This window comes from Streptomyces sp. NPDC059002 (assembly GCF_042740435.1).
Taxonomy (GTDB): Bacteria; Actinomycetota; Actinomycetes; order Streptomycetales; family Streptomycetaceae; genus Streptomyces.
On sequence record NZ_JBHYJI010000022.1, the window covers coordinates 1 to 56,972 of the forward strand.

At 69.8% G+C, this 56,972-nt stretch carries 46 protein-coding genes and 1 tRNA gene (1 of these 47 running past the window's edge); 19 read left to right on the plus strand and 28 right to left on the minus strand.

Features of this window, described 5'->3' with window-relative positions:
• Window positions 1–70 precede the first annotated feature (70 nt).
• The 3 genes from ACFWZ2_RS20850 to ACFWZ2_RS20860 form a co-directional block, all read right to left on the minus strand.
• Window positions 71–532: a DoxX family protein gene (locus ACFWZ2_RS20850; RefSeq protein ID WP_384547715.1), complete on the minus strand. Its 462-nt coding sequence runs from the start codon at window positions 530–532 to the stop codon at window positions 71–73.
• A gap of 110 nt (window positions 533–642) precedes the next feature.
• A complete protein-coding gene (locus ACFWZ2_RS20855) occupies window positions 643–1,347 on the minus strand; it encodes a class I SAM-dependent methyltransferase (protein ID WP_384547717.1) in 705 nt (234 codons plus the stop codon).
• A gap of 59 nt (window positions 1,348–1,406) precedes the next feature.
• Window positions 1,407–2,393, minus strand: a complete 987-nt coding sequence (locus ACFWZ2_RS20860) for an acyltransferase domain-containing protein (RefSeq protein WP_384547719.1) — start codon at window positions 2,391–2,393, stop codon at window positions 1,407–1,409.
• Between the two features lie 40 nt (window positions 2,394–2,433).
• Here ACFWZ2_RS20860 and ACFWZ2_RS20865 point away from each other — a divergent pair, with 40 nt between their 5' ends.
• Window positions 2,434–2,697, plus strand: coding sequence for a DUF6343 family protein (locus ACFWZ2_RS20865; protein WP_384547721.1), 264 nt, complete (start codon window positions 2,434–2,436; stop codon window positions 2,695–2,697).
• On the opposite strand, the gene ACFWZ2_RS20870 is transcribed toward ACFWZ2_RS20865, so the two are convergent.
• The 4 genes from ACFWZ2_RS20870 to ACFWZ2_RS20885 form a co-directional block, all read right to left on the minus strand.
• Window positions 2,694–3,077 (minus strand): tetratricopeptide repeat protein, encoded by a 384-nt coding sequence (locus ACFWZ2_RS20870; protein ID WP_384547723.1) that lies wholly within the window; start codon window positions 3,075–3,077, stop codon window positions 2,694–2,696. The two genes, ACFWZ2_RS20865 and ACFWZ2_RS20870, sit on opposite strands and share 4 nt — an antisense overlap.
• Window positions 3,078–3,170: 93 nt before the next feature.
• The gene (locus ACFWZ2_RS20875; RefSeq protein ID WP_384547724.1) at window positions 3,171–3,554 is read right to left on the minus strand and encodes a DUF3592 domain-containing protein; all 384 of its coding nucleotides are present in this window, start codon (window positions 3,552–3,554) and stop codon (window positions 3,171–3,173) included.
• An 85-nt stretch (window positions 3,555–3,639) separates the two neighbouring features.
• The gene (gene coaE / locus ACFWZ2_RS20880) at window positions 3,640–4,260 is read right to left on the minus strand and encodes a dephospho-CoA kinase (protein WP_384547726.1); all 621 of its coding nucleotides are present in this window, start codon (window positions 4,258–4,260) and stop codon (window positions 3,640–3,642) included.
• 23 nt (window positions 4,261–4,283) lie between these two features.
• Window positions 4,284–5,222, minus strand: a complete 939-nt coding sequence (locus ACFWZ2_RS20885) for a PAC2 family protein (protein WP_384547728.1) — start codon at window positions 5,220–5,222, stop codon at window positions 4,284–4,286.
• Window positions 5,223–5,596: 374 nt separating this feature from the next.
• Between ACFWZ2_RS20885 and ACFWZ2_RS20890 the strand changes: the two genes are divergently transcribed.
• Window positions 5,597–6,562, plus strand: a complete 966-nt coding sequence (locus ACFWZ2_RS20890; RefSeq protein WP_384547730.1) for a sheath polysaccharide-degrading enzyme — start codon at window positions 5,597–5,599, stop codon at window positions 6,560–6,562.
• A gap of 111 nt (window positions 6,563–6,673) precedes the next feature.
• On the opposite strand, the gene rpsA is transcribed toward ACFWZ2_RS20890, so the two are convergent.
• A complete protein-coding gene (rpsA, locus tag ACFWZ2_RS20895) occupies window positions 6,674–8,185 on the minus strand; it encodes a 30S ribosomal protein S1 (RefSeq protein ID WP_361170772.1) in 1,512 nt (503 codons plus the stop codon).
• A gap of 354 nt (window positions 8,186–8,539) precedes the next feature.
• On the opposite strand from rpsA, the gene ACFWZ2_RS20900 reads away from it, so the two are divergent.
• On the plus strand, window positions 8,540–9,361 hold the full coding sequence (locus tag ACFWZ2_RS20900) for a class I SAM-dependent methyltransferase (RefSeq protein ID WP_384547732.1): 822 nt from the start codon (window positions 8,540–8,542) through the stop codon (window positions 9,359–9,361).
• 4 nt (window positions 9,362–9,365) lie between these two features.
• A complete protein-coding gene (hrpB, locus tag ACFWZ2_RS20905) occupies window positions 9,366–11,912 on the plus strand; it encodes an ATP-dependent helicase HrpB (RefSeq protein WP_384547734.1) in 2,547 nt (848 codons plus the stop codon).
• Window positions 11,913–12,038: 126 nt separating this feature from the next.
• Here hrpB and ACFWZ2_RS20910 read toward each other — a convergent pair whose 3' ends face one another.
• From ACFWZ2_RS20910 to polA, 5 genes are all read right to left on the minus strand, one after another.
• On the minus strand, window positions 12,039–13,043 hold the full coding sequence (locus ACFWZ2_RS20910) for a DUF3068 domain-containing protein (protein WP_384547736.1): 1,005 nt from the start codon (window positions 13,041–13,043) through the stop codon (window positions 12,039–12,041).
• A gap of 17 nt (window positions 13,044–13,060) precedes the next feature.
• Window positions 13,061–13,195: an SPW_0924 family protein gene (locus ACFWZ2_RS20915; protein ID WP_107102075.1), complete on the minus strand. Its 135-nt coding sequence runs from the start codon at window positions 13,193–13,195 to the stop codon at window positions 13,061–13,063.
• 174 nt (window positions 13,196–13,369) lie between these two features.
• Entirely contained in the window at window positions 13,370–15,133 is a 1,764-nt protein-coding gene (locus ACFWZ2_RS20920; RefSeq protein WP_384547737.1) for a lytic transglycosylase domain-containing protein, read from the minus strand.
• A 181-nt stretch (window positions 15,134–15,314) separates the two neighbouring features.
• Window positions 15,315–16,061, minus strand: coding sequence for a serine hydrolase (locus tag ACFWZ2_RS20925; protein WP_384547739.1), 747 nt, complete (start codon window positions 16,059–16,061; stop codon window positions 15,315–15,317).
• A gap of 939 nt (window positions 16,062–17,000) precedes the next feature.
• The gene (gene polA, locus ACFWZ2_RS20930) at window positions 17,001–19,742 is read right to left on the minus strand and encodes a DNA polymerase I (RefSeq protein WP_384547741.1); all 2,742 of its coding nucleotides are present in this window, start codon (window positions 19,740–19,742) and stop codon (window positions 17,001–17,003) included.
• A 124-nt stretch (window positions 19,743–19,866) separates the two neighbouring features.
• On the opposite strand from polA, the gene ACFWZ2_RS20935 reads away from it, so the two are divergent.
• From ACFWZ2_RS20935 to ACFWZ2_RS20945, 3 genes are all read left to right on the plus strand, one after another.
• Window positions 19,867–22,161 (plus strand): FdhF/YdeP family oxidoreductase, encoded by a 2,295-nt coding sequence (locus ACFWZ2_RS20935; RefSeq protein WP_384547743.1) that lies wholly within the window; start codon window positions 19,867–19,869, stop codon window positions 22,159–22,161.
• Between the two features lie 46 nt (window positions 22,162–22,207).
• A complete protein-coding gene (locus ACFWZ2_RS20940; protein ID WP_384547745.1) occupies window positions 22,208–22,690 on the plus strand; it encodes a PaaI family thioesterase in 483 nt (160 codons plus the stop codon).
• Window positions 22,691–22,793: 103 nt separating this feature from the next.
• Complete coding sequence (locus ACFWZ2_RS20945) at window positions 22,794–23,192, plus strand: hypothetical protein (protein ID WP_384547747.1); 399 nt, start codon at window positions 22,794–22,796, stop codon at window positions 23,190–23,192.
• 154 nt (window positions 23,193–23,346) lie between these two features.
• Here the strand turns inward: ACFWZ2_RS20945 and ACFWZ2_RS20950 are convergent, their stop codons facing one another.
• On the minus strand, window positions 23,347–23,550 hold the full coding sequence (locus ACFWZ2_RS20950; RefSeq protein ID WP_384547749.1) for a hypothetical protein: 204 nt from the start codon (window positions 23,548–23,550) through the stop codon (window positions 23,347–23,349).
• Window positions 23,551–24,073: 523 nt separating this feature from the next.
• Here ACFWZ2_RS20950 and ACFWZ2_RS20955 point away from each other — a divergent pair.
• From ACFWZ2_RS20955 to ACFWZ2_RS20975, 5 genes are all read left to right on the plus strand, one after another.
• The gene (locus ACFWZ2_RS20955) at window positions 24,074–25,324 is read left to right on the plus strand and encodes a branched-chain amino acid ABC transporter substrate-binding protein (protein WP_384547750.1); all 1,251 of its coding nucleotides are present in this window, start codon (window positions 24,074–24,076) and stop codon (window positions 25,322–25,324) included.
• Window positions 25,325–25,487: 163 nt separating this feature from the next.
• Entirely contained in the window at window positions 25,488–26,417 is a 930-nt protein-coding gene (locus tag ACFWZ2_RS20960; protein ID WP_384547752.1) for a branched-chain amino acid ABC transporter permease, read from the plus strand.
• 5 nt (window positions 26,418–26,422) lie between these two features.
• Window positions 26,423–28,267: a branched-chain amino acid ABC transporter permease gene (locus ACFWZ2_RS20965; protein ID WP_384547754.1), complete on the plus strand. Its 1,845-nt coding sequence runs from the start codon at window positions 26,423–26,425 to the stop codon at window positions 28,265–28,267.
• Between the two features lie 2 nt (window positions 28,268–28,269).
• Complete coding sequence (locus tag ACFWZ2_RS20970; protein WP_384547756.1) at window positions 28,270–29,091, plus strand: ABC transporter ATP-binding protein; 822 nt, start codon at window positions 28,270–28,272, stop codon at window positions 29,089–29,091.
• Window positions 29,091–29,807: an ABC transporter ATP-binding protein gene (locus ACFWZ2_RS20975; RefSeq protein ID WP_384547757.1), complete on the plus strand. Its 717-nt coding sequence runs from the start codon at window positions 29,091–29,093 to the stop codon at window positions 29,805–29,807. Before ACFWZ2_RS20970 ends, ACFWZ2_RS20975 begins: the two co-directional genes overlap by 1 nt.
• A 76-nt stretch (window positions 29,808–29,883) precedes the next feature.
• Here the strand turns inward: ACFWZ2_RS20975 and ACFWZ2_RS20980 are convergent, their stop codons facing one another.
• On the minus strand, window positions 29,884–30,540 hold the full coding sequence (locus tag ACFWZ2_RS20980; protein ID WP_384547759.1) for an ANTAR domain-containing response regulator: 657 nt from the start codon (window positions 30,538–30,540) through the stop codon (window positions 29,884–29,886).
• A 101-nt stretch (window positions 30,541–30,641) separates the two neighbouring features.
• Here ACFWZ2_RS20980 and ACFWZ2_RS20985 point away from each other — a divergent pair.
• The 3 genes from ACFWZ2_RS20985 to ACFWZ2_RS20995 all read left to right on the plus strand — a co-directional run bounded on the left by ACFWZ2_RS20985 (window position 30,642) and on the right by ACFWZ2_RS20995 (window position 33,623).
• Window positions 30,642–30,714 (plus strand) — tRNA-Leu (locus ACFWZ2_RS20985).
• 106 nt (window positions 30,715–30,820) lie between these two features.
• On the plus strand, window positions 30,821–31,600 hold the full coding sequence (locus tag ACFWZ2_RS20990) for a helix-turn-helix domain-containing protein (RefSeq protein ID WP_384547760.1): 780 nt from the start codon (window positions 30,821–30,823) through the stop codon (window positions 31,598–31,600).
• A gap of 118 nt (window positions 31,601–31,718) precedes the next feature.
• Complete coding sequence (locus ACFWZ2_RS20995) at window positions 31,719–33,623, plus strand: alkyl/aryl-sulfatase (protein ID WP_384547762.1); 1,905 nt, start codon at window positions 31,719–31,721, stop codon at window positions 33,621–33,623.
• A gap of 17 nt (window positions 33,624–33,640) precedes the next feature.
• On the opposite strand, the gene pyk is transcribed toward ACFWZ2_RS20995, so the two are convergent.
• Together pyk and ACFWZ2_RS21005 are read right to left on the minus strand one after the other, a co-directional pair.
• Window positions 33,641–35,077, minus strand: coding sequence for a pyruvate kinase (gene pyk, locus ACFWZ2_RS21000; protein ID WP_384547764.1), 1,437 nt, complete (start codon window positions 35,075–35,077; stop codon window positions 33,641–33,643).
• Between the two features lie 120 nt (window positions 35,078–35,197).
• Window positions 35,198–35,920, minus strand: coding sequence for an SIMPL domain-containing protein (locus tag ACFWZ2_RS21005; protein ID WP_384547766.1), 723 nt, complete (start codon window positions 35,918–35,920; stop codon window positions 35,198–35,200).
• Window positions 35,921–36,050: 130 nt separating this feature from the next.
• Here ACFWZ2_RS21005 and ACFWZ2_RS21010 point away from each other — a divergent pair, with 130 nt between their 5' ends.
• On the plus strand, window positions 36,051–37,862 hold the full coding sequence (locus tag ACFWZ2_RS21010; RefSeq protein ID WP_384547767.1) for a bifunctional metallophosphatase/5'-nucleotidase: 1,812 nt from the start codon (window positions 36,051–36,053) through the stop codon (window positions 37,860–37,862).
• Here the strand turns inward: ACFWZ2_RS21010 and ACFWZ2_RS21015 are convergent.
• On the minus strand, window positions 37,859–39,040 hold the full coding sequence (locus tag ACFWZ2_RS21015; protein ID WP_384547769.1) for a GDSL-type esterase/lipase family protein: 1,182 nt from the start codon (window positions 39,038–39,040) through the stop codon (window positions 37,859–37,861). The two genes, ACFWZ2_RS21010 and ACFWZ2_RS21015, sit on opposite strands and share 4 nt — an antisense overlap.
• A gap of 105 nt (window positions 39,041–39,145) precedes the next feature.
• Between ACFWZ2_RS21015 and ACFWZ2_RS21020 the strand changes: the two genes are divergently transcribed.
• A complete protein-coding gene (locus ACFWZ2_RS21020) occupies window positions 39,146–39,526 on the plus strand; it encodes a hypothetical protein (protein ID WP_384547771.1) in 381 nt (126 codons plus the stop codon).
• Window positions 39,527–39,561: 35 nt separating this feature from the next.
• Here ACFWZ2_RS21020 and ACFWZ2_RS21025 read toward each other — a convergent pair whose 3' ends face one another.
• The 6 genes from ACFWZ2_RS21025 to ACFWZ2_RS21050 form a co-directional block, all read right to left on the minus strand.
• A complete protein-coding gene (locus ACFWZ2_RS21025; protein ID WP_384547773.1) occupies window positions 39,562–41,010 on the minus strand; it encodes a lysine N(6)-hydroxylase/L-ornithine N(5)-oxygenase family protein in 1,449 nt (482 codons plus the stop codon).
• The gene (locus ACFWZ2_RS21030; protein ID WP_384547775.1) at window positions 41,007–42,476 is read right to left on the minus strand and encodes a pyridoxal phosphate-dependent decarboxylase family protein; all 1,470 of its coding nucleotides are present in this window, start codon (window positions 42,474–42,476) and stop codon (window positions 41,007–41,009) included. Before ACFWZ2_RS21030 ends, ACFWZ2_RS21025 begins: the two co-directional genes overlap by 4 nt.
• Window positions 42,477–42,804: 328 nt before the next feature.
• Complete coding sequence (locus ACFWZ2_RS21035; protein WP_384547777.1) at window positions 42,805–43,656, minus strand: NmrA family NAD(P)-binding protein; 852 nt, start codon at window positions 43,654–43,656, stop codon at window positions 42,805–42,807.
• Window positions 43,657–43,826: 170 nt separating this feature from the next.
• Entirely contained in the window at window positions 43,827–46,373 is a 2,547-nt protein-coding gene (gene pepN / locus ACFWZ2_RS21040) for an aminopeptidase N (RefSeq protein ID WP_384547779.1), read from the minus strand.
• A gap of 89 nt (window positions 46,374–46,462) precedes the next feature.
• A complete protein-coding gene (locus ACFWZ2_RS21045) occupies window positions 46,463–46,807 on the minus strand; it encodes a chorismate mutase (protein WP_384547780.1) in 345 nt (114 codons plus the stop codon).
• A gap of 11 nt (window positions 46,808–46,818) precedes the next feature.
• Window positions 46,819–47,727, minus strand: a complete 909-nt coding sequence (locus ACFWZ2_RS21050) for a helix-turn-helix domain-containing protein (RefSeq protein ID WP_384547782.1) — start codon at window positions 47,725–47,727, stop codon at window positions 46,819–46,821.
• 128 nt (window positions 47,728–47,855) lie between these two features.
• Here ACFWZ2_RS21050 and ACFWZ2_RS21055 point away from each other — a divergent pair, with 128 nt between their 5' ends.
• Window positions 47,856–49,601: a beta-galactosidase family protein gene (locus ACFWZ2_RS21055; RefSeq protein ID WP_384547784.1), complete on the plus strand. Its 1,746-nt coding sequence runs from the start codon at window positions 47,856–47,858 to the stop codon at window positions 49,599–49,601.
• Window positions 49,602–49,716: 115 nt separating this feature from the next.
• Here ACFWZ2_RS21055 and ACFWZ2_RS21060 read toward each other — a convergent pair whose 3' ends face one another.
• Together ACFWZ2_RS21060 and ACFWZ2_RS21065 are read right to left on the minus strand one after the other, a co-directional pair.
• A complete protein-coding gene (locus ACFWZ2_RS21060; RefSeq protein ID WP_384547786.1) occupies window positions 49,717–52,812 on the minus strand; it encodes an endo-alpha-N-acetylgalactosaminidase family protein in 3,096 nt (1,031 codons plus the stop codon).
• Window positions 52,813–53,053: 241 nt separating this feature from the next.
• Window positions 53,054–53,830: a S1 family peptidase gene (locus ACFWZ2_RS21065; RefSeq protein WP_384547788.1), complete on the minus strand. Its 777-nt coding sequence runs from the start codon at window positions 53,828–53,830 to the stop codon at window positions 53,054–53,056.
• Between the two features lie 283 nt (window positions 53,831–54,113).
• Between ACFWZ2_RS21065 and ACFWZ2_RS21070 the strand changes: the two genes are divergently transcribed.
• Window positions 54,114–55,004: a hypothetical protein gene (locus ACFWZ2_RS21070; protein ID WP_384547790.1), complete on the plus strand. Its 891-nt coding sequence runs from the start codon at window positions 54,114–54,116 to the stop codon at window positions 55,002–55,004.
• A 70-nt stretch (window positions 55,005–55,074) separates the two neighbouring features.
• Here the strand turns inward: ACFWZ2_RS21070 and ACFWZ2_RS21075 are convergent, their stop codons facing one another.
• Both ACFWZ2_RS21075 and ACFWZ2_RS21080 read right to left on the minus strand, forming a co-directional pair.
• A complete protein-coding gene (locus ACFWZ2_RS21075; protein ID WP_384547792.1) occupies window positions 55,075–55,950 on the minus strand; it encodes a pentapeptide repeat-containing protein in 876 nt (291 codons plus the stop codon).
• A 317-nt stretch (window positions 55,951–56,267) separates the two neighbouring features.
• Window positions 56,268–56,972 carry the 3' end of a DEAD/DEAH box helicase gene (locus tag ACFWZ2_RS21080; protein ID WP_384547794.1) on the minus strand. Its footprint extends 906 nt past the window's final position, so only the last 705 of its 1,611 coding nucleotides appear in the window; the start codon falls outside the window, past its right edge; its stop codon occupies window positions 56,268–56,270.

The window sequence follows — 56,972 nt, forward strand, 5'->3', positions numbered from 1 at the left end:
GCAACAGGCCGTGTCGCACGGCCTGTTGCAGGCACCCCTCCGCCGTGTGCGGCGGCCGCTGCCCGGCGGCTCACGAACGGGCGCGCAGGCGGGCGACCAGTTCGACGGTCCTGTCGCGGCGCGCCCAGGCGATCCAGGCGAGGAACGGGATCAGGACCAGCGGCGTCGCCGCGTTCTCCCCGCCGAGCGCGGTGACGGTCACGATGAACGCGCCGACCATCAGGCCGACGAACGCCGTGGCGGCCACCGAGGACAGCAGCGGGATCAGCAGCGCGATGCCGCCGAGCAGTTCGAGCGCGCCGATGGTGTACATGCCGGGCGCGCCCCAGCCGAGCCTGTCGAAGGCCTCGACGGCCGTCGGGTGCGCGATCAGCTTGGGCACGCCGCTCGCGACGCCGAAGAAGACGGCGAACAGCACCTGGAGGGTGCGCAGCGCGACGCGGGCGGCCCGGCCGCGGGCGGGGGTCTTGGTGCGGGTGGTGGCGCGGGGGGCGGTGGTGGCGCGGGGGGCGGTGGTGGCGGTGGCGGACATCGGGGTCTCCTCGGTGCGCGGGTGCGTCGTGCTGTCACAGAGGTAGACCGGCCCGCCCCGCGGAACTCATCGCCCCGGCACGGAAATTCACCGCACGCCGCCGCCCCGGCTCACCCCACCGGCACCGCCCGCACCCATACCCCGTCGTCCGTCAGGTACGTGTCGACCTTCAGGCCCGCCTCCGCGAGCGCCTCCTCGAACTCCTCCTTGGTGAAGGGGTGGGCCAGGAACGTCTGGGTCCAGATGGCGTCCGGGAAGATGTACTCCGCGCGGACCTGGTTCACGCCGTCGCCGACCGGGTCCGCCGAGAGGATCCGGACCGTGTAGCCGGCCGGGTCGACCCGCTCCCTCGGCAGGTTCGTGTGGTAGTCCGCGCCCTCCCGCTGGAACAGCACGCAGCCGTCATCGGTGACATGGCTCCGGCAGGCCCGCAGGATGCCGCGCCGCACCGCCGGGTCGCCGTTGTGCACGAGGAACGACCCGAGCATCACCACGGAGAACTTCTCGTCCAGGTCGAGCCCCTCGATCGTGCTGCGGACCGTCCGCACCCCGCCGTCGAGTTCGGCGACCTTCTCCAGCATCTCGGGCGACTCGTCCACCGCCGTCACCCGGAAGCCCCGCTCAAGGAGCGGCCGGGTCACCCGCCCCGCGCCGCAGCCCAGTTCCAGAATGTGCGCCCCGGCCGGCACGGCCGCGGCGATGACGTCGGGCTCGTCCCCGACGGACAGGCGCGTGTACAGCTCGACCGCGCAGCCGTCCGGAGTGATGGCCCCTGGTCCCGATCCCTCGTATCCCGCACGCATCTCCAGGCTCATGCCCCGGCCAACGAAGGGCGTCGATGGCCCGTTCCCGCCATCCGCCGCGCCCTCGCCGCCTACAGCGGAAACCAGCCATGCCCTCCGTACCAGTGCCCGCCCGCCCGCAGATGGTCGCCGACGGCCCTCTCCACCCTGGTCCGCCTGGGCAGTTGGGCCACGGCGAGATCACGGTCCCCGAAGACGAAGGAGACGGGCGTCCCGTCGTCCGGGTCCTGCCCGTACCCCTGCGCCAGATGGAATCGGTCCTGGAAGCGGACGATGTTCGAGTCGGCGGGAAGGTAGCGCCTCAACTGCGGATCGAGCAGCCACGAGTGGCACACAGCTGTCTCGAATCGTTCTTCGGGGAAGTGGCGCGCGAAGAACTCCCGCGCAAGATCGATGGATTCGTCGCACGCCTCGGGGCTCAACTGCCCCCGGAAATCGGCGATGTGGAGGTTCAGACACGGGTCCCCCGGTCCTGCCGCGTGCCCGGCCGCGGCCGTCGCGCCGCCCATCCGCCCGCCCAGCACGGCCCGCTGGAACTGCAGTCGCCCCAACTGGTAGAGCTCACCCCGGAAGTGCAGGGCGAGCCAGCCCGGCACGACAAGACCCCGGCTGCCGCGCGCCCTGCGGTGCACCGCCAGATGCCGCCCGAGGTCGGCGAGGGTGCGGCGGGACACGTCGTCGGGGATGCCACGACCGCGGTGATAGGCCCGCGCGTACGGCAGCGCCGCGACATACACGTACAGGAAGAAACAGCGCCCCAGCTCCCCGAGCCCCGCCGGGAGCACCGGGAAATCGGGGCCGCCGCCGGGCCTGCCCATGTCGCGTACGAGCGCGTCGAGGCAGCGATCGAGCAGCTTGCGGGCCTCCGGGTCCCGCCACAACCGGTCACGCAGCGCCACGAGATCGTTGATGTCCTCGTGCGGTACGGCGAGGTCGAGCAGTACGTCCGGCAGCTCACCGGCGTCCGGAAGAACCGCCTCCACCTGAGGCTCGCCCGCGCCCTCAAGTCCGCCGAGCCATCCGGCGAGGTCTTTGTCCGCCCGCAGCGCTTCCAGCACGTGCTCACCCTCTTATCCTGGAAGGAGGAGATGACCTGTCATGACGCGCACAGGCAGTGAACCGGTGACCGCGCGCAGTCCGCTGCGCATGCGCTTGTGGTTCGGCGTCTGGGGCCTGATCTGGGCGGTCTTCGGCACGGTCGCCTTCGCCCTCACCGGCCGCACCGGGTGGGCGGTGGCATGCGGCGTACTGTGCCTGATCGTCCTCACCGACCTGACGCTGGTCCTGCGCCACATCCGCCAGGGCCCGCACTACCAGCCGGGACGCGACGTCCCGCCGTACGAGCCGCAGGACAAGCCTTAGCCCTCGCGGCGATCCCCGCCATCGTCGAACCGCGCCGCAGCCACATACTCCGGCTGCGGATCGAGCGCGGCCGCGAGGCGGAAGTGGCGCCGCGCCTGCTCGTCGCGCGCGCCGCGCTCATAGGTGCGGGCGAGCGCGAAGTGCGCGAACGCGTTGTCCGGCTCGCGCTCCAGGACGATGCTGAACTCCAGCTCGGCGGCGCGTAGTTGCGCGGCGGCGAAGAAAGCGCGCGCCCGCAGCAGCCGCGCCGCGGTGTTCTCCGGGTGCGCGGCGATGACGGTGTCGAGCAGCTTCACGGCGCCGCGTGGATCCCGGGCGGCGAGGAGCTGCTCCGCCGCACGGAAGTCGATGACATGCGTCTCCGGGGTGATGTCGGGCACGCTGGATTCCTTCCCTCGCTCCTCAGTGCCAACGCCCGCCGCGGCCCCGCCTATTCCCCCCGTTCCCCCGCGCACCCCGCGCGCGAGGGTGCGTCAGGGCGCGACGACCGCCAGTACGACCCCCAGCACGACGAGCGCCACCCCCGCGCCCACGAAGGCCCGGTCAAGGCCCGTCCGCTCGCCGCCGAGCAGCACGGTCTCGCGCGGATCCTCGATGTCGTACGCGATGCGCACCCGGTCGCCCGACGCGAGCGGCCTGCGCCGGGTGGGCGGCACGGGCGACACCACCTCGACGACCCGCCCGTCGCCCGTCTCGAACTGCAGCGTGGGCCGCTCCGCACCCGGCGGCGCCGCTTTGACCAGCGCCTGTGCCACCGCTCCCGCGGCGGTGATCCGCCGGGTCTGCCGCAGGCCGTACGCACCGGCGAGGGCCGCGACCAGGCCCCCAATAGCCGTGAACGCCGCCAGTACGACCACTGACCGCCTCCCCTAGGACGACTGATGGGACCCTGACACGACACCGACCGAACCTACCGGGACGCCCTCCTACCGGGACGCTTCCCTACTGGGACTGGGACCGGGACGCCTCCCGCGCCCGTCGCGCCAGATCGGCCCAGACCGCGTCGACCCGCTCGGCGAGCCCCTCCAGGGGCCCGTCGTTGTCGATGACGACGTCGGCGATCTCCAGACGCTTCTCGCGCGTGGCCTGCGCCGCCATCCGCGCGCGGGCGTCCTCCTCGCTCATGCCGCGCAGCCGCACCAGGCGGTCCAGCTGGGTCTCGGGGCCCGCGTCGACGACGACCACGAGGTCGTACAGCGGCGCGAGGCCGTTCTCGGCGAGCAGCGGCACGTCATGGACGACCACCGCGTCGCCGGACGCGGACTGTTCGAGTTCGGCGGAGCGGGCGCCGACGAGCGGATGGACGATCGAGTTGAGGACGGCGAGCTTCGCCGCGTCCGCGAAGACGATGCCGCCCAGCTTCGGCCGGTCCAGCGAACCGTCCGGAGCGAGGACCTCCCGCCCGAATGCCTCAACGACGGCCGCCAGACCCGGAGTTCCCGGTTCCACCACCTCGCGGGCGATCTTGTCCGCGTCGATCAGCACGGCACCGCGCTCCACGAACAGCCGCGACACTTCACTCTTGCCGGCGCCGATCCCGCCGGTCAGGCCCACCTTCAGCATGACCGGCAGCTTAGGGCCTGGCGTTACGCGTCGCCCTCCCGCTCCGCCAGGAAGCGTTCGAATTCGAGGCCGATCTCGTCGGCGGACGGGATGTCCATCGGCTCGGCGAGCATATTGCCCCGCTCCTGGGCGCCGGCCGCCGCGTCGTACTGGTGCTCAAGACCCTGGACCAGCGCGACCAGCTCCTCGTCGCCCTCCTGGATCTGCCGGTCGATCTCGGTCTGGGTGCGGTGCGCCTCGGTGCGCAGCCCGTGCGCGACGCCGGGCAGCACCAGACCGGTGGCCGCGGTGATCGCCTCCAGGACGGTGAGCGCCGCGTCCGGGTACGCGGAGCGCGCGATGTAGTGCGGAACGTGCGCGGCCACGCCGAGCACGTCGTGGCCCGCCTCCAGGAGGCGGTACTCGACCAGGGAGGCCGCGCTGCCGGGCACCTGCGCCTCGTCGAAGGGGCTGCGGTGGCCCGGCACCAGGTCGGTGCGGTTGCCGTGCGGCGTGAGGCCTACGGGACGGGTGTGCGGCACGCCCATGGGGATGCCGTGGAAGTTCACCGACAGGCGCACACCGAGCCGCTCGACGATCTCCTTGACGGCCGCGGCGAACCGCTCCCACTCGATGTCGGGCTCGGGCCCGGAGAGCAGCAGGAAGGGCGCGCCGGTGGCGTCCTGGACGAGGCGGACCTCCAGCGTCGGCACCTCGTAGTCGGTCCAGCGGTCGCGCCGGAAGGTGAGCAGCGGGCGGCGGGCGCGGTAGTCGACGAGCCGGTCGTGGTCGAAGCGCGCCACCACCTGCCCGGGAAGGCTGTCCGTGAGCCGCTCGACGATCTGGTCGCCGGTTTCGCCCGCGTCGATGTATCCGTCGAAGTGGTAGAGCATGACAAGACCGGCCGACTCCTGGGCGAGCGCCATGTCGACGACGGCGAGGCCCTTCGGCTCCCATGCGTACAAACCCTGCGGATCAAGCACTGTGACCGCTCCTCCTCGTGTTCGTAAGGAAGAACGCACGCAGAGACACGGGCATTCCCGCCCGCGCCTCTTCACAGTGACTCCTCACCCGCTCCTTACCCCTCCCCGGCCCGGACCACCGGCTGCCACCGTTCGTATGCGTGAACACGGCCAGGAGAACACCGACTTCACCCCCTCCACCTGACTGACATCCACTCAACTGCCCGCCACCGCATGGAAGTTGTCCAGAACTCAACGACACCCCTCCCCGTAGCCGTCATCCAGGTCCATACCTTGACGCGAACATGCCCCACCCCTACGTTCATGTGCGCACCCAAGGTTCACGTACGAGAACCAAAAATCCATCGCGTACCGCTACGGGAAGGCCACCCCACATGCGCACCCGCCGAACCCTGCTGACCGCCCTGCTCGCCGCGACCGCCGCCTCCGGAGGGCCGGCCGCCATCGCGACCGCCGCGCCCGCGCCCGCGCGCACCATCGAGGTCTCCACGGCCGCCGAGCTGAAGGCGGCCCTCACCGACGCCTCCCCCGGCGACACGATCCACCTCGCCGACGGCACGTACTCCGGGAACTTCAAGACGTCCGTCGCGGCGGGCGCGAACTCCCGCATCACGCTGACCGGTTCGCCGAAGGCGGTACTCACCGCGGGCGGCGGCTACGGCCTGCACCTGAACGGCTCCTCCTACTGGACGGTGCAGGGCATCACCGTCACCGGCGGCCAGAAGGGCATCATGATCGACTCCGCGCGGGGCGTCGTCGTGGACACCGTCACGGTCCACGGCCTCGACATGGAGGGCGTCCACTTCCGCACGTCGAGCAGCGACGGCGTGATCAAGAACTCGCGGATCTACGACACCGGGAACGACGACCGCGGCATGGGCGAGGGCGTCTACGTGGGCAGCGCCAACACGCTCTCCGACAAGAGCGACAACGTACAGGTCCTGGGGAACACGATCGGCCCGGACGTCGGCGGCGAGGCGATCGACCTCAAGGAGGGCACCACCGGCGGCAAGGTCTCCGGCAACACCTTCGACGGCAAGGGCCTGACCGGCAACAACTACGACGACTCGTGGATCGACGTGAAGGGCAACAACTACGTCATCGAGAACAACACCGGCAAGAACACCACGAACAACGGCTACGAGACCCACACCCAGCAGTCCGGCTGGGGCTGCGGCACGGTCTTCCGCGGCAACAAGTCCACCCTGACCGGCGCGACGGGCGACAAGCAGCTGGCGATCAACGTGACGAACTACAGCGCGAACTGCAGGACGACGGTGTACGCGAGCAACACGGTGACGGGCGGGAAGGGCTTGACGAACATCGAGGTGACTCCCTGAGAGGAAGGTCCCGAAGGGACGAGCTCACCCAAGAACAAAGAAGCGGGCCCGCACCTCCGAAGAGGTACGGGCCCGCAACGTTCAACCGCTGCTACCGCCTAGAGGCGAGAGTCAGCTCTGGCCACCCGCGAGCTTCTCACGCAGCGCGGCAAGCGCCTCGTCCGAAGCAAGCGCGCCGGAGTTGTCGTCCGACTCCGAGGAGTACGAACCGCCGCCGCCACCGGTGCCGGCGGCCGGAGCCGCGCCACCGGGAGCAGCCGCACCCTCGGCCTCGGCCTGGGCGTCCGCCTCGCGGGACTTGATGACCTGGGCCTGGTGCTGCTCGAAGCGCTGCTGCGCCTCGGCGTACTGGCCCTCCCAAGCCTCGCGCTGGGTCTCGAAGCCCTCGAGCCAGTCGTTCGTCTCGGGGTCGAAGCCCTCGGGGTAGATGTAGTTGCCCTGGTCGTCGTAGGACGCGGCCATGCCGTACAGGGTCGGGTCGAACTCGACGGCCGACGGGTCGGCGCCGAAGGACTCGTTGGCCTGCTTCAGGGACAGCGAGATCCGGCGACGCTCGAGGTCGATGTCGATGACCTTGACGAAGATCTCGTCGTTGACCTGGACGACCTGCTCCGGGATCTCCACGTGGCGCTCGGCCAGCTCGGAGATGTGGACCAGGCCCTCGATGCCCTCGTCGACGCGCACGAACGCACCGAACGGAACGAGCTTGGTGACCTTACCGGGAACAACCTGCCCGATCTGGTGCGTGCGGGCGAACTGCTGCCACGGGTCTTCCTGCGTCGCCTTGAGCGACAGGGAGACGCGCTCGCGGTCCATGTCCACGTCGAGAACCTCGACGGTGACTTCCTGGCCGACCTCGACAACCTCGGAGGGGTGGTCGATGTGCTTCCAGGAAAGCTCGGACACGTGGACGAGACCGTCGACGCCGCCGAGGTCCACGAACGCACCGAAGTTGACGATCGAGGAAACGACGCCGGAGCGGACCTGGCCCTTCTGCAGGGTCGTGAGGAAGGTCTGGCGGACCTCGCTCTGGGTCTGCTCGAGCCAGGCACGGCGGGACAGGACCACGTTGTTGCGGTTCTTGTCCAGCTCGATGATCTTGGCCTCGAGCTCCTTGCCCACGTAGGGCTGGAGGTCGCGGACGCGGCGCATCTCGACGAGGGAGGCCGGCAGGAAGCCACGGAGGCCGATGTCGAGGATGAGACCACCCTTGACGACCTCGATGACGGTACCGGTGACGATGCCGTCTTCTTCCTTGATCTTCTCGATCGTGCCCCAGGCACGCTCGTACTGAGCACGCTTCTTGGACAGGATCAGACGGCCTTCCTTGTCCTCCTTCTGGAGAACCAGGGCCTCGATCTCGTCACCAACCGCGACGACCTCGTTCGGGTCGACGTCGTGCTTGATGGAGAGCTCTCGGCTCGGGATGACGCCTTCGGTCTTGTAACCGATGTCGAGCAGGACCTCGTCCCGGTCGACCTTCACGATGACGCCGTCGACGATGTCGCCGTCGTTGAAGTACTTGATCGTCTCGTCGATCGCGGCGAGGAAGGCTTCCTCGTTACCGATGTCGTTGACCGCTACCTGCGGAGTGGTGGCGGTGGTCTCGGTGCTGCTCGTCATGTGGGAAAGGGCTCCGGTACGGACATTGAAGTCGTAGGTACTGCAACGCCGGAGCCGATTTCGCTCTGCAGAAGCCGGACAGCCTAGGAAGCGCGACTTCCGCGAAACGGAAGGCGCCTCGACAACCGAGGGGACATACAACAGACGCGAGCGCAGCCTGCTATGTCTGAGGAGCGCAGGCTCGCAGCGCAACTTGTAGCATACGGGGGCAGCCGGACAGGGTCAATGCGCGAAGGCGCACACCCGGGGCGGAACACCGCATACCCGGCACAATTCCTGTCGCATGAGGCCACACGGGCCGCACAGCGCCCCCTTCGCGACGAGATCCGATGAAGGATACGGAAGATTACGACGATGGAGCCGATCATCCAAGAGTCCGAGCTGCCCGAACCCGAAGCCACCCGGCGTGACGCGAACGTCACGGAGAGCAGCCGCGCGAACCGCGGCTGGTGGGACCGGAACGCCGATGAGTACCAGATCGAGCACGGCACGTTCCTCGGGGACGACCGCTTCGTGTGGGGCCCCGAGGGCCTCGACGAGGTGGAGGCGGAACTTCTCGGTCCGCCCGAGGAGCTGAAGGGCAAGGACGTCCTGGAGATCGGCGCGGGCGCCGCCCAGTGCTCACGCTGGCTCGTCTCGCAGGGTGCGAGGCCCGTGGCCCTCGACCTCTCGCACCGCCAGCTCCAGCACGCGCTGCGGATCGGCGGAAACGTTCCCCTGGTGCAAGCCGACGCCGGAGTGCTGCCCTTCAAGGACGCCTCCTTCGACATGGCCTGCTCCGCCTACGGGGCGCTGCCCTTCGTCGCCGAGCCCGTCCTCGTCCTCAAGGAGGTGCATCGCGTGCTGCGCCCCGGCGGGCGCTTCGTCTTCTCCGCGACGCACCCCATCCGCTGGGCGTTCCCGGACGAGCCGGGCCCGGAGGGCCTCTCCGTAGCGGCCTCCTATTTCGACCGCACTCCTTATGTGGAGCAGGACGAGCAGGGCAACGCCGTATATGTGGAGCACCACAGGACGATCGGCGACCGGGTGCGGGACATCGTGGCCGGCGGCTTCCGGCTCGTCGACATCGTCGAGCCCGAGTGGCCCGCCTGGAACACGCAGGAATGGGGCGGCTGGTCCCCGCTGCGCGGAAACCTGATCCCGGGGACGGCCATCTACGTGTGCGTACGAGACTGAGTACGTGATCGGTCTCCGTAACGACGCCCTGGATCTCCCCGTACGCGACGCGCTGCCCGCCCTCCGGTCCGCCCTGGAGGGGCCGGGCAGCGCGGTGCTGTGCGCCCCGCCCGGGACGGGCAAGACGACGCTGGTGCCGCTGGCGCTCGCCGGGCTGCTCGAAGGGGCCGACGGCGGGGAGCGCCGCGTCGTCGTCGCCGAGCCGCGGCGCATCGCCGCACGGGCCGCCGCGCGGCGCATGGCGTGGCTGCTCGGCGAGAAGCCGGGCGAGCGCGTCGGCTACACCGTGCGCGGTGAGCGTGTGGTGGGGCCACGCACGCGCGTGGAGGTCGTCACGACAGGGGTCCTGCTGCAACGCCTCCAGCGCGACCAGGAGCTGACCGGCGTGGACGTCGTCATCATCGACGAGTGCCACGAGCGGCACCTGGACGCGGACACCGTGGCGGCCTTCCTGGTGGACGTGCGCGCCGCGCTGCGGCCCGAGCTGCGTCTGGTGGCGGCGTCCGCGACGACCGACGCCGAGGGCTGGGCGCGGATCCTCGGGGACGCCCCCGTGGTGGAGGCCCGGGGCATCGCGCACCCCGTGGAGGTGGTGTGGGCGCCGCCCCCGCGCCCCGTACGGCCGCCGCACGGCATGCGGGTCGACCCCGCGCTCCTGACCCATGTGGCGTCGGTGGTGCGGCGGGCCCTCACCGAGCGCACCGGCGACGTCCTGTGCTTTCTGCCCGGAGTCGGTGAAATCGCCCGGGTGGCGGGGCAGTTGGGCGACATCGGGGACGTCGAGGTGCTCCAGGTGCACGGGCGGGCGCCCGCGGCCGTGCAGGACGCGGTGCTTGCCGGGGGCGAGCGGCGGCGGGTGGTGCTCGCGACGTCCGTGGCCGAGTCGTCCCTGACGGTGCCCGGGGTGCGGGTGGTGGTGGACTCGGGCCTGGCACGTGAGCCGCGGGTCGACCACGCGCGCGGCCTGAGCGCCCTTGCGACGGTGCGGGCATCACAGGCGGCGGGGCGGCAGCGGGCGGGCCGGGCAGGGCGTGAGGCGCCGGGGGCCGTGTACCGGTGCTGGGCGGAGGCGGAGGACGGGCGTCTGCCGCGTTTTCCCGCGCCGGAGATCAAGGTGGCCGACCTCGCCGCGTTCGCCCTGCAGACGGCGTGCTGGGGCGATCCCGACGCCTCCGGGCTCGCCCTGCTCGATCCGCCGCCGGGCGGCGCGATGGCGGCGGCGCGCGACGTCCTCGCGGCGGTCGGGGCCGTGGCGGCGGACACCGGCCGGGTGACGGAGCGCGGCACGCGCATGGCCCGCGTGGGCCTGCACCCGCGCCTTGCCCGCGCCCTGCTCGACGCGGCGCCCGTCGTCGGTGCCCGGCGCGCGGCGGAGGTGGTGGCCCTCCTGAGCGAGGAGCCGCCCCGCGAATACGGCGACGACCTCGCGGGCGCGTGGCGGTCGGCGCGACAGGGCGGCGACGGCTACGCGGCCCGCTGGCGCACGGAGACCCGCCGCCTCGCCTCCGCGGGCGGGGCGGCGGCGGGCTCGGCGGACTCGGCGAACCCAGGGAGCGACGACCGGGTCGCCGGGATGATCGCGGCGCTCGCGTTTCCCGAGCGGGTGGCCCGGGCCGTGGGCGGCGGGGTGTATCTGATGGCCGGTGGCACCCGTGCCGAGACGCGGCAGGGGTCCGCGCTCGCCGGTGCGGAGTGGATCAGCGTCGCCGTGGCCGACCGGCCCGTGGGCGCGGGGCACGCGCGCGTGCTGCTCGGCGGGCACATCGACGAGGACGTCGCACGGCGCGCGGCCGCGCCGCTGCACTCCGAGGGCGACGAGGTGGCCTGGTCCGGCGGCGAGCTCGTCGCACGGCACGTCGAGCGCCTGGGGGCGGTGGAGCTCGCCGTGCGGCCCCTGAAGAACCCCGAGCCCGCTCTCGTGCGCGAGGGGCTCCTTGCCGGGCTGCGACAGGAAGGGACCGGGCTCCTGAAGTGGTCGCGGGGCGCGCGGGAGCTGCGGGAGCGGCTCGCCTTCCTGCATCTGCGGCTTGGGGCGCCCTGGCCCGACGTATCGGAAGACGCCCTCCACGCGTGCGTGGACGCATGGCTGGAGCCCGAGCTGTCCAGGGCGCGGCGGCGGGCCGACCTGGGGCGCATCGACGCCGGGCAGGCGCTGGCACGGCTGCTCCCGTGGGCGACCGGCGAGGCCACCCGTCTCGACGAGCTCGCGCCCGAGCGGCTCGAGGTGCCGAGCGGGTCCACCGTCCGGCTCGACTACTCCGATCCCGAACAGCCCGTGCTCGCCGTGAAGTTGCAGGAGATGTTCGGGCTCGCCGAGACCCCGAGGATCGCGGGCGGCACCGTCCCCGTCGTCGTGCACCTCCTGTCGCCCGCGGGACGTCCGGCCGCCGTCACCGCCGATCTCGCGTCCTTCTGGAGCGGCGGGTACCGGGCGGTGCGGGCCGAGCTGCGCGGCCGCTACCCGAAGCACCCGTGGCCGGAGGATCCCGCGACGGCCGAGCCGACCCGGTACACGAAGGCACGCCAGGCCCAAAGGGACGGCGGCGCCTAGGCGCTGACCGCTGAGCGGCCTTGTGGAAGTTCGCTGCGGTTCGGGTGCGCCCCCGAAGGGGCGCGGGGAGCTGCGTGACCAGCCACGACGCACCCGCAGATGTGGACCGCATTTCCCGCGGAGCGCTTAGGCGTTGACGGGTTCGGGCTCCGGTTCGGGGTCGCTCGACGCCGTCGGTTCCGGGTCGCCCGGCCTGCGGCTGCGGGCCTCGAGCCAGAGGGCGAGGGCGAGCAGGAGGACGCCGAGGATCAGGAAGCCCCAGGGGAGGTACGAGGTGAGCAGCAGCACCAGGACGCGCTGGGACTTGACCAGGTCGACGGTGTCCTTGATGTAGTCCTCGCGCATCTTCACGTGCCCGTCGAAGACCGTGACCTTGTCGCGCCCGCCGAGCAGGCTGCCGCCGCGCAGCTCGTTCTTCTGGATCTCCTCGCCGTAGACGGGCGCCCCTGTGGTCGGTTCGACCCAGAACTTGCGGACCGTGGAGTACCAGCGGGTGGTGCCGGTCTTGGCGAGGGACTCCGGAGTGATGCCCTTGACCGGCATCGTCTTGGGGAAGGGGACCTTGGTCCAGGGGATGGTCTGCTCGAAGTAGTAGACCTTCACGCCGCGGAAGGTCTGGGTGCCCTTGTAGTGGATGGGCCGGGTGATGCGGGCCTGCGCGTCGAAGTACTCGTAGTCCCTCTTCTCGGTCAGGAACGGCCACTTGAACTCGATGCCCTGGCGCTTGACCGGGTCCCCGTCGACGGACTCCCCGGTGGCGTGCACCGGTTCCTGGCTGTGCGCGTCGAAGATGTAGCGCTCGGGGATCTTGGAGACCATCTTGCCCTTGTCGTCCTGGACGTAACTGAGGGCGTCCCAGACCACGACGTCGCGGTCCGCGCTCTTCTCGATCTTCTCGGAGGCCTCCACGTTGCCCTTGAGGGTCTGCACGATGGTGACCTTGTCGACCTTCTTGGCCGTCATGGAGCCGTAGTCGATGAGGGTCGGGTTCCGCGCCTCCAGGACCGCCTCCTGGTACTGGCTCGGCGGGATCTTCGCCAGGCGCGGGAAGGCGTACCAGCGCATGAGCGGGGACATGGCCGTGAAGAACACGGCGAAGGCGAGCAGGACGAGGCTGGCCTTGCGGCGCATCGCGACCCTCCCTACGTCTACGGGTGCTTGGGGACAGTGGTGAGCAGCGGCTTCGGGGACGTCTCACCCGGTGGGGCGCCGATCGCGGTGATCGTCAGGACCAGGGCGAACGCGACGGCGAGGCCGGTGGCGGCGGCGATGAGGGCGCGCATGCGGGCCTCCCGATTCGGCTTGCGGCCGGAACTGATAGGGCGTCAGGGCGGGCACCGTAGCAACGCGGGAGCCAGATGAGAACACGTTGCACAACACAGGACCGCCCCTTCGCCGCGGTCGGCGAAGGGGCGGTCCTGAGGACGCGCGCGGGGCGGCCGGACGGCCGCGCAAGGCTAGGCGCTGGGAGACGCGCTCGGTGATGCGCTCGGGGACGCGCTCTCGGAGGTGGTCGGTGAGGGCGTCGCGTCGGGCTCCGCAGCGGTCACCTTCAGTTCGACGGTGAGGGTGGCGCCGCCGGCCGTGGTGAGGCGCAGCAGATACGTGCCCGCCGCGTCGTCCGCGTACATCTTCGGGAGCTTCAGGACGCCGTTCCCGTCGGTCTTCAGACCCTTGAGGGTACGGACGGGCTTGCCGTCCGCGTCCTTGAAGTAGGGGCCCTTGTCATTGACCGTCGCATCCGTCGCCGACTTGACCATCGTGGCGGTGGCCGCGACGCCGTCCGCCGCCTTGCCCTTGTACGTCGCCTTGACCTCGACCTGGTCCGCGAACTCCTTGCCCGCCTCGCAGGTCAGCGCCTTGTCGCTGGTCCTGGCGAGCGCGTCGGCCTCGCGTGCGGTGACCTTCGCGTCGAAGTCGATGCCGGGCAGCGAGCGGCCCACGACCGTGGCGCGCACGACGAAGTCGCCGCTCTTCTCGCCCGCTTCGAGCACCGGGGCGGTGGCCTTGCCGGTGACGCCCGTGGTGACCGTGGCGCTCCTCGCGCCGCCGTCGAAGCGGGTGTCCGTGTCACCGACGATCGTGAACTTCACCTTGGCCTTGGCCACGAACGCGCCCGACTTGGACTCCGCGCGCACCGCGACGCGCTCGGTGAAGGCGTCGCCCGTCCGCGCGACGAGATCGCCCGTCCCCGCGTTCGCCAGGGCGTCGACCCGCTCGGTCGGCGAGGGGCCCGGGTCCGGCGTCTTGGAACCGCCGTCGACCGGCGGCTTGGGCTTGGTGCCGCCGCCGGTGCTGCCACCACCGCCGTTGTTGCCGGGCTTCTGCTTGCCGGGTTCCGGCTTGGGCTTCGGCGACGGCGAAATCGGCTTCGTCGGGCCGTTGCCCGGGAAGCGGGTGTCGCTGCGGTCGTCCGGCAGGACGCCCTTGCCGTCGGGGACCTCGTGGGTGCCCTTGCGGTAGTACTCCAGCCACGACAGGACCGTGTTCAGGTACTCCGTGGAGCGGTTGTAGCTCAGGATCGCCTTGTGGAGGTCGGCCTCGACGGACAGATCACGGTCGTTCGCACAGAGGTAGTAGCCCGCGGCGAGCGCCGCGTCGTAGATGTTGTTGGGGTCCTTCTCGCCGTCGTTGTTGCCGTCCCGGCCCGAGGTGGCCCACGTCGACGGGATGAACTGCATGGGGCCGACCGCGCGGTCGTGCGTCGTGTCGCCGTCGTACGCGCCCTTGTCGGTGTCGGTGATCTTCGCGAAGCCCTTGCCGTCGAGGACCGGGCCGAGGATCGGCGTGATCGTCGTGCCGTTCGCGTCGACGCGGCCGCCGCGGGCCTGGCCCGACTCGACCTTGCCGATGGCGGCGAGCAGTTGCCAGGGCAGATGGCAGCCCGGCTTGGCGCCCGCGAGCTCGGCCTCGGCCTTCTTGTACGCGTCGAGGACGGTGGCGGGCAGGCCCGCCTCGGCCTCCTTGTCACCGCCGTTGGGCGGGGCGCCGGTCGGCGGGACGGGGCTCTGCAGGGGCGGCAGGTCCGTGTAGTACGGCGAGTTGCCGGTCGCGGAGTCGCCGGGCGGCGGCGTCGCGTCCGCGGCACCCGCCGCGTGCTCGTCGCGCGGGACGTCCGTCACCCCGGGGGCCTGTGACGCGGCGAGTGCCGCCACCGCCGCCGCGGCCACCGCGGTGGTCACCGCTCCCCTGCGCAGCCGCCTGCCGATTACCGGCGCCATGACCGAGCCACCCCTCCCCATTGCCGACACCTTCGTGCCGCTCCCGCTTCCGTACACGCTTGCCTTCGTACGTGCGTGCTCCCCAGCGGGACGACTCAGGCGACACTACGACAACTTTCGGCGCCCTCACACCCGTTCGTGCCCGATATTCACCGGTTGGCAAGAGACGGGGACAGGGCTGTTACGGGGCCGGGGAGCCATCCCCCGGACTATCGGGGACCGAACCGTCCGGCACCTCGCTGATCTCGCTCTCCGGAGTGAGCCCCTGCCCGATGGTACGGCCCTTGTTCAGCCCGCGATGCACCGCCTGCGCCACCCGCTCGACGGTGCGCACCCCGTACGCCATCGACGGGTTGTCGTGCGAGAGGACGACGATGCGGTAGGTGCGGCCACCGCCGGTGAACGCGCCGACGCTGTGCACCCGCCAGCCGTGCGTCGCACGCGGCAGCCAGCCGTTCTTCAGATGGGCGCGGATCCCGCGCGGCATGCCCGCGGGCACCCCCCAGCGCTGGTCGCGCCGCACGTCGGCCATCTGCCGCAGACCGTACGCACGCGCCGCCGGTTTCAGTACGTCACGGGCGCCGGTCAGCACGCCCAGCAGCCGCAGCTGATCCGCCGCGGACGTCCGCGTCAGGCCCCAAAGGCCGTTCGGGCCCAGGCTGGTGGCGGTCGTGCCGACCCTGCGCAGGAAACGCGTGAGATAGGGGTGGCCCAGATCGCTCCACAGCCGCCAGGCCGCGTTGTTGTCCGAACTCGTGATCATGGGGCGGATCCTGTTCCGCTCCCAGCCGGTCAGCCCCCGCCGCCACTCCTGCGCGCGCCGCAGCGCGGCCTCCATCAGCAACACCTTCGCGACACTCGCCGCGTCGTACCGCCGACGGCCCGCCAGCTCACAGAACAACCCGGTACGGGTGTCGTGCACCGCCACGGACACGCTCCCCGCCCTGGACGACAACGCCGCCCGGATGTCATGCGACATCCGGGCGGCGAGAGCCCGATCACGCCCGGCCGTACAAAGGTTCGCCCCCTGCTGACGGCCGGCGTCGGCAGCGGTCGCGGATATCGGGGCCAACAAAGCCGTCGTCACCGCCGCGGCCACCGCCGCACGGCACTTTCGCAGATGAAGGGCCATACGCCTCATCCTGGCCCCTGGGCCTTGAACGGGGCGGTTCGCCGGGGCCACGCGAGTGAGGTTCCGCTGCGCGGGGCTTGAGCGGGGGGGGGTGGTTCCCGCTGCGCGGGGGCGTATCGCTGCGCGGGGCTTGGGCAGGGGGGCGGGTGCCGCTGCGCGGGGCATACCGCTGCGCGGGGCTTGAGCAGGGGGGTAGTTCCCGCTACGCACGGGCGTACCGCTGCGCGGGGCGTATCGCTGCGCGGGGCGTATCGCTGCGCGGGGCTTGAGCAGTGGGGGCGAGTGCCGCTGCGCGGGACTTGAGCAGGGGGGCGGATGTCGCTGCGCGGGGCTTGGGCGAGGGGCCTCTGGCCGGGGCTTGGGCAGTGGAGGTAGAGCCCGCTGCGCGGGGGCGCTTGGGCGGGGCCTTGCCCCGGCTTGGCACCGCCGGGATCGACGTGGGGGTTGCTCGCCGTCGCGGCGGAGTTCGGGGCACGCCCCGAAGGGGCGCGGGGAACTGCGCGACCAGCCACGGCACCCCCGCAGCCGGCCACGACACCGAACCACGCAGCTCCTACAACGCCCCGCCCGCAACGCCCCGCCCGGGAGGCCCCACCCCGCGAGGGCCGAGGCTCCCGCAACACACCGCCCGGAAGGCACAACACCTCGCCCCGCCCCGGGAGGGGCTCACACCGAATCTCCGCCCCCACCCCGGGAGGGGCCCGCACCGTACCTCTGCTACCCGGCCCGGGAGGGCTAGTGCGCTGCGGATTCCCAGTCCGCGCCGACCCCGACCGATACGTCCAGCGGCGCCCGCAGCGTCACCGCGGCGGACATTTCGTTGCGGACCAGTTCCTCGACCTTGGCGCGCTCGCCGGGGGCGATTTCCAGGACGATTTCGTCGTGGACCTGGAGCAGCATCCGGGAGTCGAGCTTCGCCGCGGTCAACGCACCGTGCACGTTCAGCATGGCGATCTTGACGATGTCCGCGGCCGTGCCCTGGATCGGCGCGTTGAGCGCCATCCGCTCGGCCATCTCACGGCGCTGGCGGTTGTCGCTGTTGAGGTCGGGGAGATACCGGCGGCGGCCCAGCATCGTCTCCGTGTACCCCGTGGCGCGCGCCTCGTCGACGACGCGGCGCAGATAGTCGCGCACGCCGCCGAACCGCTCGAAGTAGGTGTCCATCAGCGCGCGCGCCTCACCCGCGTCGATGTTCAGCTGCTGGGAGAGGCCGAACGCGGACAGGCCGTACGCCAGGCCGTACGACATGGCCTTGATCTTGCGCCGCATCTCCGCGTCGACGTCGACGCGCTCGACGCCGAACACCTGGGAGGCGACCGTGGTGTGCAGGTCCTCGCCGGAGGTGAACGCCTCCAGGAGGCCCTCGTCCTCGGAGAGGTGCGCCATGACGCGCAGCTCGATCTGGCTGTAGTCCGCGGTCATCAACGACTCGAAGCCCTCGCCGACCACGAAGCCTCGACGGATCGCCCGGCCCTCGTCGGTGCGGACGGGGATGTTCTGGAGGTTGGGGTCCGTGGAGGACAGCCGGCCCGTGGCCGCCACCGTCTGGTTGAACGTGGTGTGGATGCGGCCGTCCGCGGCGACCGTCTTGATCAGTCCCTCGACGGTGACGCGCAGCTTCGCCTGCTCGCGGTGGCGGAGCATGATGACCGGCAGTTCGTTCTCGGTCTGGGCGGCGAGCCAGGCCAGGGCGTCGGCGTCCGTGGTGTAGCCGGTCTTCGTCTTCTTCGTCTTGGGGAGGTTCAGCTCGCCGAAGAGGACTTCCTGGAGCTGCTTGGGCGAGCCCAGGTTGAACTCGTGCCCGGCCGCGGCGTGCGCCTCCTTCACGGCCTGCTGCACCGCGCCCGCGAACTGCTGCTCCATCGACTCCAGATGCGCGCGGTCGGCAGCGATGCCGTGCCGCTCCAGGCGGGCCAGGAGCGTGGACGTCGGCAGCTCGATGTCCTTCAACAGGTCGCTCGCGCCGACTTCTTGGAGCTTGTCCCCGAAGGCCGTGCCCAGGTCGAGGATCGTGCGGGCCTGCGCCATCAGGGACTCGGCCTCGGCCTGGTCGTCCTCCTCCGTGCCGAAGGCGAGCTGCCCGTCGGCGGCGGAGGCGGGCGCCAGCTCACGGCCCAGGTACTCCAGGGACAGCGCGTCCAGGGCGAAGGAGCGGCGGCCCGGCTTGACCAGGTAGGCGGCGAGCGCGGTGTCCATGGAGACGCCGTCGACGGTCCAGCCGTGCTCGGGGAAGACCCGCATCGCGCCCTTGGCGTTGTGCATGACCTTGGGCTTGGCGGGGTCGGAGATCCAGGCCGCGAAGGCGTTCTCGTCGGACTCGTCCAGGGCCGACGGGTCGAACCACGCGGCCGCCCCGCCCGCCGCGGCGAGCGCGACCTCGGTGACCGTGCCCGCGCCGAGCTGCCAGGTGTCGACCGTGGCGACGCCGAGGACCGCCTTGCCGTGCTCGGCGAGCCACGGGGCGAGCTCGCCCGCGCCGAGGACCGATCCGTCCAGCTCGACGCCCGGCTCCGCCGGGGTCTGCTCGGCCTCCTCGGCGCCCGGGTCGACGGCGAGCAGGCGCTCACGCAGCGACGGGTTGCGGATCTCCAGGGTGTCCAGGACCATCGCGAGGGCCGCGCGGTCGTACGGGGCGCGCTCCAACTCGGTGACGGTCTTGGGCAGTTCGACGTCGCGCACCATCTCGGTCAGGCGGCGGTTGAGCTTGACCGACTCCAGGTGGTCGCGGAAGTTCTGCCCGGCCTTGCCCTTGACCTCCTCGGCGCGCTCCACGAGGTCGGCGAACGAACCGAACTGGTTGATCCACTTCGCGGCGGTCTTCTCACCGACACCGGGGATGCCCGGCAGGTTGTCCGACGGGTCGCCGCGCAGCGCGGCGAAGTCCGGGTACTGGCTGGGGGTGAGGCCGTACTTCTCCTCGACCTTCTCCGGGGTGAAGCGGGTCAGCTCGGAGACGCCCTTGGTCGGGTACAGCACCGTCACATGGTCGGTGATCAGCTGGAAGGAGTCCCGGTCACCCGTGACGATCAGGACCTCGAAGCCCGCCGCCTCCGCCTGCGTGGCCAGCGTGGCGATGACGTCGTCCGCCTCGAAGCCGTCCACCGCGAAACGCACCGCGTGCATCGCGTCGAGCATCTCGCCGATCAGCTCGACCTGCCCCTTGAACTCGTCCGGGGTCTTGGAGCGGTTCGCCTTGTACTCGGGGAACTCCTCGGAGCGCCACGTCTTGCGCGACACGTCGAACGCCACCGCGAAATGCGTGGGCGCCTCGTCGCGCAGCGTGTTCGCCAGCATCGACGCGAAGCCGTAGATCGCGTTCGTCGGCTGGCCCGTCGCCGTCGTGAAATTCTCCGCGGGCAGCGCGAAGAACGCCCGGTACGCCAGGGAGTGCCCGTCCATGAGGAGCAGGCGCGGACGCTGCTCACCACTCGGCTTCGTCACGGTCTCGGACTTCTTCTTCGCTGCTTTTTCTGCCACGTCCCCGATCCTGCCACGCCCCACTGACAGTCCGGTCCCAGGCAGCCCCGACCCCCGGCATTGTCACCGTCGCGTGGGAGGATCGGAGACATAGCTCACGCACGTGCTCGAAGGGGAGCCGACCATGGCAAGCAAGCCGCCCAAGGGCGATCCGGTCCAGGACGCGCCGCAGGTCGCCGAGGTGCAGCACGCCGCGGCGGGCCTCCCCGCGATCGGGCACACGCTGCGCATCGCCCAGCAGCAGATGGGCGTGCGCCGCACCGCGCTGACCCTGCTGCGGGTCAACCAGAAGGACGGCTTCGACTGCCCCGGCTGCGCCTGGCCCGAGCCCGACCACCGGCACAAGGCGGAATTCTGTGAGAACGGCGCGAAGGCGGTCGCCGAAGAGGCCACGCTGCGCCGCGTCACCCCCGACTTCTTCGCCGCGCACCCGGTGGCGGACCTCGCCACCCGCAGTGGGTACTGGCTGGGACAGCAGGGCCGCCTCACCCACCCCATGTACCTGGCGGAGGGCGCCGAGCGCTACGAACCCCTCTCCTGGGAGCGGGCCTTCGACATCATCGCCGAGGAACTCGCCGCCCTGGACGGCCCCGACGAGTCCGTCTTCTACACCTCGGGCCGCACCAGCAACGAAGCGGCGTTCCTCTACCAGCTGTTCGCCCGCGAGCTCGGCACGAACAACCTCCCCGACTGCTCGAACATGTGCCACGAGTCGTCGGGCTCCGCACTGACCGAGACGATCGGCATCGGCAAGGGCAGCGTCCTCCTGGAGGACCTCTACAAGTCGGACCTGATCATCGTCGCCGGGCAGAACCCGGGCACGAACCACCCGCGCATGCTCTCCGCCCTGGAGAAGGCCAAGAACAACGGCGCGAAGATCATCACGGTCAACCCGCTGCCCGAGGCGGGCCTGGAGCGCTTCAAGAACCCGCAGACCCCCCAGGGCATGCTCAAGGGCACCGCCCTCACCGACCTGTTCCTGCAGATCCGCCTCGGCGGCGACCAGGCCCTCTTCCGCCTCCTGAACAAGCTGATCCTGGAGACGCAAGGCGCAGTCGACGAGGACTTCGTCCGCGAACACACCCATGGATACGAGGAGTTCGCCGCCGCCGCGCGGGACGCCGACTGGGACGAGACGCTGAAGGCCACGGGCCTGACCCGCGAGCGCATCGAGGAAGCCCTGCGCATGGTCCTCGCCTCGAAGCGCACCGTCGTGTGCTGGGCGATGGGCCTGACCCAGCACAAGCACGCCGTGCCCACCATCCGCGAGGTCGTCAACTTCCTGCTCCTGCGCGGCAACATCGGCCGCCCCGGCGCGGGCGTCTGCCCCGTGCGCGGCCACTCGAACGTGCAGGGCGACCGCACGATGGGCATCTTCGAACGCCCCGCGCCCGCCTTCCTCGACGCCCTGGAGAAGGAGTTCGGCTTCGCGCCGCCGCGCCACCACGGCCTGGACGTCGTGCGCGCCATCCGGGCGCTGCGCGACGGCGAGGCGAAGGTCTTCTTCGCCATGGGCGGCAATTTCGTCGCGGCGTCCCCCGACACGGAGGTCACCGAGGCGGCCATGCGCCGGGCCCGCCTGACCGTGCACGTGTCCACCAAGCTGAACCGCTCGCACACCGTCACGGGCGCACGCGCCCTCATCCTGCCGACACTCGGCCGCACCGAACGCGATCTCCAAGTCGGCCCGAACGGGAAGAGCACCGAGCAGTTCGTGACCGTCGAGGACTCCATGGGCATGGTGCACGCCTCGCGCGGCCGCCTGGAGCCCGCGAGCAAGCAGCTGCTCTCCGAGCCCGCCATCGTGTGCCGGCTCGCGCGCCGCGTCCTCGGCGAGGAATCCCGTACTCCCTGGGAGGAGTTCGAGAAGGACTACGCCACCGTGCGCGACCGCATCGCGCGCGTGATCCCCGGCTTCGAGGACTTCAACACGAAGATCGCGCACCCCGGCGGCTTCGCCCTGCCGCACGCCCCGCGCGACGAGCGCCGCTTCCCCACCGCCACCGGCAAGGCCAACTTCACGGCCGCGCCCGTCGAGTACCCGGCCCTGCCCGAGGGGCGCCTGCTGCTGCAGACGCTGCGCTCCCACGACCAGTACAACACCACCATCTACGGCCTCGACGACCGCTACCGCGGCATCAAGAACGGCCGCCGCGTCGTCCTGGTCAACCCCGACGACGCCCGCGACCTCGGCCTCGCCGACGGAACGTACGCCGACCTCGTCAGTGAATGGCAGGACGGCGTGGAGCGGCGCGCGCCGGGCTTCCGCATCGTGCACTACCCCACGGCCCGCGGCTGCGCGGCCGCCTACTACCCCGAGACCAACGTCCTGGTGCCGCTGGACGCCACCGCCGACACCAGCAACACCCCTGCCAGCAAGTCCGTCGTCGTACGCCTGGAACAATCCTCGATCGACTGAGCGTTCGCTCAGGGACAGTGGTCGACGACGAACGGAGCCGGACCCCATGGGCGAGCAGCACAGCGTGAAGTTCCCGCAGGAAGTCATCGACGAGTACGCCTCGCTCGGTGTCGATCTGCCCGCCCTCTTCTCGGCGGGGCACCTCGGCACCCGCATGGGCGTCCAGATCCTGGAGGCGTCGGCGGAGCGCGTCGTCGGCACCATGCCCGTCGAGGGCAACACCCAGCCGTACGGCCTGCTGCACGGCGGCGCGTCCGCGGTGCTCGCCGAGACCCTCGGCTCGGTCGGCGCGATGCTGCACGGCGGCATCAAGAAGTTCGCCGTCGGCGTCGACCTGAACTGCACGCACCACCGCGGCCCCCGCTCCGGCCTGGTCACCGGCGTGGCCACCCCCGTCCACCGGGGCCGCACCACGGCGACGTACGAGATCGCGATCACCGACGAGCAGGGCAAGCGGGTCTGCAGCGCCCGCCTCACCTGCATGCTGCGCGACGTCGAGGGACAGCAGGTGCCCGGCGTCACGGGCTGACCGCGGGCGGGCGCACGGCCCCGCGCCACCGGCCGGCCGGGGCGGGCGCACAGCGCGGTCCGACGCATTGTCGGAGCGTCCGCGTCCGGTCTAGCGTCTGCGCATGAGGCACCGGATACAGCTCTGTGCGCCCACCCTCGCCGTCGTTCTCGGCACCGCCCTCGCCGCCACCGGATGCGGAAGCTCCGGTCCCGACGCGGCCGACGGCAAGAACCCCTTCCCCAGCACCAGCAGCATCTCCCCCGCGAAGCTCTGCACCACGATCATCACCAAGTGGGCGCGGGAGCTCTACGACAAGGGCGACCACACCTACGGCGACTACCAGTCGATGGGCCTGTCGAACGGGCAGTACATGATCCTGCGTGACGTCCTGGACGCGGCCCGCGCCGAACGCACCCGCCAATCGGACGCCGCCGGGCGGAAGTTGATCGACAGGCAGGCCCGCGAGCGGTGCGCCGAGCGCTACCGCAACGGCGGGCCGAGCGGCGGGCCGTGGGTGTGAACGCCATCGGCCCGGTCGAGCCGGGCGAGGACACCTACGACCACGAGGCCGCCGCCCCGCGGCCCGTACGGCTCGATCCGCACCGCATCCGCCACCGCCGCACCGCCCTCGCCGCCGCGGCCGCCGTGATCGTCGGCGCCGCCGCGCTCACCCTCTATCTGACCCGCCCGGAACCACCACCGGAGCCCGCACCGCCCTGGCCGTCGCAGAGCGTGTCCGTTTCGTACGCGGGCGAGATGTCCCGGCCGCGCCCCGGCGAGCGGAACTTCACGTTCGCCGTCACCTTCGCCCAGGAGTCGGGACCGCAGGTCACCGTGCGGCGCGTCGCCCAGCCCTCGGCGGCGCTGTCGGTCGACACGTCCCCTCCCACCCCTTTCACGGTGAAATCAGGAACCCCGCGGAAGTTGATCATTACGATGCACATTCGCGAATGCGGAGAAGTGCCACGGAATGCCGGACTCCCTTTCCTCGAAGTAACGCTGCGTAATACGCGCGCAATCGAGAAGCAGAGTTACATCCTCGGTCCGGAATACGCGAATGATCTTTCCGGGGCTCTCACCTCCGCATGCCCACGAACACCGGTGTCATGAGTCAAACACCCTTACAGTCCTGCCAGTTGTCCTGGACATTCTCAGCATGCGGATACGTCGAGATCCACCGAACAAGGTCATATTCCGGCCCAACCACCCCCTGCGTTCCAGCCCGGAATACTCCGTGGCATAACAAGAGCGTCACAGCCTTGGTCCGACCACTCCACCTGGAACAAAGCCGCCCTTAGAGTCACGGCCAGTCACCGCGCCCACCGGATTCCTGTCAGTTCGGTTCCGCGCTCGACTCGGCCTCCCAACAAGGGACAGCCGTGCCAGGGGAAAGGACTGATCGTGCGTCAACGTTCGCTCATAGCCATCACCGCTGCACTCACCACCGGGGCCCTCACCCTCACCGCCTGTGGCTCGCGCGACGACAACAAGGACGACGACGCCGGGGGCGGCGGTACCACGGTGGTCATCGGCGTCGACGCGCCGCTGACCGGTGACCTCTCCGCACTCGGCCTCGGCATCCGCAACTCCGTCGACCTCGCCACCAAACAGGCCAACGCCAAGAAGTACGTCGACGGCGTCACCTTCAAGATCGAACCCCTCGACGACCAGGGCCAGCCTTCGTCCGGCCAGACCAACGCCACCAAACTCGTCGCCGACAAGGACGTCCTCGGAGCCGTGGGCCCCCTGAACTCCTCCGTCGCCGAGTCCATGCAGAAGGTCTTCGACGACGCCAAACTCGTCCAGGTCTCCCCCGCCAACACCAACCCCGCCCTCACCCAGGGCCCGGACTGGAACGGCGGCAAGAAGGCACGCCCCTACAAGTCCTACTTCCGCACGGCCACCACCGACGCCATCCAAGGCCCCTTCGCCGCCCAGTACCTCTACAACAAGGGCAAGAAGAAGAAGGTCTTCGTCGTCGACGACAAGAAGACCTACGGCGCCGGACTCGCCGCCACCTTCAAGGACGAGTTCACCAAGCTCGGCGGCAAGGTCGTCGGCACCGAACACATCAACCCCGACACCAAGGACTTCGGCGCCGTCGCCACCAAGATCCGCAACTCCGAAGCGGACCTCGTCTACTACGGCGGCGAATACCCCCAGGCAGGCCCCCTCAGCAAGCAGATGAAACAGGCAGGCTCCAAAGCCCCCCTCGTCGGCGGCGACGGCATCTACAGCGCCGACTTCATCAAACTCGCAGGCAAACAAGGCATCGGCGACTACGCCACCTCCGTCGGCCAGCCCGTCGAAGAACTCCCCTCCGCCAAGGAGTTCATCGCCAACTACAAGAAGGCCGGCTACAAGGAAGCCTACGAAGCCTACGGCGGCTACTCCTACGACAGCGCCTGGGCCATCATCGAAGCCGTCAAGAAGATCGTCGACGACAACGACGGCAAACTGCCCGACGACGCCCGCTCCAAGGTCATCGACGCCATGAAGGACGTCTCCTTCGACGGCGTCACCGGCAAGGTCTCCTTCGACGAATACGGCGACGCCACCAACAAGCAACTCACCGTCTACCAGGTGAAGTCGACCAACCCCAAGACCGGCTGGAAGCCCGTCGAGTCCGGCACCTACACCGGATCCAACTGACGCCCGACCCGCACCCCACGACAGACCGCGCGGGGCGCTGCAAGCCAGCGCCCCGCGCGGTGTCGCATCCGTCGCGCCCGTCACCAGGAGCGTGCGACCCCGCGCCGGCCAACGAGCCACCGCAGCACGGTCGTACGACATCGAAAGACTCGGAGGACCTGCGGTGCACGAACTGCCGCAACAGCTGGTCAACGGCCTGCTACTGGGATCCATGTACGGCCTGATCGCCATCGGCTACACAATGGTCTACGGCATCGTCCAGCTCATCAACTTCGCCCACGGCGAGATCTTCATGACCGGCGGATTCGGCGCCCTCACCGTCTGGCTCTGGCTCCCCGGCGGCACCAGCGTCTGGACCGCCCTGCCCCTCATGCTGATAGGCGCCATCTTCGTCTCCACCACCATCGCCATCGGCGCCGAACGCTTCGCCTACCGCCCCCTGCGCGGCGCACCACGCCTCGCCCCGCTCATCACCGCCATCGGCCTCTCCCTCGCCCTCCAGCAAGCCGTCTGGGCCTGGTACCCCGAAGCGAAATCACCCCGCTCCTTCCCCGAACTCCCCGGCGACGCCATCCACATCGGCTCCGTCACCATGCAGCCCGGCGACATCTTCCTGCTCATCACCGCCCCCATCTGCATGATCGTCCTCGGCTACTTCGTCATGAAGACCCGCGTCGGCCGCGGCATGCAAGCCACCGCCCAAGACCCCGACACCGCCAAACTCATGGGGATCAACACCGACCGCGTCATCGTCGTCGCCTTCGCCATCGGCGCCGCCTTCGCCGGCATCGCCGCCGTCGCCCGCGGACTCAAATACGGCCAGATCGACTTCCGCATGGGATTCATCCTCGGCCTCAAAGCCTTCACCGCGGCCGTACTCGGCGGCATCGGCAACATCTACGGCGCCATGATCGGCGGCGTCGTCCTCGGCCTCGCCGAATCCATGGCCACCGCCTACATCAACAACATCCCCGGCATGGACAAACTCGGCGGCCAGTCCTGGGCCGACGTCTGGGCGTTCGTACTCCTCATCGTCGTACTCCTCGTCAGGCCCCAAGGCCTCCTTGGCGAGCGCGTCGCGGACAGGGCGTGACATCCATGACCACACAGACCACAGCGTCCGACAGCCCCCGCCCGCACAAGGACGAGGCCCCCACCGGCCTCATCGCCATCCCCGAAGGCCCCGCCCGCGCACTCGCCACCGGCGGCGGCGCCCTCACCGTCATCTCCGCCTTCCTCGCCTGGACCTGGACCGCCGCATTCCCCGGCGACCTCACCGTCTACGGCTACCCCGGCGGACTCCAATGGCTCGTCCTCATCGCGGGCGCACTCACCACCCTCTACGGCCTCGCCTCCTACGGCGTGAAGGGCCTGCGCGCCCTCGCCCCCGCCGGAGCCGACGCCGCCCTCAAATTCGCCTCCCTCGCCGCCTTCGCCACCGCCTGGTACACGATCCTCGCCATCAGCAAAAAACTCGGCGGACTCGCCAACCTCGAACCAGGCGGCTGGATCGTCGCCATCGCCACCCTGGCCTCCTTCGCCGGCGCACTCGCCCTGCCCTTCCAACGACCGCACACCTACCCGGTCGACCCCGAAGACAGCAGCTGGGAACAGTTCAAACACCGCGCCCGCAACGGCCTCACCATCGTCAAGGGCGCCTTCGCCGCCGACGAACCCGCAACGCCGCGCAAACTCAACTCGTACGTCGAGATCCTGATCATCATCGCGGCCCTCGGCACCGGACTGCTCGTCTTCACCTACGGCATCGGCACCGAATACGACGAACTCTTCATCGGATTCCTCATCACCGTCGGCTTCGGCTTCGCCGCACTCTCCAAAGCCGGACTCGTCGCAACGGTCTCCACCTACACCGCACGCCACCGCAACATCACACTCATCGGCGCGTTCCTCGCCGCCGCCGCCTTCCCCTTCACCCAGAGCGACGACCAATACGCCACCATCGGCGTCTACATCCTCATCTTCGCCACCGTCGCCCTCGGCCTGAACATCGTCGTCGGACTCGCAGGACTCCTCGACCTCGGATACGTCGCCTTCCTCGGCGTCGGCGCCTACGCCGCATCCATGGTCTCCGGAGCACCCACCTCCCCCTTCGACGTCCACCTCCCCTTCTGGGGCGCCATCCTCGTCGGCGCAGGCGCCTCGCTCGTCTTCGGCGTCCTCATCGGCGCACCCACCCTGCGGCTTCGCGGCGACTACCTCGCGATCGTCACCCTCGGCTTCGGCGAGATCTTCCGGCTCGCCGCGAACAACTCCGACGGTTCATCGGGGCCCGACATCACCAACGGCTCCAACGGCATCTCCTCCATCCCGAACCTGAAGATCCTCGGCTTCGACTTCGGCCTGGAGCACAGCATCGGCGGCTTCACCATCGGCCGCTTCGCCAACTACTTCTTCCTGATGCTGCTCATCACCCTCGTCGTCGTCCTCGTCTTCCGCCGCAGCGGAGACTCCCGCATCGGCCGCGCCTGGGTCGCCATCCGCGAAGACGAAACCGCCGCACTCGCCATGGGCATCAACGGCTTCCGCGTCAAACTCATCGCCTTCGCACTCGGCGCCTCACTCGCAGGCCTCGCAGGCACCGTCCAGGCCCACGTCACCTACACCGTCACCCCCGAGCAGTACCAATTCGCCAACTCGGTCCCACCCAACTCCGCCTTCCTCCTCGCCGCCGTCGTCCTCGGCGGCATGGGCACCATCAGCGGACCCCTCGTCGGCGCCTCACTGCTCTACCTCATCCCCAACAAACTCCAATTCCTCGGCGACTACCAGCTGTTCGCCTTCGGACTCGCCCTCGCACTCCTCATGCGCTTCCGCCCCGAAGGCCTCATCCCCAACCGCCGCCGCCAACTCGAATTCCACGAAACCGAGCTGGACCCCGGAGAGACGCCGCCACCCACAGTCCTCAGCAAGACAGGGGTCTGACCATGACCACAGACACGACCAAAGAGGACCACACCGCCGCCACCCCGGCCGGACAAACCGTCCTCGACGCCCGCGGCGTCACCATGCGATTCGGCGGCCTCACCGCCGTACGCTCCGTCGACCTCACCGTAAGCACCGGCGAAATCGTCGGCCTCATCGGCCCCAACGGCGCCGGAAAAACCACCTTCTTCAACTGCCTCACCGGCCTCTACATCCCCACCGAAGGAGAAGTCCGCTACAAAGGCACCATCCTGCCCGCCAAATCATTCAAGGTCACCGCGGCAGGCATCGCCCGCACCTTCCAGAACATCCGCCTCTTCGCCAACATGACAGTCCTGGAAAACGTACTGGTCGGCCGCCACACACGAACAAAAGAAGGACTCTGGTCAGCACTCCTCCGCGGCCCCGGCTTCCACCGCGCCGAAGCCGCATCCAAAGCCCGCGCCATGGAACTCCTCGAATTCGTCGGCCTCGCAGACAAAGCCGAACACCTCTCGCGCAACCTCCCCTACGGAGAACAGCGCAAACTGGAAATCGCCCGCGCCCTCGCCAGCGAACCCGGCCTCCTGCTCCTCGACGAACCCACCGCGGGCATGAACCCACAAGAAACCCGCGCCACCGAAGAACTCGTCCTCGCCATCCGCGACATGGGCATCGCCGTCCTCGTCATCGAGCACGACATGCGCTTCATCTTCAACCTCTGCGACCGCGTCGCCGTCCTCGTCCAAGGCGAAAAACTCGTCGAAGGATCCAGCGAAACGGTCCAACAGGACGACCGCGTCATCGCCGCATACCTCGGCGAGCCCTTCGAGGAGAACCACTGATGACCGCACTCCTAGAAGTCGAGGACCTCCGCGTCGCCTACGGCAAGATCGAAGCCGTCAAAGGCATCACGTTCAGCGTCGAAGCCGGCGAAGTCGTCACCCTCATCGGCACCAACGGCGCAGGCAAGACCACCACACTGCGCACCCTCTCCGGACTCCTCAAACCCGTCGGCGGCAGCATCAAATTCAACGGAAAACCACTCCGGAAATACCGCGCCGACCAGATCGTGGCCCAAGGCCTCGCCCACTCACCCGAAGGCCGCCACATCTTCCCCCGCATGACCATCGAGAACAACCTCCGCCTCGGCGCCTACCTCCGCAACGACAAAGCAGGCATCGAAAAAGACATCAACCGCGCCTACGACCTCTTCCCCATCCTCGGAGAACGCAAAAAGCAGGCAGCAGGAACACTCTCCGGCGGCGAACAACAAATGCTCGCCATGGGCCGCGCCCTGATGTCCCAGCCCAAACTCCTCATGCTCGACGAACCCTCCATGGGCCTCTCACCGATCATGATGCAGAAGATCATGGCGACCATCGCCGAACTCAAGGCCAACGGCACGACGATCCTCCTCGTCGAACAGAACGCCCAGGCCGCGCTCTCCCTCGCCGACCACGGCCACGTCATGGAAGTCGGCAAGATCGTGCTCTCCGGCACGGGCAGCGACCTGCTCCACGACGAATCCGTGCGGAAGGCGTACCTCGGCGAGGACTGAGGCGCCCCTCTCCGCACGAGGAGGCCCGCACCCCCGGTCGGGGTGCGGGCCTCCTCGTACATACGCCTGCTCGGGGCTAGCCCTTGGACGCCTTCTTCTCCTCCGCGTCCTCGATGACCGCCTCCGCGACCTGCTGCATCGACAGACGACGGTCCATCGACGTCTTCTGGATCCACCGGAACGCGGCGGGCTCCGTCAGGCCGTACTCCGTCTGCAGGATCGACTTCGCCCTGTCCACCAGCTTCCGCGTCTCCAGACGCTGCGAGAGGTCCGCGACCTCCTTCTCCAGCGTCTTCAGCTCCGTGAAGCGGGACACCGCCATCTCGATCGCGGGCACCACGTCACTCTTGCTGAACGGCTTCACGAGATACGCCATGGCGCCGGCGTCCCGCGCCCGCTCGACCAGGTCGCGCTGCGAGAACGCGGTCAGCATCAGGACCGGGGCGATGGACTCCTCGGCGATCTTCTCCGCCGCGGAGATGCCGTCGAGGACGGGCATCTTCACGTCCAGGATCACGAGGTCCGGCTTGTGCTCGCGGGCCAGCTCGACGGCCTTCTCACCGTCACCGGCCTCGCCGACGACGCTGTACCCCTCTTCCTCGAGCATCTCTTTGAGGTCGAGCCGGATCAGGGCCTCGTCCTCGGCGATGACGACGCGGGTCGTCAGCGGAGGCACGTGCGACTTGTCGTCGTCCGACGCGTCGGTGGTCTTGGGCGACTCGGGGGCGGTCACGGGGGGCTCCTCGGTACGGGCAGATACTGCTTCCCAAGAGCCTACCTAGCTGCGGTATGGTGGGGGCACGGCGGGTGACCGTCGACCTTCGTTTCGATGGAGCCCCGGTAGCCCAGCGGTAGAGGCCATGGATTCAAAACCCATACAGCGTCGGTTCGAATCCGACTCGGGGCACTTTTCCTTCGATTCCAAGGTCGCCACTAGCAAGCGGATGTTCTCGTTCCCGTGAACATCCGCTTTTTGCTGTCCTGCGTCATGCCGCTTCACTCAGAGTGTCCGCATGGAACAGCACAGCCCTTCACTTCGCGCCCAAGCCGTCATGTTGATGCGCCAGGGCACCCCCAACCGCATCGTCGCGGAACGCCTCAATGTCCCCCGCGGAACCGTCGGATGGTGGCGCAGCGAAGATCGGCGAGCGCGGGGGGAGACGTACGAGCAACCAACAGACTGTCCCCGGTGCACTAGCTGCGACTTCGACAAGACCGCGTACGCCTACCTGCTGGGCCTCTACCTGGGCGACGGCCACATCATCACCAAACCCAAGCAGCACCACTTATCCATCTTCTGCAACGCAGAGCAAACCGGTCTGATCTCAGCGGCCGAGGAAGCCATGCGTCAGGTCATGCTGCTACCCAGCGTCAAAGTGCGCTGCAGGCAGGGCTGCACCGAAGTGAAGTCGTACAGCAAACACTGGCCCTGCCTCTTCCCTCAGCACGGCCCCGGCAAGAAGCACGAGCGCAAGATCGCCCTCGAACCCTGGCAACAGGAGATCGTCGACGCCCACCCCTGGGACTTCATCCGTGGGCTCATCCACTCCGACGGCTGCCGCATCACGAACTGGACGACCCGCATGGTCGGCGGCGAGCGCAAGCGCTATGAGTACCCCCGGTACTTCTTCACCAACGTGTCCGACGACATCCGTCAGCTCTGCACCGACACCCTGGACAAGCTCGGCGTCCAGTGGACGCACTGCACCCGCCACGGCAATCCGTACAACATCTCCATCGCCCGCAAAGCCTCCGTAACCCTCATGGACACCCACGTGGGCCCCAAGCACTGACCCCACCCGCCCCCGCGCAATAGGACGGGTCACTCCCCTCCTCCACGCCCACTGGGACCTGCCCCAATTCCCCTCCGATTGCTTGACCGTGCCGGACCCCGCTGCGAGGTTCGGCCGCATGACTCCCTTGAATCGCCGCGCGTTCATCGCTGCCGCGGGCGCCGCCGCCGCGGCCGTTGCCATGAATCCTCAGACCGCTGCCGCGCTCGGCGACGGGGAGCTGGATTTCCGCGACAGGGACGATTTCGCCGACGCCGACAGGGGGTTCATCGCCGCTCTGACTCCCGGCATCGTGCGGAATGCCAAGGGGCAGGTGGTCTGGGACGCCGATGCCTACCGGTTTCTGAAGGGGGACGCTCCGAAGACCGCCGACAAGAGCCTGTGGCGGCAGTCGCAGCTCGTGGCGAAGCAGGGGCTGTACAAGGTGGCGGACCGGATCTATCAGGTGCGTGGGCTCGATCTCTCCAATATGACGCTGGTGGAGGGCGACGCCGGCGTCATCGTGATCGATCCGCTGATCTCGGCCGAGACGGCTGCCGCAGCGCTGAAGCTGTATCGCACGCACCGGGGCGACAAGAGGGTCACGGGGCTCATCTACACGCATCCCCATGTGGACCACTTCGGTGGTTGCCGGGGCGTGCTCCCGGACGGTTCCGGTGACGTGCCGGTTCTTGCGCCCGAGGGGTTCATGGAGCATGCCGTGTCGGAGAACGTGTATGCGGGGACGGCGATGCAGCGGCGTTCCGGCTATATGTATGGGGCGCAGTTGCCCAAGTCGGCTGCGGGGCAGATCGGTTGTGGTCTGGGGCAGACGGTGTCGCTGGGGTCGATCGGGTTGATTCCGCCGACGAGGGATGTCGCGAGGACGGGGCAGGTCGAGACGGTCGACGGTGTGCGGTTCGAGTTTCAGATGACGCCGGGGACCGAGGCCGCGGCGGAGATGAATTTTCTGCTGCCGGAGTTGCGGGCCGTGTGCATGGCGGAGAATGCGACGCACACGATGCACAACATCATTACGTTGCGTGGGGCGCAGGTGCGTGATGCCCGGCAGTGGGCGCGTTATCTGAATGAGTCGGTGGCGCTTTTCGACGGGAGGGTGGATGTGGCGTTCGCGTCGCATCATTGGCCGTCGTGGGGTGGGGATGTGATCGTCGAGTTGCTTGAGCAGCAGCGTGATCTTTATGCGTATATGCATGATCAGACGTTGCGGATGATCAATTCGGGGATGACGGGGCGGGAGATAGCGGAGGAGATCGAGTTGCCTCCTGCGCTTGCGGGGGTGTGGGCGAACCGGGGGTATTACGGGTCGCTGAGTCACAATGTGAAGGGGATCTATCAGCGGTACATGGGCTGGTTCGACGGGAATCCCGCGCATTTGTGGGAGCATCCGCCGGTCGCTGAGGCGAAGCGGTATGTGAGGGCGTTGGGTGGTCGTTCGGCGACGGTCGCGAAGGCGCGGGCGTTTGTGCGGGGTGGTGATCTGCGGTTCGCGGCGACGTTGCTGAATCATGTGGTGTTCGCGGATCCGGGGAACCGGGTTGCGAGGTCTGAACTGGCCGGGGTGTATACGAGGTTGGGGCAGGCGTCGGAGAACGCGGTGTGGCGGAATTTCTATTTGACGGGTGCCATGGAGTTGCGGGAGGGCGTCAAGGGGGCGGAGACGTCGGTGACGAGTGCGGATGTGTTGATGGCGCTGTCTGTGGACCAGTTGATCGATTCTGTGGCGATTCGGATCGATGGTCCGAGGGCGTGGGATCTGGAGCTGCGGATGGACTGGAGTCTTCCGTCGCTGGGGAGGGTCTGGCATCTCACGTTGCGGCATGGGGTGTTGACGTATCGGAGTGATACGGAGGCGGGTGCGGATGCCGGTGTCACGCTGACCATGACGAAGCCGCAGTTGCTGTCGATGCTGGCGGGTGAGGGGTTGGGCGACATCGTGGTGGAGGGTGATGTGTCGTTGCTTGGGAAGCTGCTGTCCGTGGTGGGGAAGCCCGATCCGGACTTCCCCGTCGTGACGCCGTGACTCAGCGGTCGTAGGCGCTATTTGGGGCTGTCGTCCTCGCCGATGTGGTGGATGCGGACGAGGTTGGTGGAGCCGGGGACGCCGGGGGGTGAGCCTGCGGTGATGACGACGGTGTCGCCTTTCTGGCAGCGGCCGATCTTGAGGAGCATTTCGTCGACCTGGTCGACCATGGCGTCGGTGGATTCGACGTGGGGGCCGAGGAAGGTTTCGACGCCCCAGGTGAGGTTGAGCTGGGAGCGGGTGGCGGCGTCGGGGGTGAAGGCGAGGAGTGGGATCGGCGAGCGGTAGCGGGAGAGGCGTCGTACGGTGTCGCCGGACTGGGTGAAGGCGACGAGGAATTTGGCGCCGAGGAAGTCGCCCATTTCGGCGGCGGCGCGGGCGACGGCGCCGCCTTGGGTGCGGGGTTTGCTGCGTTCGGTGAGTGGGGGCAGGCCCTTGGCGAGGATGTCTTCTTCTGCCGCTTCGACGATGCGGCTCATGGTTTTGACGGTTTCGATGGGGTATTTGCCGACGCTGGTTTCGCCGGACAGCATGACGGCGTCGGTGCCGTCGATGACGGCGTTGGCCACGTCGCTCGCTTCGGCCCTGGTGGGGCGGGAGTTGTCGATCATCGAGTCGAGCATCTGGGTGGCGACGATGACGGGTTTGGCGTTGCGCTTGGCGAGTTTGATGGCGCGCTTTTGGACGATCGGTACTTGTTCCAGGGGCATTTCGACGCCGAGGTCGCCGCGGGCGACCATGATGCCGTCGAAGGCGGCGACGATGTCTTCGATGTTCTCGACGGCTTGTGGTTTTTCGACCTTGGCGATGACGGGGAGGCGGCGGCCTTCTTCGTCCATGATGCGGTGGACGTCTTCGATGTCGCGTCCGCTGCGTACGAAGGAGAGGGCGATGACGTCGAATCCTGAACGCAGGGCCCAGCGGAGGTCTGCTTCGTCCTTGTCGGAGAGTGCGGGGACGGAGACGGCGACGCCGGGGAGGTTGAGGCCTTTGTGGTCGGAGACCATGCCGCCTTCGATGACGGTGGTGGTGACTCGGGGCCCGTCGACCGCGGTGACCTCCAGGGTCACTTTGCCGTCGTCGACGAGGATGCGTTCGCCGGCGGTGACGTCTTCGGCGAGGCCGCTGTAGGTGGTGCCGCAGCGTTGGCGGTCGCCTTGGATGCCTTCTTCGACGGTGATGGTGAACTCGTCGTCGCGTTCAAGGAGTACGGGGCCTTCACTGAAGCGGCCGAGGCGGATCTTCGGGCCTTGAAGGTCGGCGAGGATGCCGAGGCTGCGTCCTGTTTCTTCGGAGGCCTTGCGTACGCGCTGGTAGCGCTCCTCGTGTTCGGCGTAGGTGCCGTGGCTGAGGTTGAAGCGGGCCACGTCCATTCCGGCTTCGACCAGTGCCTTGATCTGGTCGTACGAGTCGGTGGCGGGTCCCAGGGTGCAAACGATTTTCGCTCGGCGCATGGTTCGACCCTAGGGCTTACCCGTCGGTAGAGATTTGGTCGGGCATGACTACTCAACAACCTTTGTGTGAAGGGTTATTGACAAGTGTTGAATTGTGCGGGGCGCTGCTCCTATGAGCGATCACCGTGCTGTGCTGGGGCTCAATTCGGGTGGGGTCATGGTGAATCGTGCGTTGACGGTGGCGTAGACGTGTTGGCGTTGGGGTTCGAGGTCGAGGGGTGCGGCTTCGTCGGCGAGGTCGGGTGCTCCGCCGTAGGCGGCGGCGCGCATGCTTCTCGCGGGGCCGCCGTAGCCGTGGTCGGGGGTGTTCTCGGCGCCGATGTCGGCGAGTTCGACGAGGGCGGCGAGGGTGGTGTCGAGGGCTTCGGCGTATTCGCGGGCGCGTTGGACGGCTTCGCGTACGGCTTGTTGGCGGGCCTTGCGGTGGGTGGGTGAGTCGGGGCGGAGGTCCCACCAGGGTCCGTCGATGCGGGTGAGGTCGAGGTCGGCGAGGCGGGTGGTGAGTTCGCCGAGTGCGGTGAAGTCGGTGAGTTCTGCGGTGATGTGGACGCGGCCGTGGTAGGCGCGGATGCGTTCGCCGCGGCCGTGTTTGTGGAGTTCGGGGCTGATGGAGAAGGCGCCGGTCTCGAGTTTTTCGACGGCTTCGCCGTAGGTCTTGATGAGGTCGAGTGCGGTGGTGTTGCGTCGGGTGAGGTTGTTGAGGGCGTCGCGCCGGTCGGTGCCGCGGGCGCTGACGGTGACGCCGATGCGGGCGATTTCGGGGTCGACTTCGAGGTGGGCTTCGCCGCGGACGGCGACGCGGGGGGCGTCGGGGGTGCCGTAGGGGGTGGGGGTCGTGGTCATGTGGCCCACTCTCGCATCGTGCGGGTGCACCGGACAGTCACCGGATCGCAACCTGTGGGGGCTGTTGCCCGTATGGCGGTCGGGGTCAGAATCTACGCGCGTTACATCGGTCGACTGAGGAGTACGGAAAATGCCGCTGAACCGCCGGAAGTTCCTGGGTACGTCTGCCGCGACGGGTGTGGGGGTGGCGCTGACGGGCGCGGCGGTCGCGCCGGCCGCGCGGGCGGCGGGGTCGGGGTCGGGGAAGGGCGCGGGGCGGCGGAAGCGGTATGCGTTCACGGTGCTCGGTACGACGGATCTGCACGGCAATGTCTTCAACTGGGACTACTTCACGGACAAGGAGTTCGACGACAAGGACCACAACGACGTGGGCCTGGCGAAGATCTCCACCCTCGTGAACCAGGTCCGCAAGGAGAAGGGCCGCGGGAACACCCTTCTGATCGACGCGGGTGACACCATCCAGGGCACCCAGCTGTCGTACTACTACGCGAAGGTCGATCCGATCACCGCCGAGCACGGCCCGGTGCATCCGATGGCGCAGGCGATGAACGTGATCGGGTACGACGCGGCGGCGCTCGGCAATCACGAGTTCAATTACGGCATTCCGGTGCTGCGCAAGTTCGAGGAGCAGTGCGATTTCCCGCTGCTCGGGGCGAACGCGCTGGACGCGAAGACGCAGAAGCCCGCCTTCCCGCCGTACTTCATGAAGCGTCTGCGCACTCCGCACGGCCGGGACGTGAAGGTGGCGGTGCTGGGTCTGACGAATCCCGGGATCGCGATCTGGGACAAGGCGAATGTGCAGGGCAAGATGACGTTCCCGGGTCTTGAGGAGCAGGCGGCGAAGTGGGTTCCGAAGCTACGCTCGATGGGCGCGGATGTCGTCATCGTGTCGGCGCACTCGGGCTCCAGCGGCACGTCGTCGTACGGCGATCAGCTGCCGTACGTCGAGAACGCGGCGGGTCTGGTGGCCGAGCAGGTGCCCGGCATCGACGCGATCCTCGTCGGGCATGCGCACACGGAGATTCCCGAGTACTTCGTGGAGAACAAGGAGACCGGCAAGAAGGTCGTCCTGTCGGAGCCGTTGAAGTGGGGCCAGCGGCTGACGCTTTTCGACTTCGATCTGGTGTGGGCGAAGGGCCGTTGGACGGTGGAGAAGATGGGCGCGAAGGTCCTGAACTCCAATACGGCCGAGGAGGACGAGAAGGTCACGAGGCTCCTCGCCGACGAGCACAAGAAGGTCGTCGCCTACGTCAATCAGGTCATCGGCACCTCGAAGGCGGCGATGAGCACGGCCGAGGGCCCGTTCAAGGACGTGCCGATCATCGACCTGATCAACCAGGTGCAGAAGGAGACGGTGGCCGAGGCGCTGAAGGGCGGCGCGTACGCGGCGCTGCCGGTGCTTTCGCAGGCGTCCTGTTTCTCGCGTACGGCGCAGATCCCGGCGGGCGACGTGACGATCAGGGACGCGGCGGGCCTCTACCCGTTCGAGAACACCCTGGAGGCGCGGCTGCTCACGGGTGCGCAGCTCAAGGAGTATCTGGAGTTCTCCGCGCGCTACTACGTGCGGACTGCGGCGGGCGGTCCGGTCGACCCGGCGAAGCTGACGAATGCCGAGAACATCCCGGACTACAACTATGACGCGGTGCTCGGCCTGACGTATGAGATCGACATCGCGAAGCCGGCCGGGTCGCGGATCGTGAAGCTGTCCTTCGGGGGCAAGGAGATCGATCCGAAGGCGGAGTTCGTGCTCGCGGTGAACAACTACCGGGCGAGTGGCGGCGGGAACTTCCCGCACATCGCGGGTGCCAAGCAGTTGTGGGCGAATTCGGAGGAGATCCGGAACACGATCATCGGCTGGGTGAAGGCGAAGGGGACGGTCGACCCGGGTCAGTTCGCCGCGGTGGACTGGAGGCTGACCCGGGACGGCACGCCCGTCTTCTAGATCTTCAGGAAGGCCAGGTCCACGGCGTCGGCGAGCGCCTTGGCTCCTGCGTCGTTGACGTGCAGACCGTCGCCGCTGTCGTAGTCGTCGTGGATCCGGTCGGGGTCGGCGGGGTCCGCGACGGCGGCGGCGAGGTCGGCGTAGGCGTCGAAGGGGCTGTCGGCGCCGCGGATCCAGTCGTTGACCTCGCGGGCCACGGCGATGCCTTCGGGGGTGGCGTAGCCCTCGAAGACGGTGTCCTTGTAGGGGCCGACGGTGGTGGCGATGGCGGTGAGTCCGGCCGCGTGGAGGCGGTCGGCGAGGGTGGTGAAGCCCGCGATGAGTTCGGCGGCCGTCGGGCCTGGCGCGGCCTGCGGGTAGGCCTCCTGGCCGGGGATGCCGAGGTCGTTGAGGCCGAAGTGGATGAGGACGTGGGTGACGCCGGGGACGTCGAGGGCGTCGCGCTGGAGGCGGGCGAGGGCGTGTTCGCCGATCTCGTCGGTGAGCAGGCGGTTCGCGGACAGGCCCTGGTTGACGACCCAGCCGGTGCTTCCGGCGTCGCGCAGGCGGTCGTTGAGCAGGTCGGGGAAGCGGCGGTCGGTGTCGGGGGTGGTGCCGGTGCCTTCGAACCAGGAGTCTCCGAAGGCGACGGCGATGGTGGTGCCCGCGGGGGCGAGGACGTCGGCGCCGCTGATGAAGTGCCGTGTGACGAGCTCTTCCAGGCCTTCGATGCCGTCGAGGGCGGGTGCGGAGAGGGCGTTGCCGGGGACGGCGTAGCCGGTGCGCAGGGGCACGGCGGAGTAGGTGGAGAGGCCGGTGTCCTCGGGCAGCCAGAGGCTGACGGCGAGTTCGTCGCCCGCGGTGACGGTGCGCTCGACGGGGTCGGTGACGGCGTCTTCGCCGACGGGGATGGTGAACTCCTCGGCGCCGGCGACGCGCAGGGGCGTGTCGCTGCCGGATTCGATGCCGCTTCCTTCGGTGCGTATGGCGAGGCGGGCGCCGCCGATGTGGAGGGGTTCCTTGCCGTAGCGGTTGCTGAGGCGGATGCGCAGGGCGCTGCCGCCGCCGTCGAGGCGGATGATCTGGCGCAGGGTCTGGTCGGCGAAGCCGCGGAGTTCGAAGAGGTCGATGTTTTCGTGGGAGCTGATGACGGCGGAGCGGAAGGCGGCGGTCCAGGAGGCCGTGGAGTCTGTGGTCATGATCGGCTGAACCGGTGCGGGGGGCCCGGTATTTCCCTGGCCGCGCATTTTTTTCACGGGAATATTCGGGGGCGCGGCGGTGCTTGGGGGCGGACAATTCCCGGCATGAACGAAGAACTTGCCGCTGCGCTCGACCCGGTGCTCCGCGATCTGAAGGCCACGTGTGCGGTGCGTCCGGTCGTCCAGGAGGAACGGGATGACGAGGGTGAGGAAATGATCGTGCTGTACGAGTCGGACGGCTCGGGCGCGGGGCTCGTCGTCCGCCATGGGGTGAGTGTCGCCGAGCGGACGGCGGATTTCGCGGATCAGGCCCAGGACTGGGCGGTGGAGGCGTTGTGTGCGCAGTGGGAGCCCGCCGTGTGGCCGGAGTGCCCCACGCACCCCGACGCGCATCCGCTGGAGGCCGGGGTGGTGGAGGGTGTCGCCGTGTGGTCGTGTCCGCGGACACGGAAGGTGGTCGCGCCGGTGGGGTCGCTCGGTTCTTGAGGCGTACGAGGTTTAGTTCTTGAGGCGTACGAGGTTCAGTTCTTGAGCCGTACGAGGTTGCCGCGCTGTTCCCCGATGCGTCCTGCGGTGCCCGGGTGTCCTTCGGCGCTCTGGAGGCCGAAGCTGGTGAACGCGGTGCGGCTCGGCAGGGGGTAGGGGTTCTTGCCGGTGAGGCCGTTGAGGATGGTGGCGCTGCGCCAGGCGGCGAGGCCGAGGTCGGGGGCGCCGACGCCGTGGGTGTGGCGTTCGGCGTTCTGTACGTAGACGTTGCAGCCGGTGCCGGTGACGGAGGGGTCGAGGACGAGGCGGTACTGCTCGTCGATGCGGGGGCGGGCCGAGGAGTCCTTGCGGATGTAGGGGTCGAGTCCGGCGAGGAGTTGGTCGAGGGGGCGTTCGCGGTAGCCGGTGGCGAGGACGACGGCGTCGGTGGTGAGCCGGGAGCGGGTGCCCTGCTGGAGGTGTTCGAGGTGGAGTTCCACGCGGGTGGTGGCGACGCGGCCCGCGGTGCGTACGGAGACGCCGGGGGTGAGGACGGCGTCGGGCCAGCCGCCGTGCAGGGTGCGTCGGTAGAGCTCGTCGTGGATGGCGGCGATGGTGTCGGCGTCGATGCCTTTGTGGAGCTGCCACTGGTGGGGGACGAGTCCGTCGCGTACGGCTTCGGGCAGGGCGTGGAAGTAGCGGGTGTAGTCGGGGGTGAAGTGTTCGAGGCCGAGTTTGGAGTACTCCATGGGGGCGAACGCTTCGGTGCGGGCGAGCCAGTGGATCTTTTCTTGGCCGGCGGGGCGGGCGCGGAGCAGGTCGAGGAAGATTTCGGCGCCGGACTGTCCTGAGCCGATGACGGTGATGTGTTCGGCGGTCAGGAGTTGTTCGCGGTGGTCGAGGTAGTCGGCGGCGTGGAGGACGGGGACGGTGGGGGCTTCGGCGAGGGGTTTGAGGGGTTCGGGGATGTAGGGGGCGGTGCCGACGCCGAGGGCGATGTTCTTGGTGTAGGTGCGGCCGAGGGCTTCTGCTTCGCCGTCGGTGTCGAGTTGGGTGAAGTCGACTTCGAACAGGGCTCGTTCGGGGTTCCAGCGGACGGCGTCGACCTGGTGGCCGAAGTGGAGTCCGGGGAGGTTTTCGCTGACCCAGCGGCAGTAGGCGTCGTATTCGGCGCGTTGGATGTGGAAGCGCTCGGCGAAGTAGAACGGGAAGAGGCGTTCGCGGGTCTTGAGGTAGCTGAGGAAGGACCAGGGGCTCGCGGGGTCGGCGAGGGTGACGAGGTCGGCGAGGAAGGGGACTTGGAGGGTGGCGCCGTCGATGAGGAGGCCGGGGTGCCAGTGGAATGCGGGTTGTTGTTCGTAGAAGGCGGTGTCGAGTTCGCCGAGGGGCTGGGCGAGGGCGGCGAGGGAGAGGTTGAACGGGCCGATGCCGATGCCGACCAGGTCGCGGGGGTCTTCGGGGGTGGTGAGCGGCTGGGGGTCGGGGTGGTCGGGGGTGCCGGTCATCGGGGTGTGCTTCCTTCCGGGGGTGTGGGTTGGGGTGCTGCTTCGACGGGTTCGACTGGTTCGACTGGTTCGACGAGTTCGACGAGTTTGAGGAGGGCGGCGAGGTCGTCCGGCCTGGTGTGGGGGTTGAGGAGGGTGGCTTTGAGCCAGCGGCAGCCGTCGAGGTCGGCGCGGCCGAGGACGGCGGTGCCTTCGGTGAGGAGGGTGCGGCGTACGTGGGCGATGTGGTGGTCGTCGGCGCGGGTGGGCCGGAAGAGGACGGTGCTGATGGCGGGGGTGTCGTAGAGCTCGAAGGCGGGGTGGGCGTCGACGAGGTCGGCGAATTCGGCTGCCTGGTCGCAGACTTGGTCGACGAGGGCGCCGAGTCCGCTGCGGCCGAGGGCTTTGAGGGTGACGGCGATCTTGAGGATGTCGGGGCGTCGGGTGGTGCGCAGGGAGCGGCCGAGGAGGTCGGGGAGGCCCGCTTCGGTGTCGTCGTCGGCGTTGAGGTAGTCGGCGCGGTGGGTGAGGGCGTCGAGGTCGCGGGGGTCGCGGGCGGCGATGATTCCGGCCGCGGCGGGCTGCCAGCCGAGTTTGTGCAGGTCGAGGGTGACGGTGTCGGCGCGTTCGATGCCGCGCAGGTGGTGTTTGCGGGTGTCGCTGAAGAGGAGTCCGCCGCCGTATGCGGCGTCGACGTGGAGGCGGGCGTCGTGGGCGGCGCAGAGGTCGGCGATGTCGTCGAGGGGGTCGATGAGTCCGGCGTCGGTGGTTCCGGCGGTCGCGGCGACGAGGAACTGGCGTGGTGGGCCGCCGAGTTCGGTGAGGGCTTCGTCGAGGGCGGCGGGGTCGAGGGTGCCCGCGGGGGCGGGTACGGCGATGGGTTCGGGCAGGCCGAGGAGCCAGGCGGCGCGGGCGAGCGAGTGGTGGGCGTTGTCGCCGACGAGGAGTTGGACGGGGCCGCGGACGGGGCCGTGCCGGGTGGCGGCTTCGCGGGCGAGGAGCAGCGCGAGCTGGTTGGATTCGGTGCCGCCGGTGGTGATGAGGGCGTCGCCTTCGGGGTGGATCTGGGTGGCGATGGCGTGGGTGACGAGGGCTTCGAGTGTGGAGGCCGCGGGTGCCTGGTCCCAGGAGTCCATGGAGGCGTTGAGTGCGCTCGCGGCGAGGTCGGCTGCGGCGGCGACGGCGAGCGGCGGGCAGTGCAGGTGGGCCGCGCACAGTGGATCCGCGGGGTCGGCGGCGCCTTCGGCGAGGGCGTGGACGAGGGTGCGCAGGGCGTGTTCGGCGCCGGTGCCGTGGTCGGGCAGGACGGGGTGGGCGGCGGCGTGGACGCGTTGGGTGACGGCGTCGGGGCCGCCGGCGGGGAGGGGGCCGCGGCGTGCGGCCGCCCCGTCGCGGAGGGCGTCGAGCGCGATGCCGAGCAACGGCCGCAGGTCGTGCGGCCCTTGGGTGCCTCCGGCGAGGGGCGGCGGGGTGCGCGGGGTACTCATGGGGGGTGGTGTCCTTCGGGTGCGCGCGTGCGGGGGCACCAGCCTGTACGTCGCGTGGGCGGCGCGCCCGAATACCTCAACGATCCGAACCCGAAAGTGGTACTGCCGTGCGGAGAAAACGTGTTGGGGCGCCGCTTGGTGCTAAGCGCTCCGCGGGAAGTACGGTCCACATCTGCGGGTGCGTCGTGGCTGGTCGCTCCCCCAAGCTCTCAACTCCGTTCGAGCAGGGGGCACCCCCCTCGCGGCGGAGCCGCATATCGACACAGCCCCGCGCCCCTTCGGGGCGCACCCGAACCGCACCAGACTTCCACAAGGCCGCTTAGGCGCTCTACCGGAAGTCGTCCTTGTGGTCGTGGGCCCACTGCTCGAACGTGCGGGCGGGTGTGCCGGTGACCTTTTCGACCGTGGTGGTGATCTCCGGTGCGACGCCGACGGCCTCGGCGAGGCTGGCGAGGACGGCGGGGAGCATCTGGGGCGGGACGTGCGGGAAGTGCTCGGGCTCGACCTCTTCGGGCGGTACGTCGATGAAGCGCAGCGTCCGGCCGAGCGCGGCGCCGATCGCGTGGATCTGCTCCTCGGCGGTGACGGCCGTGGGCCCGGTGAGGCGGTGGGCGGTGTCGGGGCCCGTGGGCGCCAGGAGGGCGCGGGCGGCGACGGCGGCTATGTCGGCCTCGTGGATGGGGGCGGTCAGGGCGCCGGGGAAGGGGCCGCGGACGGTGTCGCCGGTGCGGATCTGGGGCGCCCACTGGAGGGAGTTGACGGCGAAGGCGTTGGGCCGCAGGAAGGTCCTGTCGAGGCCGCTGGCGCGTACGCGGTCCTCCAGTTCCGTGTGCATGACGTGGATGGGGTGGGTGGGGTCGGCGCCGTCCTGGATGATGCCGGAGGAGAGGACGGCGACGTGCTGGACGCCGCTTTCGCGGGCGGCGGCGAGCAGGGCGTCGGTGTGCTGTCCGGCCGCCTGGATGTGCAGGAAGAGACCGGTCGCGCCGTCGAAGAGCGGGGCGAGCGCGGCAGGTTCGGGCTGTTCGCCGGAGAGGTCGAGGCGGGCCACGTGGGCGGCTGCGGGCAGTGCGGCCCGTTCGGGGTTGCGGGTCAGGGCGCGTACGGGCACGTCCTCGGCGGTGAGTTGGGCGACGAGGGCGCGGCCCACGTTTCCGGTGGCGCCGGTCACGACGATCACTGGGGCTCCTTGCTGTGGTCCTGGTGGTGGGCCGTGGCCGGTGGGCCCGGCCCGGCTCCGGTCGAGCCTAGGCGGGGCCCGTGGGGCGCCGGATCGTCGTTTGGGACCAGGGGTCGTGGGCCTCGGGTCCTACGTCCCGTGGTCCCGTGCCCAGGCGTCCAGGTGTCGCCTCAGTTCTTCGCGCCGCCCTCCCGTACGCGCAACGCCCGTGCCAGGTCGTCGAGTTGGTCGGTGAGTTTGCGGCGCAGGGCGGGGGTGGGTGCGGCGTCGCGCAGGCACTGCTCGCCCAGGCGGAGCGCCTCGGCGTCCACGAACGGTGCGGGGAAGGCGTGGCGTCCCGCGGCCTCGGCCATGGCGGGGCCGCGCCGTTCGGCGAGGGCGACGGCGTCTTCGTAGAAGCGGGGGACGTATTCCTTGACGAGGTCGGTCTGTTCGGGCTGCCAGAAGCCTTGGGCGGTGGCGGTGAACAGGTAGTTGGACAGTCCGTCGGAGGTGAACATCGCTTCCCAGGCGGCCTGTTTGGCGGCGGGGTCGGGCAGGGCGGCGCGGCAGCGTGCGGCGCCTTCCTGGCCGGTGGCGCTCGGGTCCCTGTCCAGTTCGGCGGCGATGGCGGCGTCGTCGGTGGCGCCGAGCACGGCGAGCCTGGCGAGGGCGCGCCAGCGCAGTTCGGGGTCGAGTTCGGGTCCGCCGGGCACGGTGCCTTCGGTGAGCCAGGCCTGCAGGGGTGCTGCTTGGGTGGCGACGTCGATGGCGCCGCGGACGGCGGTGAGGCGCAGGCCGGGGTGGGAGCCGTCCTCGGTGCGGCGGATCAGGTCGCGGCAGAGTTCGCCGAGGGTGGCGAGGGCCGTGGGCCGCTGCTCGGGGGTGGTGAAGCGGCCCGCGATGTGGACGGTGGCGAAGGTGAGGACGCCCTGGACGATGGCGAGGTCGGTCTCTTCGGGGAGGTGGGCGAGGGCGGTGTCAAGGTAGTCGGTGGTGTCGAGTTCGCCGTCGCGGACCATGTCGCGCAGGCTGTTCCACAGGACGGCGCGGGTGAGGGCGTCGGGGACGCCGGAGATGCCGCGCAGCGCGGTTTCCTGGGAGGTCTCGTCGAGGCGGATCTTGGCGTAGGTGAGGTCCTGGTCGTTGGGGACGATCAGGGCGGGGCGTCCGCCGTCGCGGGTCTCGGCCGTGCCGGTGGGCAGGTCGGTCTCGAAGCGTTCGCGCAGGACGAGGGCGCGGGTGTCGGCGAGGTCGCGGTCGTAGACGCCGACGGCGATGCGGTGGGGGCGGCTGCCGGTGCGGTCGACGGTGAGGGTCCAGTGGCGTCCGGCGCTCTCGACGCGGGAGGTGAGGGTGTCGGCGCCGGTGGTGCGCAGCCAGTCGGCGGCCCAGGCGTGGACGTCGCGGTCGGTGGCCCTGGCGAGGGATTCGATGAAGTCGGCGAGGGTGGCGTTGGCGAACTTGTGCCGGGCGATGTGGAGGTTGATGCCGGCGAGGAAGTCCTTCTCGCCGAGCCAGGCGACGAGTTGGCGCAGGGCGGATGCGCCCTTGGCGTAGGAGATGCCGTCGAAGTTGAGCATGGCGGACGCGGTGTCGGGGACGGCGTCGGGTGCGGGGGCGACGGGGTGGGTGGAGGGGCGCTGGTCGGCGTCGTATCCCCAGGATTTGCGGGCGATGCCGAAGTCGGTCCAGGGGTCCTTGCCCCACTTTCTGGGGGGAGTCCCCCCAGACCCCCCAAGGCTGGCTTCGGCGGTGGTCTGGAAGCCCATGTATTCGGCGAAGGACTCGTTGAGCCAGATGTCGTCCCACCAGCTGAGGGTGACGAGGTCGCCGAACCACATGTGGGCCATCTCGTGGGCGATGACCATGGCGCGGGTCTGGCGTTCGGTGTCGGTGACGGCGGAGCGGTAGATGTACTCGTCGCGGAAGGTGACGAGTCCGGGGTTCTCCATGGCGCCGGCGTTGAGTTCGGGGACGAACGCCTGGTCGTAGGAGTCGAAGGGGTAGGGCTCCTCGAACTTTTCGTGGTAGCGGTCGAAGCACGCGCGCGTGATGTCGAGGATTTCCTCGGCGTCGGCGTCCAGGAAGGGGGCGAGGGAGCGGCGGCAGTGGATGCCGAAGGGCAGGCCGCGGTGTTCGGTGCGTACGGAGTGGTAGGGGCCCGCGGCGACGGCGACGAGGTAGGTGGAGATGAGCGGGGTGGCCGCTGCCTGCCAGGTGCCGTCGCCGAGGTGTTCGGTGGTGCCGTTGGCGAGGACGGTCCAGCCTTCGGGGGCGGTGACGGTGAGGTCGAAGACGGCCTTCAGGTCGGGCTGGTCGAAGGCGGCGAAGACGCGCTGGACGTCTTCCATGAAGAGCTGGGTGTAGAGGTAGGTCTCGCCGTCGGTGGGGTCGGTGAAGCGGTGCATGCCTTCGCCGGTGCGGGAGTAGCGCATGGTGGCGTCGATGCGCAGTTCGTGTTCGCCCGTGGTGAGGCCGTCGAGCGCGAGGCGGTTGTCCGTGAGGCCCGCGGGGTCGAGGGGGTGTCCGTCGAGGGTGACGGAGCGCAGTTCGGCGGGCTTGAGCTCGACGAAGGTGGCGCCGTCGGTGCGGGCGCTGAACCGGATGACGGTACGGGAGTCGAAGGTGTCGGCTCCGGGGTCCGCGGCCTGGGTGAGGTCGAGCCGGACGGTGTACCGGTGGACGTCGATGAGCTGGGCTCGGGTCTGCGCTTCGTCGCGCGTCAGTACGGGCATGGGCCCATGCTGCCCGATGGCACTGACTTCGGTGTAGGACCGGGGTCTCGGGGCCCTTGGAGGGGCGGCCCCCTGGGACGGCTTGGCGTTTAGGACGACTTGGCGATCGTCTCGTGGTGGCGGATGACCTCGGCGATGATGAAGTTGAGGAGTTTCTCGGCGAACGCGGGGTCGAGTTTGGCGTTCTCGGCGAGCTGGCGCAGGCGGGCGATCTGCCGGGCCTCGCGGGCCGGGTCGGCGGGCGGCAGGTGGTGGTTGGCCTTGAGGTGGCCGACCTGCTGAGTGCATTTGAAGCGTTCGGCGAGCATGTGGACGACGGCGGCGTCGATGTTGTCGATGCTCTCGCGCAGGCGGGACAGTTCGGCGCGTACGGTCTCGTCCGTGTTCTCGGGGGCGGCCGAGCCGTTCGTCTCACTCGTGTGGCTGGTGGTCATGGGTCCTGAGCCTACGTTGCCCCGGGGCTGCCGCCGGTGGCGGAAGAGCGCAAAATCGGCGGGTGTTCGGGGTCGGGTATCTGCTGGGACCAGCCGCCTGGTACGGCCCTTCCCTGCTGTTCGCGGAAGCGGACGGGGGCCATGCCGACGCGGCGGGTGAAAAGGCGCGAAAAGTACGCGGGGTCGTCGTAGCCGACGCGGCGGGCGACGGCGGCGACGGGCAGTTCGGTGGCGGCGAGGAGTTCTTTGGCGCGGCCGAGGCGGATGCCGAGGAGGTAGTCCTTGGGGCTGCAGCCGGCGCCGCGGCGTACGGCGGTGCGCAGTTCGGCGGGGGTCATGCCGTGGCGTGCGGCGTGTTCGGCGACGGACAGCGGCTGGAAGGCGTCGCGGGCCAGGGCCTGGAGGACGGGGTCGCCGTCGGGGGCGATGTCGGCGCGGGCGCGGCGCAGGGCGACGAGGAGTTCGTGGACGGCGGCGCCGGTCTCGACTTCGAGGAGGGGGTTGCCGCGGCGGGCGGCGCGGGCGATGCGGCCGACGGCGGCGCGGGCGGCGGCCGCGTCGGAGAGGGGGACGACGGGGCGGGTGGGTTCGATGTAGCCGAGTTCGGTGTAGGTGGCGGTGGCGGGTCCGGTGAAGTCGACGAAGCATTCGTCCCAGCCGGTGTCGGGGTCGGGGCCGTAGTGGTGGCGGACGCCGGGGGTGAGCCAGATCAGGGCGGGTGCGGTCACCGTCGTGCGCCTGCCGTCGGCGCCGCGGAACCAGCCGCCGCCCGCGCTGATGACGACGGCGACGTGGTGGTCGAGAGTGCGGGGGCCCACGGTCGGCAGGAGGCCGTGCTGGAGTCCGACGCCGAGGCAGGCAAGGCCGAGCCGGTGGTGGGCCGGGCTGGGAGTGAAATACCGCATCCACGTGTGGTACATCCGCGTCCGCCCCTTTCGTCCGGGCCGTTGCCCGCTCCTTGCGTCCAACCGGGCTCGATCTTTGTCCATGGACCCTGCCGCCCGCCAGAGGTGATCGTGGGCGAGCAGTACGTGAGCGAGAGGACACGATGGACGGGTTCAGGGTCGGCGAGGACGATTTCGAGCTGGACGGGCGCCCGGTGCGGCTGCTGTCCGGTGCGCTGCACTACTTCCGGGTGCACGAAGGGCAGTGGGGGCACCGGTTGGCGATGCTGCGCGCCATGGGGCTCAACTGTGTGGAGACGTACGTCCCATGGAACCTGCACGAGCCGCGCCCCGGCACGTACCACGACGTCGGGGCGCTCGGCCGTTTCCTCGACGCGGCGCACGAGGCGGGCCTGTGGGCGATCGTCCGCCCCGGGCCCTACATCTGTGCCGAGTGGGAGAACGGCGGTCTGCCGCACTGGCTGACGGGTGCGGTGGGGGCACGCGCGCGGACCCGCGACGAGGAGTATCTCGGTCATGTGAACCGCTGGTTCCGCAGGCTGCTGCCGCAGGTCGTCGCGCGCCAGCACGACCGGGGCGGGCCGGTGATCATGGTGCAGGTCGAGAACGAGTACGGCAGTTACGGCTCGGACCAGGTGTATCTGCGTCACCTCGCGGACCTGCTGCGGGCCGAGGGCGTGTGCGTGCCGCTGGTCACTTCGGACGGCCCCGAGGACCACATGCTGACGGGCGGTTCGGTGCCGGGCGTGCTGGCGACGGCGAACTTCGGGTCGGGGGCGGTCGAGGCGTTCGGGACGCTGCGGGCGCATCGCCCCAAGGGGCCGCTGATGTGCATGGAGTTCTGGTGCGGCTGGTTCGACCACTGGGGTGCGGACCATGTCGTACGGGATGCCGGGGACGCCGCGAAGGCGCTGCGGGAGATCCTGGAGTGCGGCGCGTCCGTGAACCTGTACATGGCGCACGGCGGCACGAACTTCGCGGGCTGGGCGGGCGCCAACCGGGGCGGTGGCGCCCTGCACGACGGGGAGTTGCAGCCCGATGTCACGTCGTACGACTATGACGCGCCCATCGACGAGTTCGGGCGCGCCACGGACAAGTTCTGGCGGTTCAGGGAGGTCCTCGCGCCGTACGCGTCCGGGCCGCTGCCGGATCCGCCCCCTCCCCCGCCGGTGCTCGGCGCCCCCGCGTCGGCGGCCCTGCCGGACTGGTCGTCCCTGGACGCCGTCCTGGAGTCGCTCGGCACGGCGGAGACCGAGCATGCCGTGCCGCCCACCTTCGAGGAACTGGACGTGGACCGCGGCCTGGTCAGGTACGCGCTGACCGTGCCGGGCCCGCGCGAGCCCTATCCGCTGAGCGTGCGGGGTCTGCGCGACCGCGCGGTGGTGTACGTGGACGGCGCCCGGGCGGGCGTCCTCACGGAGGGCACCCCGGCCCTGGCCGCCCCCGTGGCCGGGCACGCGCGCGTGGAGCTGTGGGTGGAATCCCTCGGCCGGGTCAACTACGGGCCGCGGACCGGCGAGTCCAAGGGCATCACCGGGGGCATCCTGCACGAACGGCAGTACTTGCACGGTGTGCGGGCCAGCGCGCTGCGCCTCGACGCGTTCGACGTGCCGTCGGCGGTACGGGGTGTTCCGGCGACCGGCGCGGCGGAGGGCCGTCCCGGTCTGTACCGGGGCGTGCTCGAGGTCGAATCCCCCGGTGACGCCTCGCTCGAACTCCCCGGCTGGACACGGGGGTTCGTGTGGGTGAACGGCTTCAGCCTGGGGCGGTACTGGAAGGTGGGGCCTCAGACGTCGCTGTACGTTCCCGGCCCTGTGCTGCGCGAGGGCGCCAACGAGGTGTGGGTGCTGGAGTTGGAGGGGGGCGGGGAGCGGGTGGAGTTGGGCTGAGGTCGGCAGACGCCGGACGGGCTGGGGAACATACAGCCCGTCCGGCGTTTGAGGACGAACTCGGCGGAGCCGGTGATGACATCAGCCCCGGCTCCCGCCCTCCCTCAAAGCTCCCTCAGACCTCCGTCACAGCGAACGCGTCAAGGACGAACTCCGCCGTACCGTCGTCCCCGACCTTGCGCAGCCCGACCCACGCCTCCCCCTTGGCCGGGGCCGTGAACTCGTAGGAGAGCGTGGTGGGTCCGGTCGCCACCGGCAGGTCCTTGCGGTCGAGTTCACGGGGGGCCGGTTCATCGACGGCCGAAACCCAGGCGTACTGGCCCGCCTTCTCGTTCTCGTACCGGAAGGACACCCGGTAGCGCTTGCCCGGCGCGAAGCGGACGGTGTGCGGGACGGTGCGGTAGACGAGCCCGGTGTTCTCGCCGCGTGACTTCAGGGAGTTCGCTCCGTCGATGACGTCGTCGATCGCCTTGCCGTTCCAGCCGCGCTGGGTGAAGGGGGCGTGGCGCTGCGCGATGTGTGTGCGCGGGTCGGTGACGTCGCCCGCGTCGCCCTTGACGAAGGGCCCCCAGCCCTGGGGGACGTGCTCGAAGTCCTCGCTGACGAGCGTGGCGCGGGGCCGCTTCGCGGGGCGGGCCGCCGCGGTGACGCGGACGTTGTCGAAGCGCACGCGTGCCTCGCCCGCCTCGGCCCGCAGGGTCAGCCGGACCGCGCCGCCGCCTTCGGGGACGGTGAAGGCGGTGGACATGCGCTGGAAACGGGTGCCGTGCTTGCGGTCGGCGGCGACGTAGTTGCCCGCGGTGGACGTCTCGGTGAAGTTGGCGGCGGTGATGCCGTCGGCGGTGCGCACCTCCAGGGACGCCTTGCGTCGTTCGCCCGGCTTCTCGCCGACCTCGACCTGCACGGAGGCGACGTAGGACCCCGCCTTGAGTCGGGCGAGGCGCTGTCCGACGGATGCCGCGCCGCCCGCGCCGACGACGAGTTCGTAGTCGCCGAGTTCGCTGCGCCGCACGGTGGCGGGCCCGTCGACCTGCCAGCCCTTGAGGGAGCCCGCGTGGAAGCCCGGGTCGTGCAGCGGGGTCGCCTGGCCCCATTGCGGGTCCGGCAGGTCCGCTGCGCGCTCGCGGTAGAGCACGTAGGGCTGCTTCGCGGTGGCCTTCAGGGTGACTTTTCCGCCCGCTACGGAGACGTACGACTCAAAGACCCGCCCCTGGTCGGTGAGCCGGTACAGGGCCACCCGGGAACGGCCCGCCCACGCGCGTGGGAGCTGCCAACTGGTGCTGCCGCCCGCCGGGTTGTAGTGGTACAGCTTGGCCGGATCGGTGGCCTTGCGGGGCTCCCAGGGCAGCAGGTAGCGGCCGTCTTCATAGACGACGCGTCCGTCCGTGGTGACGCGCCGCTTGCCCGAGGCGTCGGAGACCTTGGTGGCGGTCTCTCCGAAGAAGGTGATCTCGTGCTCGCCCCATGCCTTGACGGGGTACGCCTGGAGGTACTTGGCGGGCAGCGAGTGGGTCCAGATCAGGTCGTAGAAGGCGGTCCAGTCGGTCTTGCCGACCCAGCCCTCGAAGTTGCCCATGCGGGCGATGCCGAGGAGCGTGGGCCACTTGTCGGCGAAGACGTCCTTCTGGTGGTTGCGGATGAAGCGGATCAGGCGGGAGTTGATGCCGCGCGAGGTGTCGCCTCCGTAGTCGGGCTCGGTGGCCCAGTGCGACCAGATCGCGGAGCGTTCGAAGCCGTGGCCCCACTCCGTGGTGATCGTCCAGCCCTGTTCGCGGAAGGCCCGCTGGAGGCGGTCGGAGGTCCAGCCGGACTCCCGGAACACGTCGATGTAGAGGGTGTTGAGGCCCTTGTCGGTCTGCGCGCGCAGATCGGCGAAGCGTTGGACGATGTCTCCGGAGACCAGGTCGCGGCGCTGGTCGATGCGGTAGCTCTGGTCGAGCCAGTCCCACTGCTTGTTGTTCTTGTCGACGAGCTGCTCGGAGAAGGCGTGGGCGACGGGGTAGGACTCGGTGGCGTTGACGTGCACGCTGAAGTCGCTGTTCCACTTCTTGCCCTCGCGGACCAGGGTGTTGAGGTCGTCGAGGCCGCCCGCGCGCGTGTTGTAGTTGTCGGCGTAGTCGGGGTGGGCGGAGTCGTGGCCCTCGGACTGGTAGCCCTTGAGGAGCGTGTACTGGCGCAGGCCGTCGGTCGCCAGGTGGATCCGCTTGACGTTGTCGAGCGTGGCGAGGAACGGATTGGTGGCCTGCGAGGCGAAGTTGAAGGGGATGTGCGGGACGACCCGCAGATGCTGCTCGTCGGCGCCGAGCGGGGTCACCATGATGTCGCGGAAGGCGATCGCGGCGTCCTGCCAGTCGACCTTGCCGTCGCCGTTGCGGTCCCCGGTGATGACGACGGTGGCGTACGGGAGGGGTTCGGTGGCGTCGACGGGCGCGGTCGCGGCGCGGTGCGTCCACTGTCCCGGAGTCAGTCGGGCCTCTACGTAGTCACCTGTTTTCACCGTCTCGCGCCACAGGCGGCCGTTCTCCCACGTGGTGCCCGCCTCGGTGGTGGGCTTGTCGTACACGGTGTTCGTCTCGATCGCGCCGCCAAGGCCGTCGTGCGCGACGACGGCGTAGGCGCAGCCGGTCGCCGCCTCCGCGGGAGTGTCCTTCGTGGGCCGCACGAGGGTGTCGCCGCTCTTGGCCTTGTCCAGCTGCACCTTGGCGCCGAGGAGCGCGGCGCCCGGCTGGTCACTGCGTACGGAGAGGAGGGCGAGGCCGGGGACGCGCAGGGTGCCGACGTGCAGCGCCTCGGTGTCCGCGATCTTCGTGACGCGCCAGTGGACCTGCCGGCCCTCGACGGCGATCTCGACGTCGATGCGGGTGCCGCCGTCGAAGTCGAGGACGTACGCGATGCGGGCCTCGTCCGGCGACGCGGTGACCTTGGGGGTGTGCTCCCTCTCGTCGACGAGGACCGTGGTGACGGCGTCGGCCCTGCCGTGCAGGACGGCGCCGCTGGCGCGGTCGGTGTACGAGACGACGCGCGGGAAGGCGGTGGCGACGCGGACATCGAGTTCGGCGGAGCGCAGCACCACCTCGTCGGCCGCCGCGCTCGTGCGGGCGCCCCGGGCGAACGCGCTGCCGCCCGCCCCGACGGCGACGCCCATCCCGGCGATCGCGCCCGTGGCCACCACGGCCCTGCGGCTCGGTCCGGACGTGTCTGACGGCAGCATGCGGCACCCCTCGACGGAACGGAATTCGTGCCGATCACGATGCGCCGGGCGGGGCGAACGCGCCCATGGACAAAGGAGGGACAGGTGTTGGACTTACCGCGCGCCCGTGCCGTGGGCGGCGGCCCGGGGCGCCGCGCCGGACATGCCGACGCGGGGCGCCTGCCGTGGCGGGCGCCCCGCGCCGGGGCCGTTCTCCTGCGGAATCTCAGATGCGGGAATCAGATGCGGAAAGCGGGCTCCGTCAGAGCTCGGATGCCGCCTTCTCTATGTCGGCCGCGAAGGTCGACACCTCGGTGTACACACCGGGGAACTTCGGCCGCGCGCAGCCGTTGCCCCAGCTGACGATGCCGACCTGGACGTACTCGCCGGCCTCGTCCTTGCGGAACATGGGGCCGCCGGAGTCGCCCTGGCAGGTGTCCGTGCCGCCCTCGTCGATCTTGCCCGCGCACAGCTCCTCGCCGGGCGTGAGGTCGGCGCCGTACGCGGCCTCGCAGTCGGCGTCGCTGACGAACGGGACCTTCGCCTTGAGCAGGTAGCGCTGCTGGTCGCCACCCTCCTTGTCGGCACCCCAACCGGCGATGTCGAACTCGCCCTCGTTGTACTTGGTGTCCTTGGCGATCTTCAGCGTGGGCTGGTCGATCGGCTTCTCGAGCTTGATCAGCGCCCAGTCCTTGCCCTTGCCGTTGTAGCCGGGGGCCTGCAGGACCTTGGTGGACTTCACGGTGATCGCGTCGGGGCTCTCGAGGTCCACGACGCCACCGGTGGCGGTGATGCTGGTGTTGTCGCCCGAGCCGTCCACACAGTGGGCGGCGGTCAGCACGATGTCCTTGGCGTACAGCGCGCCGCCACAGCCCATCGACAGACGGACCATGAACGGGAATTCGCCCTGCTCGGCGGGGGTGCCGCCGACGACGCGCTCACCCGGGTTGGGGCCGGGGTGGGGGGCCGCCTGGGCGGCGATGGGCTGAAGGCTCACGGTGGCGAGGGCGATCGCACCGAGGGTTGCGGCTCTCTTCACTCCACGCAGCTTGGTCTTCAACTGACTTCCCTTCGTGGGGGGTTGTGGGGGGTCGCACACTTGGGCGGGCCCCTGCCGTCCGCACGGGAAGCGCGTGGATGGCATGAGCCCGCCAAAGCGTTGTTGCGGATTATGGAGATCGATGTCCGCTCAGGACAAGGGGCGGTTTCCAGCCACGGCGTGTCGTGGCGGCCGCCGCGGCACGCTGCCGCCCGTCCGGAACCCCCGTACAGTGGAGGCCAGTTGAGGTGATGATCCCGACGCGCTACCAGGGGGTGCGGCCGTGGCTGACAACGGCGGTCCCGTCGTGCACGGCTACCCCCACTTGGAGACGGTGCGCGCCGCGATCACCGCGCTCTACAAACGCCTCTCGTACGACACCGTCCACGCCTTCGAGACCAGCATCACCCCCGTCGACGTGGCCTTCAGCGACCAGGACGACCTGCATCTGGGCGTGCAGCGGATCGCCCGCGAGATGGTCCGGCACCTGCGCCTGCCCGACGCCCGCATCATCGTCAGCTTCCGCGAGATGGAACACGCCGCGTACGTCGAACTCGCCGCGGGCCCCGAGTACTTCATCGAACTCAACGACCGCTTCCGCACCCACCGGCGCGACATCGGCGCGGCGCTCGCCCACGAAGTCATGCACGTGTATCTGCACCGGCTCGACCTCGCCTTCCCCGGCACCCGCGACAACGAGATCCTCACCGACACCGCCACGACCTACCTGGGCGCGGGCTGGCTGCTCCTCGACGCCTTCCGCGAGGACGGCGTCTCCTCGCAGAAGCTCGGGTACCTCACCCCGGAGGAGTTCGGATACGTCCTGGCCAAGCGGGCGTTGGCCTTCGGCGAATCCCCTGAGACGTGGTTCACCAGCCCTCAGGCGTACTCCGCCTACACCAAGGGCCTCGCGCAGGCCCGGCGCGACGAACAGCAGCCGCCGCTCACCGCGGCGGGATGGGCGGGGCGGCGGCGGTACGCGAAGGACCGGCGGTACGCCGTGGACCATGGGGCGGGAGCCGGCGCCGGGTACCTCTTCTCCACCGACGGGCTCGGCGCGCTCCGGGTGTCGTTCCCCTGCCCCACCTGCCACCAGCGGATCCGGGTGCCTGCGCGGGGGCGGGTGCGGGCGCGGTGCACGTTGTGCCGGACGGTGCTGGAGTGTGACGCCTGAGGCGGTGGCGGCTCAGGCGGTAGCGCCTCAGGCGGTGACGCCTCAGGCAGTGGCGGCTGGACCGTGACGGCTAGGGCCGTGCCGCCTCGGACCAGTGGCCCGGGCGGTTCAGGGACGTGGGCAGCTTCGTGCGGTCGTCTCCCCGGGCCGCGTTCACCTGCGACTGCGTGAGGAACAGCGCGTCGGTGAGGTCCGCGCCGCGCAGGTCCGCGTCACGGAAGTCCGCGCCGATCAGATCGGCGGTGCGCAGGTCCGCGCCGTTCAGGTCGGCGCCGATGAGGTAGGCGCCGCGCAGGTCGGCGCCGTGGAGGTCGGCGTTCCTGAGCCGGGCGCCGATGAGGTCGGCGCCGCGCCGCTGCTTCTTCTTCCCGCCCTTGCCGCCCTTACCGCCCTTACCGTTCGTGATTTCCTTGCGTACGAGTTCGCTGGTGCGCAGGAGCAGTACGTTCACGTCCTGCCGGTGCGCGGCGACGTCGGTCTCCGCGAGCGCCTCGGGCGAGCCCTGCGTCAGGCCCTCCGTCTTGGCGTACGCCCGGTCGAGCTCCGCGGCGATCGGGGCCGTCCGGGAGCGGCTCCTGGCGTCCGCCAAGTACCAGAGCAGTTCGTGGAGTTGCCGCATGATCGGGAACACGTCGAACATCTTCCGGGCGGTGGCCGGATCCTGACGCCAGTCCGTACCGTCGAAGGTGCCCTGCGAGACGTGCTGGCCCGCGCCGAAGCAGTCGTACACGGTGCAGCCCTGGAAGCCGTTGCTCCGCAGGTCGCGGTGGATGCCGCACCGGAAGTCCGCCTGCAGGTTGGTGCAGGGCTTGCCCGCGTCCTTGTTCACCGCGAAGTCCGACGACGCGGTGAACGCGAGCGCCACGCAGCACAGCCCGAAACAACTCGCACAGTCCGCACGCAGCCCTGCACGCTCATCCTCCAGCAGGGGCAACTCCGGTGACATCGAGCGGGCTCCTTGGGCCGTTGTACGTGGTACGCACACGCGTACGCCTACGAAGGGTCATTCTGCCGCGCCGGGGGTGCGCTTCGCCGTCTTGGGGCGGGGCCGCGGCGGTATGTCCGTCCTCGCTCTGCTGCGGGCAGGCGTGCCGCAGGGCGAGTGGGGTCTCCCCTGCTCGAGCGAAGCCGAGAGCTTGGGGAAGGGTGGGCACAGCCCACGTCGCCGGGGGGCGAGGACGGGGGCGCAAGCCACGGTGCAGGCAGGCGCAGGCCCGGTGCAGGGAGGCAAGACGGCGCCCCCCAGCACCCCGGCCGAAGGCGCTACCCGACGGGGCGGCGCCCCCCGCCCTGTCCCCCGCCCCTGCGGGCACGACCGGCGCCGCCGCCGGAGGAGGAAGAACGGCCCGCTCCGCCCGCGGCGGAGCGACCGGCCCCGCCGGCGGAGCCGGATCCGCCCTGGCCCTGGCGAGGGGTCCGCCGCTGGCCCTGACCGCCCTGCCCCGCGGAGCGGGGCCGGCGGCGACGCTGCGAGGGCTGCGCGGCAGGCTGCTGCGGCGTCTCGATGACCACCGGCACCCCGGACGGCTCCCGCGCCCCGGTGATCCGGACGAGCTCCTCGTCGGAGGAGGTGATCCGCGCCGTGTTGGGGCGGATCTCCGCGTCGGACATCAGCCGCGTCATGTCCCGCTTCTCGTCCGGCAGGACCAGCGTGACGACGCTGCCGGACTCCCCGGCCCGCGCGGTACGCCCACCGCGGTGCAGGTAGTCCTTGTGGTCGGTCGGCGGGTCGACGTTCACGACCAGGTCGAGGTCGTCGACGTGGATGCCGCGCGCCGCGACGTTCGTCGCGACCAGCGCGGTGACCTGCCCGTTCTTGAACTGGTCGAGCGTCCGGTTGCGCTGCGGCTGCGAGCGGCCGCCGTGCAGGCCGGAGGCCCGTACACCGTTGGCGAGCAGCCGCTTGGTGAAGCGGTCCACGGCGCGCTTGGTGTCCAGGAACATGATCACGCGGCCTTCGCGGGCGGC

What these genes read in the sequence shown, in the direction of transcription:
- ACFWZ2_RS21060 (WP_384547786.1), bottom strand. Translation starts at nt 52,812, where the DNA reads ATGCTGCCGTCAGACACGTCCGGACCGAGCCGCAGGGCCGTGGTGGCC.
- ACFWZ2_RS20965 (WP_384547754.1), top strand. Translation starts at nt 26,423, where the DNA reads ATGACCACACAGACCACAGCGTCCGACAGCCCCCGCCCGCACAAGGAC.
- pyk (WP_384547764.1), bottom strand. Translation starts at nt 35,077, where the DNA reads ATGCGCCGAGCGAAAATCGTTTGCACCCTGGGACCCGCCACCGACTCG.
- ACFWZ2_RS21010 (WP_384547767.1), top strand. Translation starts at nt 36,051, where the DNA reads ATGCCGCTGAACCGCCGGAAGTTCCTGGGTACGTCTGCCGCGACGGGT.
- rpsA (WP_361170772.1), bottom strand. Translation starts at nt 8,185, where the DNA reads ATGACGAGCAGCACCGAGACCACCGCCACCACTCCGCAGGTAGCGGTC.
- ACFWZ2_RS20850 (WP_384547715.1), bottom strand. Translation starts at nt 532, where the DNA reads ATGTCCGCCACCGCCACCACCGCCCCCCGCGCCACCACCGCCCCCCGC.
- ACFWZ2_RS21020 (WP_384547771.1), top strand. Translation starts at nt 39,146, where the DNA reads ATGAACGAAGAACTTGCCGCTGCGCTCGACCCGGTGCTCCGCGATCTG.
- ACFWZ2_RS20990 (WP_384547760.1), top strand. Translation starts at nt 30,821, where the DNA reads ATGGAACAGCACAGCCCTTCACTTCGCGCCCAAGCCGTCATGTTGATG.
- ACFWZ2_RS21015 (WP_384547769.1), bottom strand. Translation starts at nt 39,040, where the DNA reads ATGACCACAGACTCCACGGCCTCCTGGACCGCCGCCTTCCGCTCCGCC.
- ACFWZ2_RS20915 (WP_107102075.1), bottom strand. Translation starts at nt 13,195, where the DNA reads ATGCGCGCCCTCATCGCCGCCGCCACCGGCCTCGCCGTCGCGTTCGCC.
- ACFWZ2_RS20935 (WP_384547743.1), top strand. Translation starts at nt 19,867, where the DNA reads ATGGCAAGCAAGCCGCCCAAGGGCGATCCGGTCCAGGACGCGCCGCAG.
- ACFWZ2_RS20975 (WP_384547757.1), top strand. Translation starts at nt 29,091, where the DNA reads ATGACCGCACTCCTAGAAGTCGAGGACCTCCGCGTCGCCTACGGCAAG.
- coaE (WP_384547726.1), bottom strand. Translation starts at nt 4,260, where the DNA reads ATGCTGAAGGTGGGCCTGACCGGCGGGATCGGCGCCGGCAAGAGTGAA.
- ACFWZ2_RS20865 (WP_384547721.1), top strand. Translation starts at nt 2,434, where the DNA reads ATGACGCGCACAGGCAGTGAACCGGTGACCGCGCGCAGTCCGCTGCGC.
- ACFWZ2_RS20945 (WP_384547747.1), top strand. Translation starts at nt 22,794, where the DNA reads ATGAGGCACCGGATACAGCTCTGTGCGCCCACCCTCGCCGTCGTTCTC.
- ACFWZ2_RS20940 (WP_384547745.1), top strand. Translation starts at nt 22,208, where the DNA reads ATGGGCGAGCAGCACAGCGTGAAGTTCCCGCAGGAAGTCATCGACGAG.
- ACFWZ2_RS20910 (WP_384547736.1), bottom strand. Translation starts at nt 13,043, where the DNA reads ATGCGCCGCAAGGCCAGCCTCGTCCTGCTCGCCTTCGCCGTGTTCTTC.
- ACFWZ2_RS21005 (WP_384547766.1), bottom strand. Translation starts at nt 35,920, where the DNA reads ATGACCACGACCCCCACCCCCTACGGCACCCCCGACGCCCCCCGCGTC.
- ACFWZ2_RS20995 (WP_384547762.1), top strand. Translation starts at nt 31,719, where the DNA reads ATGACTCCCTTGAATCGCCGCGCGTTCATCGCTGCCGCGGGCGCCGCC.
- ACFWZ2_RS20970 (WP_384547756.1), top strand. Translation starts at nt 28,270, where the DNA reads ATGACCACAGACACGACCAAAGAGGACCACACCGCCGCCACCCCGGCC.
- ACFWZ2_RS20890 (WP_384547730.1), top strand. Translation starts at nt 5,597, where the DNA reads ATGCGCACCCGCCGAACCCTGCTGACCGCCCTGCTCGCCGCGACCGCC.
- ACFWZ2_RS20855 (WP_384547717.1), bottom strand. Translation starts at nt 1,347, where the DNA reads ATGAGCCTGGAGATGCGTGCGGGATACGAGGGATCGGGACCAGGGGCC.
- ACFWZ2_RS20920 (WP_384547737.1), bottom strand. Translation starts at nt 15,133, where the DNA reads ATGGCGCCGGTAATCGGCAGGCGGCTGCGCAGGGGAGCGGTGACCACC.
- ACFWZ2_RS21050 (WP_384547782.1), bottom strand. Translation starts at nt 47,727, where the DNA reads ATGTACCACACGTGGATGCGGTATTTCACTCCCAGCCCGGCCCACCAC.
- pepN (WP_384547779.1), bottom strand. Translation starts at nt 46,373, where the DNA reads ATGCCCGTACTGACGCGCGACGAAGCGCAGACCCGAGCCCAGCTCATC.
- ACFWZ2_RS21055 (WP_384547784.1), top strand. Translation starts at nt 47,856, where the DNA reads ATGGACGGGTTCAGGGTCGGCGAGGACGATTTCGAGCTGGACGGGCGC.
- ACFWZ2_RS21030 (WP_384547775.1), bottom strand. Translation starts at nt 42,476, where the DNA reads ATGAGTACCCCGCGCACCCCGCCGCCCCTCGCCGGAGGCACCCAAGGG.
- ACFWZ2_RS21075 (WP_384547792.1), bottom strand. Translation starts at nt 55,950, where the DNA reads ATGTCACCGGAGTTGCCCCTGCTGGAGGATGAGCGTGCAGGGCTGCGT.
- ACFWZ2_RS21025 (WP_384547773.1), bottom strand. Translation starts at nt 41,010, where the DNA reads ATGACCGGCACCCCCGACCACCCCGACCCCCAGCCGCTCACCACCCCC.
- ACFWZ2_RS20900 (WP_384547732.1), top strand. Translation starts at nt 8,540, where the DNA reads ATGGAGCCGATCATCCAAGAGTCCGAGCTGCCCGAACCCGAAGCCACC.
- ACFWZ2_RS21045 (WP_384547780.1), bottom strand. Translation starts at nt 46,807, where the DNA reads ATGACCACCAGCCACACGAGTGAGACGAACGGCTCGGCCGCCCCCGAG.